The organism is Candidatus Chlorohelix sp., assembly GCF_037138995.1.
Classification (GTDB): Bacteria; Chloroflexota; Chloroflexia; order Chloroheliales; family Chloroheliaceae; genus Chlorohelix.
In genome coordinates, this window is sequence record NZ_JBAXHI010000018.1 from 1 (window position 1) to 57,671 (window position 57,671).

The 57,671-nt window shown below is 45.9% G+C and carries 56 protein-coding genes and 1 tRNA gene (1 of these 57 running past the window's edge); 25 read left to right on the plus strand and 32 right to left on the minus strand.

Annotation, left to right across the window (positions count from 1 at the left end; genetic code table 11):
• Positions 1-444: 444 nt before the first annotated feature.
• Complete coding sequence (locus WCK19_RS09895) at positions 445-1,872, plus strand: GAF domain-containing protein (protein ID WP_342397209.1); 1,428 nt, start codon at positions 445-447, stop codon at positions 1,870-1,872.
• Between the two features lie 66 nt (positions 1,873-1,938).
• Here the strand turns inward: WCK19_RS09895 and purB are convergent, their stop codons facing one another.
• The 4 genes from purB to secF are packed head-to-tail and all read right to left on the minus strand — an operon-like array spanning position 1,939 to position 6,308.
• Positions 1,939-3,234, minus strand: a complete 1,296-nt coding sequence (gene purB, locus WCK19_RS09900) for an adenylosuccinate lyase (RefSeq protein ID WP_342397210.1) — start codon at positions 3,232-3,234, stop codon at positions 1,939-1,941.
• Positions 3,231-4,460 (minus strand): ABC transporter ATP-binding protein, encoded by a 1,230-nt coding sequence (locus WCK19_RS09905; RefSeq protein WP_342397211.1) that lies wholly within the window; start codon positions 4,458-4,460, stop codon positions 3,231-3,233. The genes purB and WCK19_RS09905 overlap by 4 nt, the downstream gene beginning before the upstream one ends.
• 3 nt (positions 4,461-4,463) lie before the next feature.
• A complete protein-coding gene (locus WCK19_RS09910; protein ID WP_342397212.1) occupies positions 4,464-5,228 on the minus strand; it encodes an ABC transporter permease in 765 nt (254 codons plus the stop codon).
• A 57-nt stretch (positions 5,229-5,285) separates the two neighbouring features.
• Positions 5,286-6,308, minus strand: coding sequence for a protein translocase subunit SecF (gene secF, locus WCK19_RS09915; RefSeq protein ID WP_342397213.1), 1,023 nt, complete (start codon positions 6,306-6,308; stop codon positions 5,286-5,288).
• Positions 6,309-6,777: 469 nt separating this feature from the next.
• Here secF and WCK19_RS09920 point away from each other — a divergent pair, with 469 nt between their 5' ends.
• The 3 genes from WCK19_RS09920 (at position 6,778) to WCK19_RS09930 (ending at position 11,003) form a co-directional block, all read left to right on the plus strand.
• Positions 6,778-8,106 (plus strand): glycosyltransferase family 4 protein, encoded by a 1,329-nt coding sequence (locus WCK19_RS09920; protein ID WP_342397214.1) that lies wholly within the window; start codon positions 6,778-6,780, stop codon positions 8,104-8,106.
• A gap of 30 nt (positions 8,107-8,136) precedes the next feature.
• Complete coding sequence (locus WCK19_RS09925; protein WP_342397215.1) at positions 8,137-9,711, plus strand: response regulator; 1,575 nt, start codon at positions 8,137-8,139, stop codon at positions 9,709-9,711.
• Between the two features lie 281 nt (positions 9,712-9,992).
• Positions 9,993-11,003 (plus strand): hypothetical protein, encoded by a 1,011-nt coding sequence (locus tag WCK19_RS09930; RefSeq protein ID WP_342397216.1) that lies wholly within the window; start codon positions 9,993-9,995, stop codon positions 11,001-11,003.
• A 10-nt stretch (positions 11,004-11,013) separates the two neighbouring features.
• Here the strand turns inward: WCK19_RS09930 and WCK19_RS09935 are convergent, their stop codons facing one another.
• The 6 genes from WCK19_RS09935 to argS form a co-directional block, all read right to left on the minus strand.
• Positions 11,014-12,111: a response regulator gene (locus WCK19_RS09935; protein WP_342397217.1), complete on the minus strand. Its 1,098-nt coding sequence runs from the start codon at positions 12,109-12,111 to the stop codon at positions 11,014-11,016.
• Positions 12,112-12,462: 351 nt separating this feature from the next.
• Positions 12,463-12,873, minus strand: a complete 411-nt coding sequence (locus WCK19_RS09940; RefSeq protein WP_342397218.1) for an SCP2 sterol-binding domain-containing protein — start codon at positions 12,871-12,873, stop codon at positions 12,463-12,465.
• Between the two features lie 32 nt (positions 12,874-12,905).
• On the minus strand, positions 12,906-13,505 hold the full coding sequence (locus WCK19_RS09945; RefSeq protein ID WP_342397219.1) for a GNAT family N-acetyltransferase: 600 nt from the start codon (positions 13,503-13,505) through the stop codon (positions 12,906-12,908).
• Between the two features lie 70 nt (positions 13,506-13,575).
• Positions 13,576-14,322 carry a 3-oxoacyl-ACP reductase family protein gene (locus WCK19_RS09950; protein ID WP_342397220.1) on the minus strand — a complete coding sequence of 249 codons (747 nt, stop codon included), beginning with the start codon at positions 14,320-14,322 and terminating at the stop codon, positions 13,576-13,578.
• 53 nt (positions 14,323-14,375) lie between these two features.
• Entirely contained in the window at positions 14,376-14,933 is a 558-nt protein-coding gene (locus WCK19_RS09955; protein ID WP_342397221.1) for a hypothetical protein, read from the minus strand.
• A gap of 106 nt (positions 14,934-15,039) precedes the next feature.
• Positions 15,040-16,692, minus strand: coding sequence for an arginine--tRNA ligase (gene argS, locus WCK19_RS09960; RefSeq protein ID WP_342397222.1), 1,653 nt, complete (start codon positions 16,690-16,692; stop codon positions 15,040-15,042).
• Positions 16,693-17,158: 466 nt separating this feature from the next.
• Between argS and WCK19_RS09965 the strand changes: the two genes are divergently transcribed.
• The 7 genes from WCK19_RS09965 (at position 17,159) to WCK19_RS09995 (ending at position 22,928) form a co-directional block, all read left to right on the plus strand.
• Positions 17,159-17,644 (plus strand): cytochrome c maturation protein CcmE, encoded by a 486-nt coding sequence (locus WCK19_RS09965; protein ID WP_342397223.1) that lies wholly within the window; start codon positions 17,159-17,161, stop codon positions 17,642-17,644.
• Between the two features lie 145 nt (positions 17,645-17,789).
• Positions 17,790-19,799, plus strand: a complete 2,010-nt coding sequence (locus WCK19_RS09970) for a cytochrome c-type biogenesis CcmF C-terminal domain-containing protein (RefSeq protein ID WP_342397224.1) — start codon at positions 17,790-17,792, stop codon at positions 19,797-19,799.
• 138 nt (positions 19,800-19,937) lie between these two features.
• On the plus strand, positions 19,938-20,528 hold the full coding sequence (locus WCK19_RS09975; RefSeq protein WP_342397225.1) for a zinc ribbon domain-containing protein: 591 nt from the start codon (positions 19,938-19,940) through the stop codon (positions 20,526-20,528).
• A gap of 3 nt (positions 20,529-20,531) precedes the next feature.
• Positions 20,532-21,266: a heme ABC exporter ATP-binding protein CcmA gene (ccmA, locus tag WCK19_RS09980; RefSeq protein ID WP_342397226.1), complete on the plus strand. Its 735-nt coding sequence runs from the start codon at positions 20,532-20,534 to the stop codon at positions 21,264-21,266.
• A complete protein-coding gene (locus WCK19_RS09985; RefSeq protein ID WP_342397227.1) occupies positions 21,267-21,950 on the plus strand; it encodes a heme exporter protein CcmB in 684 nt (227 codons plus the stop codon).
• Between the two features lie 19 nt (positions 21,951-21,969).
• Positions 21,970-22,698 carry a cytochrome c biogenesis protein gene (locus tag WCK19_RS09990; protein WP_342397228.1) on the plus strand — a complete coding sequence of 243 codons (729 nt, stop codon included), beginning with the start codon at positions 21,970-21,972 and terminating at the stop codon, positions 22,696-22,698.
• On the plus strand, positions 22,698-22,928 hold the full coding sequence (locus tag WCK19_RS09995) for a CcmD family protein (protein ID WP_342397229.1): 231 nt from the start codon (positions 22,698-22,700) through the stop codon (positions 22,926-22,928). Before WCK19_RS09990 ends, WCK19_RS09995 begins: the two co-directional genes overlap by 1 nt.
• 70 nt (positions 22,929-22,998) lie before the next feature.
• Here the strand turns inward: WCK19_RS09995 and WCK19_RS10000 are convergent, their stop codons facing one another.
• Positions 22,999-23,583 (minus strand): response regulator, encoded by a 585-nt coding sequence (locus tag WCK19_RS10000; RefSeq protein ID WP_342397230.1) that lies wholly within the window; start codon positions 23,581-23,583, stop codon positions 22,999-23,001.
• Between the two features lie 251 nt (positions 23,584-23,834).
• Between WCK19_RS10000 and WCK19_RS10005 the strand changes: the two genes are divergently transcribed.
• From WCK19_RS10005 to WCK19_RS10025, 5 genes are all read left to right on the plus strand, one after another.
• On the plus strand, positions 23,835-25,205 hold the full coding sequence (locus WCK19_RS10005; RefSeq protein ID WP_342397231.1) for a hypothetical protein: 1,371 nt from the start codon (positions 23,835-23,837) through the stop codon (positions 25,203-25,205).
• Positions 25,202-25,990 (plus strand): hypothetical protein, encoded by a 789-nt coding sequence (locus WCK19_RS10010; RefSeq protein WP_342397232.1) that lies wholly within the window; start codon positions 25,202-25,204, stop codon positions 25,988-25,990. Before WCK19_RS10005 ends, WCK19_RS10010 begins: the two co-directional genes overlap by 4 nt.
• 74 nt (positions 25,991-26,064) lie before the next feature.
• Positions 26,065-27,264 carry a prolipoprotein diacylglyceryl transferase gene (lgt, locus tag WCK19_RS10015; protein WP_342397233.1) on the plus strand — a complete coding sequence of 400 codons (1,200 nt, stop codon included), beginning with the start codon at positions 26,065-26,067 and terminating at the stop codon, positions 27,262-27,264.
• Positions 27,265-27,343: 79 nt separating this feature from the next.
• Entirely contained in the window at positions 27,344-28,285 is a 942-nt protein-coding gene (locus WCK19_RS10020) for a branched-chain amino acid transaminase (RefSeq protein WP_342397234.1), read from the plus strand.
• A gap of 27 nt (positions 28,286-28,312) precedes the next feature.
• The gene (locus WCK19_RS10025) at positions 28,313-29,527 is read left to right on the plus strand and encodes a DUF1648 domain-containing protein (RefSeq protein WP_342397235.1); all 1,215 of its coding nucleotides are present in this window, start codon (positions 28,313-28,315) and stop codon (positions 29,525-29,527) included.
• On the opposite strand, the gene WCK19_RS10030 is transcribed toward WCK19_RS10025, so the two are convergent.
• The 5 genes from WCK19_RS10030 to WCK19_RS10050 form a co-directional block, all read right to left on the minus strand.
• Positions 29,528-29,893 carry a Rieske 2Fe-2S domain-containing protein gene (locus tag WCK19_RS10030; protein ID WP_342397236.1) on the minus strand — a complete coding sequence of 122 codons (366 nt, stop codon included), beginning with the start codon at positions 29,891-29,893 and terminating at the stop codon, positions 29,528-29,530.
• A 103-nt stretch (positions 29,894-29,996) separates the two neighbouring features.
• Entirely contained in the window at positions 29,997-31,193 is a 1,197-nt protein-coding gene (locus tag WCK19_RS10035) for a glycosyltransferase family 4 protein (RefSeq protein WP_342397237.1), read from the minus strand.
• A complete protein-coding gene (locus WCK19_RS10040) occupies positions 31,190-32,464 on the minus strand; it encodes a glycosyltransferase family 4 protein (protein ID WP_342397238.1) in 1,275 nt (424 codons plus the stop codon). The genes WCK19_RS10035 and WCK19_RS10040 overlap by 4 nt, the downstream gene beginning before the upstream one ends.
• Positions 32,461-33,504, minus strand: a complete 1,044-nt coding sequence (locus tag WCK19_RS10045; RefSeq protein ID WP_342397239.1) for a UDP-glucose--hexose-1-phosphate uridylyltransferase — start codon at positions 33,502-33,504, stop codon at positions 32,461-32,463. Before WCK19_RS10045 ends, WCK19_RS10040 begins: the two co-directional genes overlap by 4 nt.
• Positions 33,505-33,519: 15 nt before the next feature.
• Positions 33,520-33,675 (minus strand): SDR family NAD(P)-dependent oxidoreductase, encoded by a 156-nt coding sequence (locus WCK19_RS10050; protein ID WP_342397240.1) that lies wholly within the window; start codon positions 33,673-33,675, stop codon positions 33,520-33,522.
• A gap of 327 nt (positions 33,676-34,002) precedes the next feature.
• On the opposite strand from WCK19_RS10050, the gene WCK19_RS10055 reads away from it, so the two are divergent.
• The 5 genes from WCK19_RS10055 (at position 34,003) to WCK19_RS10075 (ending at position 38,785) form a co-directional block, all read left to right on the plus strand.
• Complete coding sequence (locus tag WCK19_RS10055; protein ID WP_342397241.1) at positions 34,003-36,993, plus strand: response regulator; 2,991 nt, start codon at positions 34,003-34,005, stop codon at positions 36,991-36,993.
• 15 nt (positions 36,994-37,008) lie between these two features.
• Positions 37,009-37,353 carry an FKBP-type peptidyl-prolyl cis-trans isomerase gene (locus WCK19_RS10060; protein ID WP_342397242.1) on the plus strand — a complete coding sequence of 115 codons (345 nt, stop codon included), beginning with the start codon at positions 37,009-37,011 and terminating at the stop codon, positions 37,351-37,353.
• Between the two features lie 126 nt (positions 37,354-37,479).
• Positions 37,480-37,953: an FKBP-type peptidyl-prolyl cis-trans isomerase gene (locus WCK19_RS10065; protein ID WP_342397243.1), complete on the plus strand. Its 474-nt coding sequence runs from the start codon at positions 37,480-37,482 to the stop codon at positions 37,951-37,953.
• A gap of 3 nt (positions 37,954-37,956) precedes the next feature.
• Entirely contained in the window at positions 37,957-38,361 is a 405-nt protein-coding gene (locus tag WCK19_RS10070) for an EVE domain-containing protein (protein WP_342397244.1), read from the plus strand.
• Between the two features lies 1 nt (position 38,362).
• Positions 38,363-38,785, plus strand: coding sequence for a hypothetical protein (locus WCK19_RS10075; RefSeq protein ID WP_342397245.1), 423 nt, complete (start codon positions 38,363-38,365; stop codon positions 38,783-38,785).
• On the opposite strand, the gene puhE is transcribed toward WCK19_RS10075, so the two are convergent.
• A complete protein-coding gene (gene puhE, locus WCK19_RS10080) occupies positions 38,782-40,503 on the minus strand; it encodes a putative photosynthetic complex assembly protein PuhE (protein WP_342397246.1) in 1,722 nt (573 codons plus the stop codon). The genes WCK19_RS10075 and puhE overlap by 4 nt on opposite strands.
• A gap of 259 nt (positions 40,504-40,762) precedes the next feature.
• Between puhE and WCK19_RS10085 the strand changes: the two genes are divergently transcribed.
• Positions 40,763-41,500 (plus strand): SDR family oxidoreductase, encoded by a 738-nt coding sequence (locus tag WCK19_RS10085; protein WP_342397247.1) that lies wholly within the window; start codon positions 40,763-40,765, stop codon positions 41,498-41,500.
• Positions 41,501-41,713: 213 nt separating this feature from the next.
• Here WCK19_RS10085 and hemB read toward each other — a convergent pair whose 3' ends face one another.
• From hemB to WCK19_RS10150, 13 genes are all read right to left on the minus strand, one after another.
• On the minus strand, positions 41,714-42,727 hold the full coding sequence (hemB, locus tag WCK19_RS10090) for a porphobilinogen synthase (protein WP_342397248.1): 1,014 nt from the start codon (positions 42,725-42,727) through the stop codon (positions 41,714-41,716).
• Positions 42,728-42,739: 12 nt separating this feature from the next.
• Positions 42,740-44,044, minus strand: a complete 1,305-nt coding sequence (gene hemL, locus WCK19_RS10095) for a glutamate-1-semialdehyde 2,1-aminomutase (protein WP_342397249.1) — start codon at positions 44,042-44,044, stop codon at positions 42,740-42,742.
• A 74-nt stretch (positions 44,045-44,118) separates the two neighbouring features.
• Positions 44,119-45,015, minus strand: a complete 897-nt coding sequence (locus tag WCK19_RS10100) for a chlorite dismutase family protein (RefSeq protein ID WP_342397250.1) — start codon at positions 45,013-45,015, stop codon at positions 44,119-44,121.
• Positions 45,016-45,062: 47 nt separating this feature from the next.
• Positions 45,063-45,884, minus strand: coding sequence for a uroporphyrinogen-III synthase (locus WCK19_RS10105; RefSeq protein ID WP_342397251.1), 822 nt, complete (start codon positions 45,882-45,884; stop codon positions 45,063-45,065).
• Complete coding sequence (gene hemC / locus WCK19_RS10110) at positions 45,884-46,891, minus strand: hydroxymethylbilane synthase (RefSeq protein WP_342397252.1); 1,008 nt, start codon at positions 46,889-46,891, stop codon at positions 45,884-45,886. Before hemC ends, WCK19_RS10105 begins: the two co-directional genes overlap by 1 nt.
• Positions 46,878-48,176, minus strand: a complete 1,299-nt coding sequence (gene hemA, locus WCK19_RS10115; protein ID WP_342397253.1) for a glutamyl-tRNA reductase — start codon at positions 48,174-48,176, stop codon at positions 46,878-46,880. Before hemA ends, hemC begins: the two co-directional genes overlap by 14 nt.
• A gap of 117 nt (positions 48,177-48,293) precedes the next feature.
• Positions 48,294-49,244 carry a DMT family transporter gene (locus WCK19_RS10120; RefSeq protein WP_342397254.1) on the minus strand — a complete coding sequence of 317 codons (951 nt, stop codon included), beginning with the start codon at positions 49,242-49,244 and terminating at the stop codon, positions 48,294-48,296.
• A 173-nt stretch (positions 49,245-49,417) separates the two neighbouring features.
• Positions 49,418-49,798 carry a hypothetical protein gene (locus WCK19_RS10125; protein ID WP_342397255.1) on the minus strand — a complete coding sequence of 127 codons (381 nt, stop codon included), beginning with the start codon at positions 49,796-49,798 and terminating at the stop codon, positions 49,418-49,420.
• Positions 49,799-49,917: 119 nt separating this feature from the next.
• Positions 49,918-50,928, minus strand: a complete 1,011-nt coding sequence (locus WCK19_RS10130; RefSeq protein WP_342397256.1) for a GNAT family N-acetyltransferase — start codon at positions 50,926-50,928, stop codon at positions 49,918-49,920.
• Between the two features lie 214 nt (positions 50,929-51,142).
• The gene (locus WCK19_RS10135) at positions 51,143-51,619 is read right to left on the minus strand and encodes a GtrA family protein (RefSeq protein ID WP_342397257.1); all 477 of its coding nucleotides are present in this window, start codon (positions 51,617-51,619) and stop codon (positions 51,143-51,145) included.
• Between the two features lie 19 nt (positions 51,620-51,638).
• Complete coding sequence (locus tag WCK19_RS10140; protein ID WP_342397258.1) at positions 51,639-52,442, minus strand: dolichyl-phosphate beta-glucosyltransferase; 804 nt, start codon at positions 52,440-52,442, stop codon at positions 51,639-51,641.
• Between the two features lie 131 nt (positions 52,443-52,573).
• Complete coding sequence (locus tag WCK19_RS10145; protein ID WP_342397259.1) at positions 52,574-52,735, minus strand: hypothetical protein; 162 nt, start codon at positions 52,733-52,735, stop codon at positions 52,574-52,576.
• Positions 52,736-52,847: 112 nt separating this feature from the next.
• Positions 52,848-54,407, minus strand: a complete 1,560-nt coding sequence (locus tag WCK19_RS10150; RefSeq protein WP_342397260.1) for a nicotinate phosphoribosyltransferase — start codon at positions 54,405-54,407, stop codon at positions 52,848-52,850.
• Positions 54,408-54,777: 370 nt separating this feature from the next.
• Between WCK19_RS10150 and WCK19_RS10155 the strand changes: the two genes are divergently transcribed.
• A tRNA-Leu gene (locus tag WCK19_RS10155) sits at positions 54,778-54,858 on the plus strand.
• Between the two features lie 235 nt (positions 54,859-55,093).
• Positions 55,094-55,387: a ferredoxin family protein gene (locus tag WCK19_RS10160; RefSeq protein ID WP_342397261.1), complete on the plus strand. Its 294-nt coding sequence runs from the start codon at positions 55,094-55,096 to the stop codon at positions 55,385-55,387.
• Positions 55,388-55,442: 55 nt separating this feature from the next.
• Here the strand turns inward: WCK19_RS10160 and WCK19_RS10165 are convergent, their stop codons facing one another.
• On the minus strand, positions 55,443-56,090 hold the full coding sequence (locus WCK19_RS10165) for a 2'-5' RNA ligase family protein (RefSeq protein ID WP_342397262.1): 648 nt from the start codon (positions 56,088-56,090) through the stop codon (positions 55,443-55,445).
• A 177-nt stretch (positions 56,091-56,267) separates the two neighbouring features.
• Here WCK19_RS10165 and WCK19_RS10170 point away from each other — a divergent pair, with 177 nt between their 5' ends.
• Positions 56,268-57,410 (plus strand): M24 family metallopeptidase, encoded by a 1,143-nt coding sequence (locus tag WCK19_RS10170; RefSeq protein WP_342397263.1) that lies wholly within the window; start codon positions 56,268-56,270, stop codon positions 57,408-57,410.
• Positions 57,411-57,468: 58 nt separating this feature from the next.
• Here WCK19_RS10170 and WCK19_RS10175 read toward each other — a convergent pair whose 3' ends face one another.
• Positions 57,469-57,671, minus strand: the 3' portion of a protein-coding gene (locus tag WCK19_RS10175) for a multidrug efflux SMR transporter (RefSeq protein ID WP_342397264.1). Its footprint extends 124 nt past the window's final position; only the last 203 of its 327 coding nucleotides appear in the window; its start codon lies beyond the right edge, outside the window; it ends in the stop codon at positions 57,469-57,471.

Here is a 57,671-nt window from a genome sequence, read left to right on the forward strand (position 1 = left end):
AGGCAATTTAATTATACCTTTTTTTTCAGAGCCTGTACAGATAGTATTACGGGGTCAGGGCGGTTGCAAGAAACGATTTTTGGACAATAACCTGCTGCACCCGCCGGAGGGGAAAGGAGAGGATGCGTTCAAGGGGACATCCCTTGCGAACCATAGGGTTACACCCCTTTTCGACTAGGCAACCGCCTTGTCAATAATAAAATAATAAAATTTTAATTAGATTAATTGTGCAACATACGCTAAAATATAAATTCAGTATTTATCAGAAATTAATCTAATCTTAAAAAGACAAATTTTAGTAACATCTATTACTTGTAGAAAGCGCTGTGGCATTAATTTCAAATTCGGTAAGAAATATAGGCAACGTGCCTTTGCATTCTTTAAAACGTGGCTGTCCTAATAGCAACAAATGACAACTTACTAAAATTTCCGGGGGTATGTTTGATGACAACCGGCGACAACCCAGAACTAGCTACGCCTTACTCGACAACTGATAGTAACTTTGAGGAGTTATACTATCAGGCACTTGACATAAATCAACAACAAAGTATCCTGCTGGATATGAGCCGGAAATTGAGCGCCAATGTTTCCCTTGAAGTGGTTATAAATCAGCTTCTTAAATACGCCCGCCAATTTTTTAACAGCGATAGTATCCGAATTGGAGTTGCTGCCGAACTAAAGATAGATTATGCGGGTTTGGAACAGAAACAATTTTTGTTTGAGTTGGCTCCAGAATCCCGCTTTTTACATGATGGAATTGGCTTGATAGCGCAGGCTTACCATAGCGGCGAAATTTGTCATACCAAAGATTATATTAATGAACCGGGTATTGAGCATCATATAAAGCTGGATGTCCTCGCAAAAAAATTGAACGTGATAGCTTCTCTGGTCGCCCCTATCAAGCTGAACGATAAAGTCATTTCTGTGATATGGCTCAGTAAAAATTCGGTGTACCAGTGGAAGCCAGAAGAAATTGAGCAGATTGCGCGTTTTACCGAAACTGCCAGCGTTGTACTTGGCAATGCTAAACTATATTACGATTTGAACAATTCCAGATTGCACCTTCAGAGACGGAATCGCGAGCTTGAAGAACGCAATCTGGATTTTGAAACTCTTCAGGTTTTCAACAAGCGTTTGCGCGGACCTCTTGAGTTAAAGCCTACAGCGGAACGCGCGTTAAACCTTGTTTTGGAAATGGTCAAGGCTAATGCTGGTGCCGTCTATTTGGTTCGCGACAACAATCCCCAGAAATTGGAATTGCTTGCAGCTACACATCGGCATGAAGGCAATATTAAGTTAAACACTATTGATTGGGAAAAAGCAATTTTGCCCGCTGATATACTTTTTTCCAAAGTTTCAAGCACTGGAAAAAGTAAATTGGTAAATGACCTGAGCAAAATCTGGAGGAAATATGCTGCTTTTTCTCTGGAGCCTCGCCCAAATTGGCGTTCTGCTATTCTCATACCGTTGTTTGACGGTAAGGTAGCGATTGGAGTTATGGGGCTGATTGGGGCGCTTCCTAATCAATTCAATGAAGACCAACTCAAGTTTTGTGAAATGGCAGGGAATCAGATAGCTGCTGCCATAGTACAGGTCTCTCGCATTGAAAGCCAGAAAGAACAGGAGAAACTTGCGTCAGTGTTGGCGTTGGCTCGTACTGCCGCGCATGAGATAAACCAACCCCTTACGATTTTGCAAGGCGAACTTGAGCTTATTTCTATGACCGGGAAATGTCCCGCCGAAGATACGATGCAGCGAATGTTAAGAGCTATTCGCGAGATAAGTCAACGAATCAGAGCATACCAACAGATAATCGAAATCAATATGGTGGAATCTGTACCCGGTATCAATACGCTGGATACGAGTCGCTAACGGTTTGCCCGAAACTAAAGAGGGTAGCAAGGGGTTTAAAGCCCCTTGCCTGCAGCGAAAATTCTGCTAATTATTTAGGTTGAGCCGCTCAAAGGCTATATCAATGTATTTCAAGTGATAGGCATAATCGAAAACGCCTTGTAGTTCATCATCTGAAAGTCGGGTTGTGATTTCAGGGTCACTTCTTAGATTTTCGATAAAGCTGCCGCGTTCTCTCCACGCTTTCATGGCATGCTTTTGCACCAGCTTATATGCTTCTTGTCTGCCAAGCCCTTTCTCCACCAATTTTAGCAATATTTGTTGGGAAAAGGTTAAACCGCCGCTACTCTCAAGGTTGTAGAGCATTTGCTGAGGGAACACCACCAACTTGCCGATAATCTCGGTCATTTCTGCCAGCGCGTAATCCAGCAAAATGCAGGCATCTGGGAATATAACCCGCTCGGTGGAACTGTGGCTAATGTCGCGTTCGTGCCAGAGCGCCACATTTTCCAAAGCAGTAATGGCGTGACCTCGCAACATACGGGCAAATCCGGCAATGCGCTCAGAGCGGTGCGGGTTGCGTTTGTGGGGCATAGCCGAACTGCCTTGTTGTTTTTCGTGGAATGGTTCTTCCACTTCTCGTACTTCGGTACGTTGGAGGTGGCGGATTTCGGTTGAGAATTTCTCCAACGATGCGCCGATTAGAGCCAAAGTAGTAATAAAATCGGCATGTCTGTCACGTTGCAAGGTTTGGGTGGAAACCGCCGCTGCAGATAGCCCTAGCAATTCGCAAACATCCGCTTCAATGTCGGGTGGAATATTGGCATGGGTGCCAACCGCGCCAGAAAGTTTGCCTACCGCCATTGTATCGCAAGCAGCATCAAGGCGTTCGAGGTGGCGGCGCATCTCATCTACCCATACCGCCAGTTTATAACCAAAGGTGGTAGGTTCGGCATGCATGCCGTGGGTGCGCCCAATCATTATGGTATTGCGATGCTCAAGGGTGCGTTGGGTTATTGCTTCGGTAAGCTCAACTACATCCTGTCGCAATAACGCGCCCGCCTCTTTTACTTGTAGCGATAGTGCTGTATCCACCACATCGGTGCTAGTCAAACCAAGATGTATAAAGCGAGCGGCATCCCCTACTGTTTCGCCGGTAGCGCGTAGGAAAGCTATGACATCATGATCGGTTTCTTTTTCAATTTCCAGCATACGCTCCAAGCTGACGGTTGCCTTGCGTATAGCAGCCATATCTTCTTCTGGAATCACCCCTCGCGCTGCCCACGCTTCACAAACGGCAATTTCAACTTCAAGCCACTTATTAATCCGGTTCTGCTCAGACCAGATACGCCCCATTTCGGCGCGTGTATAACGTTCAATCATCTCTCATCCCCTTTATTAGCTTCCCAGCGGTGCGGAGGTTGGAACACGCCTTTGCCGGGTGTATGTCCGATTACGTGAAATGCGCTAATTCGGCTGGTATAGACATAAGCGCGGTTCCAGTTCTGCTCAAAAATACCCACATCCAAATAATAATAACCTTCTAAGAGCGGTAATTCACTAAAAGTCAGTGTAATACCACCGTTAGTTGCTACATCACCTACAGAAACATTATCAGCTTCTGTAGAAGCTTCATATATCTTGATTCCATCTTCCCGGTAAAGCCCTACCAGAAAGTTAGGTTCTGCAATCAATCCGTTTGGGCTGTATTCAATATGAACATTCAGTGGGTCTCCGGGCGAAATGGCATCTATCGGTTGGCGTTGCTCATTGGAAAGCCATACCCGCGTAAGCTCCATTTCCGCTGCACCCTCCCGGAATTTTGCCACAGGTCCCGAACTTTCTACTGCTACCTTGCTTGGTGCCAAGGTAACGGCGAAAGCCCTTTTCTTATAATTTTGTACTACTTCGGCGGTACTACCATACTCCCGAATACGCCCGTTTTCAAGCCAAAGTACCTGATCGCATATAGTTTCAATCTGATCCATCGAGTGCGATACCAGTATAATTGTTTTTCCGGCTTCTTTCATTTTGAGCATACGGTCAAGGCACTTCTTTTTGAAACGCAAATCGCCCACCGCCAACACCTCATCCACCACAATCAATTCGGGATTGGTACAAATGGCAGCAGAAAAAGCTAATCTTAGCCACATACCACTGGAATAGGTGCGTACAGCCGTATCAATAAAATCCGAAATCTCGCTGAATTCCACTATTTCAGGTAAGCGTTTCATCGCATCGCTACGAGTTAGCCCTGACAGCAACAAGGTAGTCATAACATTTTCGCGCCCGGTAAATTCAGGGCTAAAACCTGCGCCCAGTTCCAACAGGCAGGCAAGGTTTCCGCGCCGCTTTATTGTGCCTTTGGTAGGTTGCCCTAGTCCGCAAAGCATTCTCAAAAGGGTGCTTTTGCCTGCGCCGTTATTACCGATAATACCAAGCGTAGAGCCTTTTTTTACGGTCAGGTCTATTCCCTGCAAAGCCCAGTATTCTTCCGGCTTAGTTCTACCTCTTAGGCTAATGAGTAGGTCTTTCAACCCGCTGGAGCCTTCTTTGCGGGTATAACATTTTTTAAGACCCACTATTTCTATGACATTTTGCGAATCCATATTTTAAATCTCGTCCACAAAGTTATGCTTCAGGCGATTAAAAATCAGGTAGCCTATCAGTAATATTACAAGGGATACTATACTGACAATAGTTAGAGTCATTATATCGGGCATTTCGGTATTTACGAAAATATTGCGGTACATACCAAGAATCAGCGCCATAGGGTTAATATTGAAAACCCATTCATAACCGCGTTTTGAATCTCCAACTCGATAAAACACTGGCGTTATATAAAACCAGATAACTATTACCGCTGAAACGAGGTGCCCAATGTCTCGGTAAAATACGTTAAGCGCGGAGATAATAAGGGAGAGTCCCAGCGTAAACATGAATTGAATCAGCAGGATAAGGGGCAAAAATAGGTAATTCCAGCCCGGATATAGCCCATCTATAATTAACAAGCCTAGCAGTATGGGGAGCGCGAGCAGGTAGTTAACCATATTACTGGCGACATTTACTGCTACCAGTATCGCGGTGTTAAATTCGGGGAGGCGTACTAGTTCACGGTTAAATGTTATGGTATATGCTGACATAGTGATGCTACTGCTAAACCAGTTCCATGCAAGCACGCCACAAAAAACATAAGCGGAGTAATGTTTTATATTAAGTGGTACAACTTGTTGAAAGACAAAGCTAAATACTACCAGCGTAAGAAGCGGGTTAAGCAATGACCATAAAATACCGAGTACGCTGCGGCGATAATGAATCTTTACCTGTCGCAAGGTAAGGTCGATAAGAAGATCCCGGTAGTGAATTATCCTGTACATATAGTTAGAAACAAAAAAACAGGGACGCGCTTATAGCCGTCCCCGCGTAGCTTTTTTCTATCTGGCAACCGCACTGACAGTTCTTATATTCTTGCGACCTAAGAACCGCCCTATGTCGTTTTTCTCCCATGAAACCAAGAACATACTAGCGTTAAAAATCGAAGAGTAGGTGACACTAATCATGCCAATCATCAAAGCTAGTACAAACGTCCGAATGCTGGGACCACCAAACAGGTAAAGGGCAATGAGCGGAAAAATGATGGTCAGGTTTGTGTTAATTGAACGAGCTAGAGTTTGCCACAAGCTGTAATTAACTACGCTATCCATTGATTCGCCGGGATTACGCAATTCGTTTTCCCGAATCCGGTCAAACACCACGATTGTGTCATGGTTTGAGAAACCTACCACTGTGAGTAGGGCGGTGATAAATAGCGCGTCAATTTCTACTTGGAAAAATGCGCCAAGCACGGCAAAGATTCCGATTACCAACAATACGTTGTACACCATTGCGCCCACAGTTGAAGCGGCATAACGCAATGGTTTTTTCACATTTCGGAAGCTCCACGCCAGATAAGCGAGGGTTGCCAGCGAAATCAAGGTAATCGCTAGGAAGGTACGCACACCGATTTCGCTTGCTACCACCGAGCCTACCGTTAGAATACTGGTACGACCGGGGGTGTAATTTTCAGGATAGGCAGTTTTAAGAGCATTATCTAGCAAGTTGCGCTCATCGGTATTACCAGAAATTTCACTGGTACGCAGTATTATCAAGCCGGCATCGCTCGGCGTGGCGATGACTGTAAAAGCTTGCTCGTTTCGTTGCGTCAGCAATTTATTTTCTGCATCGCTGCGCGGTTGCTTGTTGCGAAGTTGGCTTAAATAATCGCTTTCGGCGGTTTTGACAACTTTTTCAACTTCAGCACTGACAGGGGTATTTTTGAAATAGAGGTCCCATGTAGAACCACCCGTGAAGTCTATTCCGAAGCGTAAACCGCCTAGCAGAATGGCTATAAGCCCCGGTAACACCAGCGTGAGGGATAATAGATAAAACCAACCACGCTTATTTACAAGATTAGGCATTTCTTCTTTCCGTGAGAGTTTATTTTGTCAGACTTCTAACCGTTAAACGGGGTAAATTATACCACGCTTCTACATCTGCGCCAAACTTTAAGGGGCTTTTTCGGCAGGGCTGTTGCATAGCCAGTATTTATATTTTCAACGGTTCCCCAAACCACCAAGAAAATCGTTTTTGTAGGGGCGGTTCGTACCCACTACGGGGCACAGGCGAACCGCCCTTCTTTTATTGCCACATCACCCACAAAAAACGCCACCCAACGAGGGCGTATCGCGATGCGCCCCTATCAATCCGAACCTATTTCTTTGTCACACCCCCTATAAAAAACGTTTCTTTTAATGCCCTGAAAGACTATGTTATCCGGTTTGCGCCTGACTTTACCATAGTGTAATATAATGGTGATTGCTTAAAAGCTCACAGGTTATATGGTTACGGTTGATAGCCCACGAGCCAGAAAAGGGGAATAGAATACTCTTGCCTTATAAAGTATTAATGGTTGCGCCTACATCGTTTTTTTACGATAATGGCTGCCATGTACGTATTCTTGAAGAAATACGCGCTTTGCAAGAGGGTGGTCACCAGGTTACTGTGTGTACCTACCATATGGGGAATAATATAGATGGTGTCGATGTTCAGCGCAGTTTTGATGTACCGTGGAAGCGTGGCGTACAAGTAGGTAGCAGTCGCCACAAAATTTACTTTGATGCCGTTCTCGCTTTAAAGACTTTTCAGGTTGCTCTTCGTCAGAAGCCCGATATAATCCATGCCCATCTTCACGAAGGGGCGCTGATTGGCGGTATTCTCAAGCTCTTGAAATTCGGGCGTATGCCTTTGGTTTTTGATTTTCAGGGCAGTATGACCAGTGAAATGGTAGATCATCATTTCCTGAATCCGGAAGGTTTTTTCTACAAACCGGCGGTCAAGCTGGAAAATTTCATCAATCACATCCCCGATTTAATAATTACCAGCACCTATAATTCGGCGAACATTTTAAAAAATAAGTTCGGGATAAACCCAGAGCAGGTTATAACACTGACTGACCGGGTAAATAGCAATATCTTCAAGCCTTACACCTCGCCGGAAGAGCGTGAAATCTCCGAACAAACCCGCCGAGAATTGAATATACCACCGGGCAAGAAAGTGGTAATTTATCTGGGAGTGCTTGCGCCTTATCAGGGTACGGATCATTTGCTTGAAGCCGCTACATTGCTCAAGCATGAAGCGGCTGACCTGCATTTCGTAATCATGGGCTATCCCGGTGTTGATAGTTATCGCGAACTAGCAAATTATTTGGGCTTGGGCGACAGAGTAATTTTTCCGGGCAGGATTCCTTATCAGGAAGCGGCGCGAATGCTTTCAATCGGGGATATAGCGGTAGCTCCCAAGATGTCGGCAACTGAGGGCGCAGGTAAAATTACCAATTATATGGCGATGGGTATCCCCACGGTGGCGTTTGATACCCCGGTTAGCCGCGAATTAATGGGTGAGGACGGTATATACGCCAAATATGGTGATGCGCGTTCACTTGCAAATAATATTAAAATGCTGGCACAAAATGAGGGTTTAAGGCAGTCTCTATCCCAAAAACTTCGTGCCAGAGCAATTACCGAAATGAGTTGGAAGCAAGGATGCGAACAGCTTGAAGGGATTTACGATAGAGCTATAAGTCGCTATCGGAAAAATGTAGGGCAAATCACACTTAGTAGCGAAAATAGTTCTAAACTTAATTTCTCGGCAGATAGCAGTAGTGAGCCAATTAGTGGTAAAATGTTGGAAAGAGGCGAAGCTTCAACTTCACTATAGAGTTAAAGCAGGGAAGTGTTAGGTTAAACTATGGCGGATGAGCTTATTCTGGTCGTTGATGATGAGGAAATAATCAGAAAACAGGCGGAGGCGGTGTTACAAAAAGCCGGTTTTCGCATATTAACTGCCCCTGACGGTAAAACTGCACTCGAATTGATAAAGCAACAACCCTTTGATTTGCTACTCTCCGATATTCGCATGCCCGATATGGATGGTCTCCAACTTTTTACCAGCGCTCGCAAACTTGTACCGGACCTGATAGCGGTCTTGATGACCGCACACGGCACAATTGATATAGTAATCAAGGCGATGCAATTAGGTGTTCAGGGCTTTTTGCAAAAACCGTTTGCTTCCTCCGAATTGGAGCGCGTAATTAACGATGCCTTAGACAAAAGCCATATGGCACAAGAAGCGGTGCGTTTGCGGGTGCTTTCCCCCCTGCTGGAAGCACGCAAAATGTTAATGAGAGATTTTGACCTCAACGCTTTCTTTAGTTCGGTTGTGGAAGTTACCGCACGTGAGTCTGCCACCGATTATTGTGCAATATACCTTGCCGATCCAAGCGCAGGTGATTTGCAGTCTCTAGCGGTTCATATTAATCCTGAAGCAACCCGCTATTTTTCTGCAAACAATTTCCCTGCCGATAAACTTGCCTCACGTTCTATAGAATTAAAACGCACAGTGGTATTACGGCGTAGCAATAATACAGAAGCTTCTTCTTCCGGCGCAGATGAAACTGTACCCGGTGTGGTTATGGGTGTGCCATTGTTATTGGGAGGCAAAGCGGAAGGCGCATTGTTGTTAGGACGTGCCGCTCTGGATAAAACTTTCGTGCAGGGTGAGCGCGAATTATTTGAGATAATCGCAGGGCAATTGGCTACGTTAGTGGATAACCGCCGCCTCTTTGAGACACTAAGCAAACGTGAGGAGCGGTTGCGGGGCTTTCTTGCGAAATTTGTTTCCATTCAGGAAGAAGAGCGCAGAAATATATCAAAGCAAATCCAAGAGGGGATAATTCCCGCGTTAACCAGCAGCAGACAAGCTTTGCAGAATTATCTGGAAAAAGTACACTCGTCCGCGAATCAAGAATTACTTCACACCGAGCAACGCTTGAAAGAAATATTGGGTGAAGCTAAAAATCTTGTGCAAACCTTGCGCCCAACCGAGTTGGACGAATATGGTTTGGGCGCCGCTATTCGCCTTTATGTGCGCGAAATTTCTGCTGACCCCGATATCGAACCAAAGCCGACCTTTCAACTCGAAGGGTCAGAAGTGCCTCGTCTTGGTAGCGCGGTTGAAACCGCCTTATATCGTACCTTTCAAGAAGCCCTTAATAATGCTTACAAATATGCTAAAGGTTACTCTATAAGCGTGCTAGTTAGGGTTGAAAAAAGCCGTAATAATAATCATAAAGTCACAATTGAGATCAGTGATAGGGGTAAAGGCTTTAATGCTGCTGCGCTACTCAGCGGTGAAATGGGCAGGCAAACCGGGATGTTTTTGATGCAGGAACGTATGGCGGTTATTGGCGGCACCTGTGAAATACACTCTACTCCCGGTAGCGGCACGGTTGTTGTTCTTACCTATGATACCGATATTCTTTAAATTATTTATTTGTCCATAATTTAACTCAACATTGCCTGTCGAGGCGGTATTTTATAGTTGCAAATTTTGTTATCGTACCTAGAAATTTTCCCTCTTGAAAGTTTTACCCTGTTTGAGGCTAATCCTTCTGAATACTCACTTTATTTATTACGCTTATGTAACATATCAGGAAAATAGATTGCATCAATAACATTTGCCCTGTAAAATTAAGTAAAAGAGTCAAGTTAATTAGAAGTAAAAACCAATTATTAAATCTTTGTATTGAGAGTGACGGTGGTAGTTTGAGCTTTTCCGCAGTAAGTTTCCGACAGAAACGTATTTTAAGTCTGTTCCTGATTTTAACCCTTTTTTCCATTCTGATAAGTGCATGTAGTAGCGCAGAACCTACGGTTCTTACCACATCCCCAGCCTATAGCTCAACTATAACCACCGCAACCGCATCTCCCTATGTTACTGTTGCTCCGACTCCAATCCAAACTTTGGAAGTGAGTCAGTCTTTAACGCTCGAAATAGGGGGTTTCTCATCTTTTGTATATTTTCCGGTTGGGTTGGATAAAACAGAACCTGCTCAGATATTGCTAGTGTTGCATGGGATGGGCGGTAATGGTCAAGCAATGGGGCGAATATTGACCGATTATGCCGATCGCTATCATATGGTGCTAATTGCACCTAGCCTTCAATATAATCAGAACTGGAAAGATATTTCGGTTATTGCAAAAGAAGACCCTGCTATTTCTGCCCAACTTCAAAATATGATTGACCAGATTCCCGCAACGCTTGGTTTGCAGATTTACCCCAAAGTTATGCTCTTTGGTTTTTCCAGAGGCGCACAATTGGCGCATCGCTTTGCTATGTTCTACCCTGAGAGGGTTTTTGCTGCCGCTATAATCTCAGCCGGTGGGTATTCACTGCCCGTTACCAACGAACCAAATGTAGACCAGAAAAGTCAGCCAGCTTCTAAAATTATGCCGTTTCCGTTTGGAGTAGGGGATATTTCACATTATACCGGGCATGTTTTTAACCGTGAAGCTTTCACAAAGGTGCAATTTGTGGTTGAAGTGGGGGAATTGGATAATAAATCCGCCGATGTACCGCGTGATTACGACCCTTATCTCGGTAATAATCGGCTAGAACGCGCCCGAACTTTCTACAAGTGGTTACAGCAGGTTGGCGTGCATGCTACTTTCAACACTTTCCCAAAAGCTGGTCACGAGATTACTCCTGAGATGGGGCAGATGGCTTTCCAGTTTTTCAGGAATGCCCAACAGGCTACCAACCGAAATGCAGCTTAGCAAATTTCAATTACCGTGCCAGTGGTAACGAAACGATTGCAATTGTACCCGCTTCTGGAGTGCTTATCAGGTTCAAGTTACCACCATAAATCTGGCATAACCGCTTTACTAGAGTTAATCCCAGACCGCCACCTTGTTGCTCGTGCAATTCCCGATTAAATTGAACAAACCCGGCTATAGAGCGGATTTGTTCCGGTTTCATACCATGCCCTTTATCCTGCACTTCCAGAATAAATTCGCCATTATCTAGTCGAGTAGTTACAGTTATTGGTGAACCGGGCGTAGAATAGCGAAAAGCATTGTTAATCAATTCTTCTGCAATTTTTGCTATGCGCGTTTCGTTGATGGCGACCTTGTATTTTTGACCGGAAAATTGCACGGTTAAATCTCCTAACCGTTCAAACCCTTCCGCTTCTTTTTTAGCAACATTGGCTAATATCGTTTCAGGTGAAATGCAAAGTTCACGTCGGAATAATTGGATTTTTTGCTGGTTTTCCTTGACAACTTCGAGTTCTGCGACCAATAAAAAGTTCTGGATAAGCCGATTCAGGCGCTGCGAGTTCTGATAAATGCCATTTGCCATCAACCCTATTTCATCTCTTTCAAGCGAATCTCTATAATCTCTCAGCAAAAGAGAATAGCCAAGAATTATGCTTAAGGGAGTTAGGAACTCATGCGGTAGAATTGTTGTAATATTCTGGCGCAATTCATTTAATTTGGCTTCGATTTGGTGTTTATTATTGAGATGCTTTTCAATCCGCGTGTTAACCGAATTAATCAAGTCTTCGATGGTGCAGGGTTTCACCAGATAATCATCGGCTCCAAGTTCCATGCCGATTCTCATCCGGCTGTGTTCATTAAACCCGGTTAGGAAAATAAATGGAATGGAGGAAAATTTAGGGTTGGATCGAACGGTTTTTAGGACGGTGTAGCCATCCATCTGAGGCATATTTATATCACATAAAATCAAATCGGGTTGGTGTTGTTCGAGTAGAGCAAGTCCTGTTTTACCATCGGCAGCCTTCATAACTTCATAATTTGCGTTGGAAAGCACCACTGCCATGGTGCTGCGAATCATTTCCTCATCATCAATTATCAATATTTTCATTTGCAACCAAGCTTAGACAAAATAAAACGACAATAAAACTTTACCAGTCCTATTTTAACATGATTCCTTTGCCAGATTTATAGCTTTGCTGGGGAAATTCATTTCAATATCATAACAAATTTAGGAATTCTCCAAAGAAACTCGCTAGGTGAAGGTTTCTATTTCTTATTTAGTTAGGAGCTTAATACTGGAAAAGCTGTTAGTTGTTGTTTTATTCCAAGCGCTGTATTTTGTAGGTCGGCGTGAGCAAACGACTTCCTATGGTTAAATTATTTTCACCCTGACACTGAATCTGGAAATTTTGTAACAATTCTGCTAATCTGAATTATTCCATAAAACCTCTAGCAGTGTTTATTGCTTTGGTAATTCGGTAGGAACCAACTTAAGGCTATTGACCAATTCATTGGCGGCTTTTAGGTTTTTCATAACCTTTTGCATATTGCCTTTTAGGCTCAATTTGCCGGTCATAATCGCTTGCATAGGGTCAAGTTCGTTGGTTGCTACTTTAAACCATGAATCAGTCGGTCCTTTGACAGTAAATTCAGGGGTGCGAAGGGAAGCATCTTCTATTTTAATTGCTTCAAGGCATTTACCATATTGTAGATTTAAATACATGATAATTTCATCAGTAGATGTTTCGTCTGGTAAAGCTATAAAATAAAAATCGCCTTCCCACTCTTTTGCGGCATCTTCATAACTCGCGCTTGCATTGAGAGCATTTTTGAATTCATTAAGCCATTCCTGTGTACCGAACAACGCCATGTAATTACTGCCTCCTTGTGTAGTAGAATGATTTAGGGATTAATAATTGTATTACCGGGATAAATCTGGCTATCGGAAAGTCTCTGCCAGTAATCCTTTATTTTGCAACCCATAATCAGCATGTCATGGGTTACGCCTTTTGCATCTTTTATGTAATCGGTGAGAATGCCCTCATGTACATAGCCTAGTTGCTTATAGATTTTGATAGCAACTAACTGATCGGCGCGTAATTCGGCGGATAGTTTTTCCATACCTAGGTTACGAGCAAGGTTGAATAATTCGCTGGCAAGTATGCGACCAAGCCCCAAGCCGCGAGTATTTTCACCCACTAGCATCCAAAATTCGCCAATATGTGCAAACCATTGGGTGCGATAGCCTTTTAGTACCGCAACGCCTACAATGCGTCCGTTAATTTCGGCACCAATTGGAAACACCTCATTCCAGCGAGGACCCCCGAACCAAGATTCTAGACTTTCACGCTCGGTTACATCATAGCGCAGAAAATTACGCTCATCTTCGAGGATGGTTAGGAAAAACATGATGAGACGGTCTTCATCTTCTTGATGCAATACCCGCAGGGTAGCAATCTGACCGTCACGCAAATCTATTTCTTTTGGATAGTCATCCAGCATTTTCTGGTGATTTAACCTGTCTAAAAAATTGATTAAGTAAGGCACGCCAGTTTTGGTGTTCCTTATTATTTTAACCCATGTGCATTCCGCCGTTGATGTTGATTTCCTGTCCGGTAATATAATCGGCATCAGCACAAAGGAATACAACCGATTTGGCAACTTCTTCGGATTTTCCCAGTCTTCCCATTGGAATTTTGGATTTAATCTGATCGAGGCGGTCTGCCGGAATTGCTGCCACCATTTCGGTTTCAATAAAGCCCGGACAAATGGAATTTACAGTAATCCCAGATTTGGCGGTTTCTAAAGCCAGCGATCTGGTAAAGCCCAGAATACCGGCTTTGGTGGCACTGTAGTTTGCCTGCCCAAAACCGCCTGCCTGCCCAATAACAGACGAGATGCTGACGATATGACCGTGTTTTTGGTTCAGCATATGCTGTAACGCGCTATGTGTACAGTTGTATAGGCTATTGAGGTTGGCATTAATAACTTCATTCCACATTTGCTCGTTCATATTCTTGAAAGATTTATCGCGTGTGATACCTGCATTATTAACCAGTATATCAAGTTTTCCGAACTCTGCGACAGTCTTTTCAATTAATGCTTTGGCATCCTCATAATTTCCAACGTCACCGGCAATGGCAATTGCTTTACCACCCTTTGCTCTAATCTGCGCTAAGGTTTCCTCTGCGCCTGCCGTATCACTTTTGTAATTAACAGCCACGCTGGCGCCCTCTAACGCCAGTTCGATTGCAATTGCCTTGCCAATGCCTTTTGAGCTACCAGTAACTATGGCTACCTGCCCATCCAGTTTGCCCATCCTTGTTCTCTCCATCTTTCTTCAATCAACTCTATATATTACTACTGGTAGGACTATTCTGGGGTATCTTCAGTTGATTTTCGTTTAGCCGATTTTTTGATAACCGGACTTGCTTCACCCAACGGGTAATAACCTGCCTCACCTTCAGCGGTTGCTTGCGCCTCCGAGACAGCGTTATCAGCGGTGGAGTCGGCTTGTAGGTGAAGCACCTTCATGATTTGTTCAAGAGTATTTTCTATTTTAGAAAGTCTGACTTCGAGATTACCCAAATGCCCGCTGATTTTCTTGATTTCAGCAGGAGTAGAATTAGACTCGATTTTCTCCTGAAGGTCATCAAGCCGAGCGTCAATATCAATGATTTGAGAAGAAAGTCGGGTGAAATCGTGGAGAGTGGGCAAACCCTGCAAATGCAGATATTTCTCCATATTATCCTGTAGGACCTTCTGCATTGTCATTGCGGATTCCATGTTTTTACCCATAGTTGCCGCGAAATTATCAGTGTTTACAAACTGGTTCATAGCATTGGAAGACATTTCTTCGCTGGCATCCATCATTTTTTTCCAAAAGCTGAATGGATCCATAGGCGAGCCACCTTTAGTTTCGTCGCTCATAGTATTAATATTCTCCTTTATCTCTTAACCTTGGCTTCTGACATTATTATGGAGCAGAAAAACACGATATGAAAAGGATACTATATTTTCGGAAGAGCCGCAATAACTATAGCTCTTCCGGAGCGCTCATACCCATTAAACTTAGCGCTCGTGCCAGCGTAATTTTAACTGCACTTACCAAAAGCAGCCTAGCTTTGCTTAAAGGCACATTTTCAGGGTCAATTACTCGATTATCGTGATAATAGGTGTGAAATGCACTTGCAAGGTCTTGTGCATAGAACGCTAGTCGGTGCGGTTCCAGATTACGCGCCGCTCCTGCCACAATTTCGGGCAGTAAAGTTAATTGCCTTACCAGATTTAAATCCGCATCATTATTCAGAAGGGTTATATCGCCGTCATCCCAAGTTTTAATACCCTTTTCAGGGGCTTGCTTAAAAATGCTGGCGCAGCGGGCATGGGCATACTGGACATAATAGACCGGATTTTCATTAGATTGAGCGAGCGCAAGGTCAAGGTCAAAATCAATTTTGGTGTCTTGACTTCGGCTTATTAAGTTAAAGCGTACTGCATCCGCCCCAACTTCGCTCATAACTCTTTCAAGGGTTATGATATTGCCAGCGGTTTTTTTCATTCTTGCGCCATTAACCATGACCATTTGCATAACGATAATGGTCAGGTCATCGGGATTCAAGCCGAGCGCGTTAAGGCTGGCTTTTAAGCGAGGGATGTGACCCTGATGATCCGCTCCCCAGATATTGATAACTTTCTGGAAACCGCGTGTTATAAACTTGTTATAGTGGTAGGCAATATCTGACACGAAATAGGTGGGTAAGCCGTTTGAGCGAATTAGCACATTGTCTTTTTCCTGCCCTAATGCGCTGGAACCAAACCAAACTGCTCCTTCACGCTCTGCTACGTGTCCTTTTTTACGCAATTGCTCAAGAGTGGCTTGTACCTCACCGCTATCGAACAGGCTTTGTTCCCGGAACCACCGATTAAATTTTACTCCCATGCGCTCAAGCGTAGCCTTAATGTCAGCTAATTGCGTTTCAATTCCAAGCACACCCACTTGTAAGCGTCCTTCAGAATCGGGTAATTTCAGGAATCGCTCGCCATATTCCTCGATAAGTAATCGCGCTGCAAATTCAGCGGCAGGGTAATTTTCTAATGGAGGAGTGGCAACTTCGCCTTGAAGCTTTCGATAATAGTACCAGCAATTGTTGTAAAACACTTCCATACGGCTACCGGCATCGTTTACGTAAAATTCACGTTCTACCTCATAGCCTGCCGCTTCCAGCACATTAGCCAAAGCATCACCTAATGCCGCCCCCCGCGCCGAAGCAATGGTAATCGGACCGGTTGGGTTTGCGCTTACGAACTCTACCTGCACTTTGGTTTGCTTGCCTAGCTCAACATTTCCATAACTCTGCCCGGCTTTGATAATTTCCAAAACCTGCCCCGCCAACCAACCTTGTTTCATGCGGAAGTTGATAAAGCCCGGTTGGGCAATTTCTACTGTCGCTATTGAATCATTTGGTTTAAGGTAATGACGGATAATTTCGGCAATACGCATCGAATTTGAGTTCGGCATGGCTCGCTTCAACTTGAGAGCTACATTGCAAGCGTAATCTCCATGATCGTACCGAGGGGTGCGCTCCACAAAAACTTCTGGCAGCGCTATTTCCGGTAACGCTCCCTTTTGTACTGCGTTATGGATTGCCTCTTTAACAAAAGAGGCTAGTTCTTCGTTTACAGTCATATTTTAGTATAGTAAAAGTATCTTGAAAAACATTAAAGGTCAGTAGAGAAAAATTATACCAGATTTTTGCTAAGTTATCTCTACAAACCCCAAGTCTTAATTTTCTGATAGTTGACATCGCTAAAAAAGGGCATATAATTAACTTATACAAAACATAAACAAAATATAAAATAAATTGGCACAAATATTAGCTCTATTATTTTCTACCTTTCCTAACTATAGATATAACTGCCTAGCTTAACAAGTCCACATCCACACTCATAGCACAGAGACCAACCTGAACTTAGGTTGGTCTCAATATTTTATAAGAAAATTAGGGTTCGATTAAGATACCCTCTTAGGGTCACTTTCTATTATTGACTTTTGTAGCTGCCTATGATACTTTTACATTTATAGTCTAGGTAAAAATTCAGTCAATAATTTTGTGTTAAATACCCAATATCTTGTGTTTGAAGGGAGATTAGTAATGGCTCGCGCTACCTTATCAACTGCCCCTGTGAAATCTATATCCACCGGCTTTGAACAGCATCGAAAATCTCCTTTAAAATCCAAACTCAAATTTTATTTGGTAGGCGTAGTTATCCTTGGCGCTGCTGCTTTCGTGGCTTTTAGCGCAATGCAAGGCGCAACCGTTTATTACTACGATGTCCATGAAGTAAAGGCGAAACTGGTAAGCGGCACTCTTGCTAACGAGTCTTTTCGTATGGCAGGGCAGGTCGTACCCGGCACCATACGCAAGGGTGATACAGCCGATACCTATATTTTTACCGTCTCAGACATGAAGCAAAAAGACTTAACCATAACCGCAACTTATAAAGGGGTTATACCTGATACTTTTAAAGATCAAGCGCAGGTCACTTTAACAGGAAATTTTAACTCTTCCCAATCTATGTTCGTGGCTACCGAATTACTGGCTAAATGCCCATCCAAATATTCAACAGCCGCTGAATAGTCCGGCAGTAGAAGTGAAGTGAGAGCGTTTTTGATATTTCAGCCCTTACATAAGGCAAACTCAATCGGTAAGTGTCATAAACGTGCATACAGAAGCTTAATAAGGTAACTAAAATTCCACCATGAATCAAATTGGCTATGTTTCTATGTTGGTGGCCTTTGCTGTTTCCCTTTACGGCGCGTTAGCGCTCGCAATTGGGTCTTATCGAGGCTATCCTGAAATGATAAAGAGCGGTCGTAGGGCTGCTTGGGTATCTTCCGCGCTAATTACTCTTGCCTCTATCAGCATCATTTGGGCGTTACTGAATGATGATTTCAGCCTTAAATATGTAGTTACCAATAGCGCTCGTGCGATGGAGTGGTTCTACAAAGTTTCGGCGATGTGGGGCGGGCAGGAAGGCTCACTCTTGTTGTGGGCTTGGATGCTGGCAGGCTTTATGGTAATTGTTCTACTCCAGACCCGACATGCAGCTTATCGGCAGATTGCTCCTTGGGTGCTGGTAGCTATGCTAACGGGTGCTGCCTTTTTTGCGGCAATGTCTAGCATCGTTACCAACGTTTTTGAGCAGAGCGTGACAATTCCACAGGATGGGCGCGGCTTAAACCCACTGTTGCAAAATCCCGGTATGGTAATACATCCCCCCATGCTCTATGCCGGATACGTCAGTACGATAGTAGCGGCGGGTTACGCTTTTGGCGCATTGGTAGTTAACCGCTTAGACAACACTTGGATTCGCTTCTCGAGACGCTGGATTCTGTCAAGTTGGATTTTTCTTACGGTAGGAAACTTTCTGGGCGGTCAATGGGCTTATGTCGTGCTGAGTTTTGGCGGTTTCTGGTCGTGGGATCCGGTTGAAAATGCTGCTATTATGCCTTGGTTTATCAATACCGCCCTGATGCACAGCATCATGATTCAGCAACGGCGCGGCATGTTTAAAGTCTGGAATATTTCGCTGGCGTTTCTGGCTTATGGTCTTTCGCTGTTTGGCACTTTCCTAACTCGCAGCGGCATTCTCAGTTCTGTACATGCCTTTGGCGAAAGCACACTTGGCATCTACTTTATGGCGTGGATTGGTATCCTGCTGATAATTGGCTTTGGATATATATTTTTGCGCTTGCCCCAACTACGCAGCGAAAGCAAGTTGGATGGGCTTATCTCTCGCGAAACTAGTTTCCTTTTAAATAACATTCTGTTCTTCTTGTGTGTGGCATTTATTCTCTGGGGAACACTCAGCCCGCTGATTACGCAAATATTCACCGGCAACAAGATGGAAACCACCGCTGACTATTACCCGAAAACAATGTACCCTGTATTATTAGGGACGTTGTTCCTGATGGGTATCGGACCTCTCATAGCGTGGAGACGCGCCTCTCTGGAAAGTATCTCGCGTAGTTTTTGGATTCCGGCGTTGGCGGGTCTTGGCTTTGCCTTGATTGCTTACGGATTGGGAATGCACGAGTTTCTCGCGTATGTGGGTTTGGGCATTTGTGTGTTTACCGCTACCACAATATTTCTGGATTACTACCGGGGCATCCGCACCCGCCGCAATCATGGCGATGCTAATGTGCTGGTTGCAGCCAAAAATATGGCGCGGCGCAATGGACCCCGCTATGGCGGTTTGCTGGTGCATCTTGGCATCCTGATAATCTCAGCGGTAATTATCGTCAGTAGTGTATATGAAGCCAAAATTGAGTTCGTCCAACTTAAAGTAGGTGAAAGTGTTATTATCAAAGGGATACACGAATACAAGCTTACTTTGGTTAGTGCGGCTCGTATAAAGGGCGATATTAAAACCACTTACCCGATAAACCTAGCGCTTACCGTAGATGGTAAACCACAGGATTCCATTACTCCGGCAATGGAATATTATCCTAGCATTGACCAATTTGTAACAACAGTATCAATACGTCCTGATTTGCTAGAAGACCTCTGGATTACTACCGGTCAGCAGGAAATTGATTCATCTAATAAAATTGTAAGCGCACCCTTTCAGATTTTAGTGCGCCCGATGATGCTGTGGGCGTGGGTTGGGCTTGCCGTAACGATTGCCGGATTGCTGGTGGCTATCTGGCCCAATCCTAACGAGCAGGTCGTACAGATTCCAACTAAAAGCAAAACCGGCGAACCCAAGAAATCTGAAACGGTGCAAGTCTAAAATAGTGGCGAGGTATAAACCTCTAAGGTTTGAAATAAAAAATTGATTCTATATACTTTACATAACGTAATATTGCAAACGAGTCTGAACTCCAGTTCAGCCAAAGATTTGTCGTTCATCGGGTGGTTTATCGCATTTATGGTGGCTGTTGCGGTGGTTTTTGTAGTCGGGCAACCGTTGCTACAGCTTGAAACCGGGAAAAAACGAGACAGTGTAAGGCAGTTGAGCGATGCTCAAATTGAACTCGAAACCTTGCGTGAACGGGCAGGCGCAGAAAGGCTTTCGATAGAAGAACTAGAATTTGATCGCGAACTGGGCATAATCGAAACGCAGGATTATGAAATACTTAAGGAACGCAGCCGTAGTCGCTTGAAGACGCTCGAAGGGGCGGTTTCGGAGCGCGAGGAGGAATTGGTTGAAGGTGAGCGCGAGTTGAAGCGCAAGGCTCGCTCTGCTCAAACCACTGATTTATCCACAAAAAGACAAATTGCCGAGAAAACTGTCACCGATACGCGCTCGAAACCTCCGGTAAAAGAGAGTTTGAACTGTACCGAGTGCAACACACCATTTAAACCCGGCGATAAATTTTGCGCCAAGTGTAAAGCGCCGTTGCCTATAATTTGCTTGAATTGTGGCGGTGAAATCAAGGACGAAGAAGCCAGATTTTGCGCTCGCTGTGGTGTCACATTTGAGAAAAGAACCAAAAATGCGGAGGAAGCTAATTCCTAAGCGATGACCAACGCGGCGCATTCCGTCATGATACGGGCAAAAGGGTTGCACAAGAATTTTGGGAATCGTGCCGTTCTGCGCGGGGTTGATTTAGATTTAAGGCAGGGCGAGTTTGTAACCCTATTAGGACCAAATGGCGCAGGTAAAACCACCCTGCTGCGTATCCTCGCTACACTGGCGCGTCCTACCAGCGGCACAATTGAAATCGCGGGTATTGCACTCAAGGATGCACGCCCAACCATAAGAGGTCTGCTTGGAGTTATCAGCCATCAGACCTTTTTGTATGAAGATTTGAATGCCTTTGAAAATCTGCGCTTCTACGGTAGGCTATATGATGTGCCTGAACTCGAAAAGCGTATTCATGAAGTTCTGGAAAAAGTAGGATTGGAGCGTCGTGCCATTGACCGGGTGCGTACTTACTCGCGGGGGATGCAGCAACGCTTGAGCATTGCTCGCGCGATTTTACACAATCCCCCCATCCTGTTGCTGGATGAACCTGATACCGGGCTTGACCGACAAGCCTCCAACATGTTGAGCGGGCTTATCCACGAACTGGCGATTGATGGGCAGGAACGTAGCGTTTTAATGACTACCCACAACCTTGAGCGTGGGCTGGCGATGTGCGACCGAGTGGTGGTACTGGCAGGCGGTAAAATGGTAGCGGATCGCGCCGCAACCGGGTTAACGGCGGATGAATTGCAGCAGTTCTATTTCGACTCGGTGAGCAGGGGGCGTTGATTGGGTAACTACCTGCGAAAAGTTTGGGCGGTATTTGCCAAAGATGTACGCGCCGAACTCCGCACCAAAGATATATTCAGTGCAATGTTTGTCTTCAGCTTGCTGGCGACTCTAGTTTTCGCTTTTGCGCTACCCGGCAAATTGATGGAACCGAAAGAGGTAGCAGGAGTTGCTCCCGGTCTGTTGTGGGTGGCATACACCTTTAGCGGGGTGCTAGGCTTAAACCGCTCTTTTATCGTGGAGAAAGATCGCGGTTCGCTGGAAGGGTTGTTGCTTGCACCCGCCGACCGCAGCGCGATTTATCTGGGCAAAATGCTGAGTAATCTCACCTTTATGGTGTTGGTAGAAATATTGATTACCCCAATTTTTGGGGTGGTTTTTAATTATTCAATGTGGAACCCGCTGTTAATTCCTGTGGTGTTGCTTGGCACGCTTGGTTTTGCCGAAATCGGCACGCTTTTTGCGGCGATGGCGGTTAACACTAGGGCGCGTGAGGTGCTGTTGCCGGTGCTGTTTTTCTCGATAATGCTGCCGGTAATTATCGCTGCTGCCAACGCCACCACTGCTTTGCTCTCGAATCGACCTATAGAAGACATCGCAGGACAGTTACAATTTATAGCGATTTTCGATATTATATTCCTAGCATTGCCTGTTCTTTTGTTTGAATTAGTAGTTGAGGAGTAACCTCTGGAAAGTATTAGATATGGCAACCGCAATAAAATACACAAGACCAACTAAAGGGCTGGGATTGTCCAACGTGCTGTTTTGGGCAACGGTTTTTAGTTGGCCCATCTCGTTAATCTTCGTGCTTATGGCAGGAGATGATGTAAACCTTAAATACTCACAGCGCATCTTTTATTACCACCTTCCCGCCAATATTATGTGCTTTCTATCGTTCATGATTTATTTCATCGGCGGTATCGCTTATTGGCGAACTAGGAATCGCAAATGGGATATTGTGATGGTAGCCGGGCTGGAATTGGGTGTTTTCTGGGCAGTAATTGGAATAATTACCGGGGCAATTTGGGCGCGTTATGCTTGGGGCGCTTTCTGGACGTGGGACCCTCGCCTTACCACCGTTAGTATCATGATGGTAGTTTACATCTCTGGGGTAATGTTGAGGTCATCGGTAGAAGACCCGACTCGAAAAGCAGCCCTAACTGCCGCGTTTGGAATAATCGGCTTTGTAAATGTGCCGTTAGTCTATTTCTCTACCCGCTGGTTTCCGAAAGGGGAGCATCCGATTATCTTTGGAGGAGATAGCGGAACTCCGGTTGGTCTAGAAGGCTTTATGTTTCTTACATTGGGTGTATGCTTTGTGGCAGTCGGGTTGCTATTTGGCTGGATGTTACTAGCACGTATCCGATTAGGACAAATGCATGAAGAGTTGCAGTCACGCCGCATGGCGCTTGAAGGAATGGAAAACGAATAATGGCAAATTTAGCGGCAATCCTAGCACAGACTGTTACACCGCCACCTTCTCAGGAGCAGGTCAGTAGCGGTCTGATTTATGTTATCGCGGCTTATGCGGTTATATGGCTGTTTATAGCCGGATACCTCTATACTATCCAGCGTCGCCAAGCACAACTAAAGCGAGATATTGACCTTTTGCGAGAAGAAGAAGAGAGACAGAAACAAGCCTTCTATCGAAGTGGTCAATAGTTGAGTTTAGCAAGCGAGAAGAAAAAAGGAGGTTGGCATAACCCCCTTCCAGTTGCTAACGTTTGATTGATTAGTTTTTGTCTAGCTCTCGCGCCAGCAATATCGCTTCGGCGATTTCCTTCATTGATTTTCGAGTATCCATACTTAGTTTCTGGATACGACGGAAAGCGTCTGACTCTTTCAGTCCATATTGATCCATCAAAACGCCTTTAGCCCGCTCTATAACCTTGCGAGCTTCAAGGGTTTCGCGCAGGTCGCCGATTTCCTTTTCTAGGTCGCAGAACTCGCGGAAACGACTGAGCGCAACTTCAATAGCAGGTTGAAGTTCATCCTGCCGAAATGGTTTTACAATATATCCGATAACTCCGGCTTCACGCGCACCCGCTACTAGCTCTTGTTGGCTGTAAGCGGTAAGCAATAGCACTGGAGCAATTCGTTCTTCGGTCAATATTTTAGCGGCAGTTATACCGTCCATTTCCGGCATTTTAATGTCCATTATTACTAGGTCGGGTTTAAGTTCGCGGGCAAGGCTGACTGCTTGCTTGCCGTCACCTGCTTCCCCAACAACTTGATAACCTAAAACACTGAGCATTTCTTTCAGATCCATACGGATGATCGATTCATCATCGGCGATCACCACTCTTGTCTGATTCAATTTACGCACCTCTTTCTGCAGCATTGCATTTTGGGGTATCACAGGCATATTTATTTCTCCATTTAATGCTTTTATATATTACAACAAAATCGAACTTACGCAAATAAAATCGAAGGAATTATAGTAAGAAATGGGGATTTTTGCAAATCGCCCAAACTAAAAAAGCCTTTGTGCATTTGCACAAATTGACCAGCAGGTAAGGTTGAAATTATAATGTTCTTATGGACATACTACTAATAGGTCAGGGCTCATTGCCTGTTGAGACATCCGAAAAGCATAGCGCACCGGGTTTCAGAGCGTGGTATTTTGGACGGGCGTTGGCTGAAGCGGGACATAAGGTTAGGTTAGTGTCGCTCGGCTCTAACTCTATTCAAGTGCCTCGCCTTATAGCCGATAATCTCTTGCTTTACGCGATACCAGAAGCTATGATAACCGACCAAAATTATTTGGAGGAAATGCTTGCCGAGAGAATGCCGGATGCGGTAGTCGGTTCAGGTGTACGGGCATCTTATCTTGCTACCCTGTACTTGCCGCGTACCTTACCGCTTTGGTCTGACCTTTTCGGCAGTCCGCTGGCAGAGGCGCAGGCAAAAGCCGCAGTGTATCGCGATGATAGCGTAATCGAGCCATTTTTGCGTTTTGAAAGGGCAGTGTTGGAACGCGCCGATGCTTTCAGCGCAGTTTCAGTTGCTCAGCAGCACGCCATTGAGGGCGAGTTAGGACATTGCGGAAGGCTTAATGCTGCAACTTACGGTTATCGCTTCGTATGGTCTATTCCTGCCAGCGCCGATTTCACCGTTTTGCCCCATAATCGGAATATCCTACGCGGTAAAATTGTGCCTGATAATGCTTTTGTGGCTCTGTGGAGCGGTGGTTACAACACTTGGACAGATGTTGATACGCTCTTTGCCGGGCTTGACCACGCAATGGCGCAAAATCCAGATTTGCATTTTGTTTCCACCGGAGGGGCGTTACCACCTCACGATGCGGCTACCTATCCCCGATTCTGCCAATTGGTTGAAACTTCCGAATATTTCCAGCGTTATCACCTGTTGGATTGGCAACCGCTCGAAACGCTACACAATTTTTACCTTGAAGCAAATCTGGGTATAATATTGGATAAGTGGAGTTATGAAGCGGTGTTGGGCAGTCGCACCCGTCTGGTTGATTGGCTAAAATATGGTCTGCCCGCCATAGCTACGCGGGGCGCGGAACTTGTAACCGAACTGGAGAACGCCGGAGCAATTTATACCTTTCCGCATGGAGACAGTGACCGACTGGGAGCTTTGCTAGGTGACTTGGCAAAAAGCCCCCAATCTCTTAAAGCAGCGAGCGAGCAAGGGCAACGCTTTGTGCGGGAACACTACAATTACAAAGTGACTGCTGTCCCCTTGCTGGAATGGGCAGCAAGCCCACGCAATGCTCCCGCTTCTGGAAATAGCTCAGATAGTAGGCTAGATTTGGAGAAAAAGCTGGCGACTCTGGAAAACCAACTGGAAGCTAAAAACGCCCATATTAGTACGGTTGAGCATTGGGCGCACGAGATGGAAACACGTCTTAAACAGCTAGAAGCGTCACCCCTAAACCGTTGGTGGTGTAAGGTCAGGTCTAAATTTTCATGAGTTGGGAAATCTGGGTTAACGCCCTTTGCTGGCTTTATTTGATGTTTGCCGCTTATTGGTTACTTCAGTCGTGGCTCTCTCGTCACATACAAGGGCTAGGGCTACTGATATTCGGCAAGCCCGGACCTGCCTCAAGTTTCTATTTCTGGTTGCTGGCTCCCGGCGTAATTCTGCACGAACTAAGCCATTGGCTACTGGCGAAGGCGCTGTTTGTACCCACCGGAAATATGGCTTTGTTCAGCCCATCCAAAAATCGGGCGCAAAACAACAAAGTAATTCTAGGCTATGTTGAAATATATCGAACCGACCCCCTTCGCCAAAGCTTAATTGGAATCGCGCCGTTGCTAACCGGAATCGCGGCGTTGGCATTTATCGCGAATTTGCTACAGTTTCGCTACGGGTTTTCGGATGGGACGCAAATACTGCATATCTTTCAAAATCTACCTGCCGATTTGCTGAAAACAGTTTCGCAGCCGATAAACTTGCTCTGGTTGTATCTTGTTTTCACCATTAGCAACGGTATGTTGCCAAGCGCGGCTGACCGTCGTCCTTGGTTGCTCGGTTTCGTCCTGCCTGCCGCTATATTGGCGGCGCTGGGCTTTATGGGATTCCTGCCGCCTATTTCATTGGAGTATCAGCAAAAGGTTCTCGGATTTCTAGGCAACCTAACATGGGTTTTTGCCTTTGCCGCTGTTATCAACCTGCTGTTGGCGCTGGTGGTGCTTTTGCTGGAATATTTACTAAGCCGTTTGCGAAGGCGTAAGGTTGTTTATGGGAGAAAATAAAAATCGGTTTCGCTCGCTGATGGTATAATGCCTCAGTGAAAAACAATCCAAAATTATAAGCGGAGAACCCAAAAATGGCGTTGAACCAAACCAAAAGAGATTTTGACATATTTAAATTTCTATTAACTTTGCCTGGTATCCTGCTGGTTTATTCGGCAGTATTTACTACCTTCTTTTTGTTGCGGTTGGCAGGCGGAAATAACCCGATTGCACTCCAGTTGGGTAGCCTAACTTTTCGCTGGTATGGCATTGTAATTACAGTGGGCGTTGTTTTCGCCCTTTTTATTGCCCAATATCTGTCGGAACGGCGCGGTGAAGACCCGAACCATGCTTGGGGGATGTTGCCGTTTTTACTGATATTTGGCATCCTGTTCGCTCGGTTATGGTACGTAATCAACACTTGGGAGAAATATAAGGATTACCTTTATTCCTTTGGCGACCCACAGCATCCCGGTTTCTTTGAGGTGTGGCGTGGCGGTATCGCAATACAGGGCGCAGTAATCGGCGGTATCATTGCCGCGCTGATTTACCGGCAGTTTACCGGCATAAAATTTCTACGCTGGGCTGATTTTATTGTACCGGGTCTGATTGTAGCGCAAGCGCTGGGTCGTTGGGGTAATTTTTTCAATAACGAAGCCTACGGTAGCCAAACCGATTTGCCATGGGGCTTAAAAATCCCTTGCGATTATCGCACCAGCGGCTCTACTCCCGGTACAATCAACACCACATGCCTTGTACCTCAAGATGTTGATACTATGCTGTTTCACCCCACCTTTTTCTACGAATCAATCTGGGATTATGCGGTGTTTATCACCCTGCTGTTTATGATTATGTATCCGAAGCGGGTACAACGCGCCTTGAAACTTCGGTTGCGCGATGGTGATATTTTCCTTGCGTATCTAGTGTTTTATAGCATTGGGCGATTTATCGTTGAAGCAATGCGAACCGACTCGCTTTATATCATTGGTGACCCGGTGAATGGCGGTATCCGTAGCGCACAAATGTTGTCGATTGTTTCAATCTTTATCGGCTCAGTTTGGTTTATCTGGAGGCATCGCGCCCGTCCGACTCGCGATGATGAAGCCCTTTCGGTACGGGTTGCGCCACGCCCTCTGATGATAGATGCAGCGGAAAGCGAAATTCCAGAGGCTGAAGATTCCTTTGAAGAAAATGCGGAGGATAATACTTCGGAAGCCAAATCAGAAGGAGAGCCACAGGCTAAAGTTAAGGCAAGCGTTGGAGAGGGAGAAGCGCCAGAAGGGGAGACGAAGTAAGGGTAAATGCTCGATACATTTGTGATATAATGCCATTTAGTGTTCTTTCAGCCTAGATTTGAGGAGATGGATTTTCAAGATGTCAAACGTAATGTGCTATTTTGAGGGCAAATACGTTCCCCTTGCCGAAGCAAAAATCAGCATCATGACGCATGCCTTCAACTATGGAACGGCATGTTTCGAGGGTATTCGAGGCTACTGGAATGAGGAAAAGCAAGAGCTATATCTCTTTCGGCTGCGTGAACACTACGAACGCCTCTCAAATAGTGTGCGTATTCTAGGTTTCAAGTTGCCCGGCACTGTAGATGAATTGTGCGAAATTACTACTGAACTTGTTAGACGCGCCGGGTTCAAGGAAAATATCTATATCCGCCCAACCGCTTATATCGCATCCGAAGTAATCGGGGTACGGCTGCACGACCTAAAATATGAATTCTGCATTACCAGCCAGCCTTTCGGCGCATATGTCAGCACTGATGGCTTGAAGGTGGGGGTTAGTAGTTGGAAGCGTATTGATGATAATATGATTCCGGCGCGTAGCAAAATCGCGGGTGCTTATGTCAATAGCGCTTTTGCCAAAACTGAAGCCTTGCTAAACGGCTTTGACGAGGCAATTATGCTTACCTCTGATGGTCATGTATCAGAAGGTAGTGCCGAAAATTTCTTTATGTACTTAGGCGGCAAACTGATAACTCCACCCGTGAGTGAGAACATTCTAGTGGGTATTACCCGCAATACTATCATTACTTTGGCTGGCGAAGAAATGGGTATAGAAACTATTAACCGGGTGATTGACCGCACCGAGTTATATATCGCTGATGAAATTGTACTTTGTGGAACGGGCGCACAGGTTGCCCCGGTGATTTCGGTGGATCGTCGCCCCGTAGGTGATGGTGCTATCGGGGCATTCGCGCAGAGGCTACAACAGCTTTATGACGAAGTAGTACGCGGCAAAAATCCTAAATATTTGTCTTGGTGTACTCCGGTTTATCAGACTTCAGGAGCGGTTGCTCAAGTCTAAGGCGGAGTTTGCATCGGCTATTTTAAAATGAAAAACTGGAAACCTATTTCTTCGTTGGGTGGCGTTATTGGAATTATCCTAACGCTCCTCACGGTAGGGTTGCTCGGTGGGATGCTCTGGCAAACTATTGTATCAGCCCAAGCTCCTGACAGTACGGGAGCAAATTTCGGCACATTCGGCATGGGCTTGCTATGCTTTCTTTTGCTGGCAGTTCTGGCAGGGCTTGCCTTTCGCACCTTCAACTTCTACCGTCTTAGCTATAGCCTAGACCGAAACGCGATTGTCATTTTATTGGGTGATCGCAAACAGGTTATACCTCTCGCCAATATTGAACACTTGCTTCCTGCCAATATAGTTTTAAACGAAATTGCTCGTCAGAAAATAAATACTTCACAGGTTATACACGACCCAAACGAGATGGAAAGCGTTTTTGCCACTGCTGAGCCTGTTGCCAAAAAAGCTGATGTTGCTGCTGAGCCTAAAACAACTTCAGAAGACGAGATAGCCGAAGCGGTGGTGGTGCATGTAGAGGATGAAAAACCAACCGAAAACAACGAAACGCAAACGGCTTACAAAGCGGAAATGCCTCCGCCTAGAAAAACGCCACCGTTTGACGCTAAGGGCTTGCTCTTGCCTCGTATCAAGCCACGAATGCTGTTATTTTCTTACTGGACTGGTTATTATGTGAATCAAGGCTGGCTTGAGCCGCTTGGCGAAATCCAGTTCTATTCCACCGTACCGCTTGAGCAAACGCTGATAATACGTACCGCCTCTTCGGTTTACGCGCTCAGTCCACAAGACCCGCAACAATTTATAATCGAATACAAGCTACGCAAGAATTTAGGAGCGACAGAAAATGTCAAAGAGGAAATACAGGGCGGGCTGACATTAAACCACCCGCTCTGGCATGATTGGCTTGGTCGCAGTTTGATTGCGGCAGGTGTTGTCCTTAACCTGCTAATGTTTGTCTTTTTACTCTGGCGGTTGCCGGACTTGCCCGATTTAGTGCGCTTGCATTTCAATAAACTGGGCGAAGTTGACCGTATTTCTCCAAAAGGTGAAGTAATGTGGCTTCCCTTTATCGGTCTTGGCACAGTATTGCTCAACTCCATTTTCGGCTCAGTGATACACAAACGTGAGAGAATACTTGGTTTGATTTTCTTTGCTGCTACCCTGATTGTTCAGTTCCTACTATGGATTGCAATATTCACCGTAATTGCCGAGCGTGGGCTTGGCAATTAATTACCAGATTTGCACCTTGACCCAAATGTTGCCTTGCTCTATCCGCACTGGATAGGTTTCTAACGCTTTGCGGATTGGAGGGCAGGCTGCTTTACCTTCATTTTCAAGGTCAAATTTCCAAGTATGCGCGATACAAACCACTCTACAGCCTTCCACCCTACCGATACTGAGCGGGAGGGCTTTATGTGGGCATGAGTCACGGAATGCGTAAATCTTGCCGTTGGTATTGACAATCGCTACTTCCCAATCTTTTTCAGCGAGTATTACTTTCTTGATTGTACCGGGCGCAACTTCTGAAACACTTGCCAACAAACGATAACCATCATCATCTATGTTATAACTGCTAATATTATTTTGTTCAAGCATATTAAACCAACTTTTTGTTAAAAATAGTCTATTGTGTATTGTAAAGGGACTTTAACCTTATTTACCAATTATATACAAAGCTTGGACAAATCACAAACAATTATCATTTAATTAGGAATAATTCTTTGTAGAGATTTACTGTAGCTTTGCCTGCTGCTTCCCAGCTAAAACGCTGCTGTACCAGCTTGCGCCCGTTCTGTCCAAGCTCATGCCTTCTTACGGTTTCCATTTCGAGCAATGTTGCGAGACCTGCAAGCAGTGTAATTGCATCGCCCGGTAACGCTAACCTGCCGTTTTCAAATTCGCCCGTTTCAAAAACTTTATCGGGGATACCACCCGTTGCACTTGCGACTACCGGGATACCACATGCCAACGCCTCTAGTGTGACAAGTGAGCTACCTTCATACAGGGTGGGGTGTAGGAATACATCGGCGCTGCGGTAGTAGCCGTACAATTCTTCGTCCGTAACCTTTCCGGCAAAATAAACCCGCTCTTTCAAGCCAAGCCGGGCAACTTGCGCCTCTAACGCCTCTTGTTGGCTGCCCTCTCCAATCAAAACCCAACGCCACGCTTGTGTTGCGCTAATTCGGCTTAAAGCTTGTAAGCCTGTATCAAAGCCCTTATTCTGTTCGAGCCTACCCACACTGAGAATAAGCACAGTTCCATCTGGTTGTGAGGTTGGAGAAGCGTTGACAAGTTTTGCGTCAATTTCTTCAAGGTCAACCGCGTTTGGGATTAGGCGCGTTTTGCTGTCGGGTGTCTTTAGATAGCGCGAAACTTCGGGTATTAGCGCCCTATCGGTGGCGATAACGGCGGCGCTGCGCTGCGCTGCGGTACGTAACATGGCGCGAAAAGGGGCATAGGCGTTTTGCTTGAGCCGCGAGACGTTTTTAAATTCTTCCATGCCGTGTGGGTTTAGCGCCAACGGCACACCCGGTAACGGTTGCAGTGCCACACCGAAAGATGCCAGACCATGTGCATGGATTATGTCAGGGGCGGGCGCAAGGCGGCGCACTTCGCGGGCTAATCGCATGCTAAAAAGGGGGTAATTAATCAGCCTGTCGGGAATTGAGTTGCGGCGCAAAAGTTTTACAGTCTGATATGGCAAATAGTGATGCTGCACATCCCCGCGCCAGCGCACCGCTTCTTGTTGAAAATAAAAAGGGTCGGGGGGTTGCGTAAAAAGATGCACTGTATGACCAAGCCTCGCCAGTTCTTGGGTCAGCCGATAAACATGCTGCTCAAGACCGCCAAAGGGATGAAAGGGGTAGCAGACCCGCGCCAGATGCGCGATAATCACTGTTTTGCCCCCTTTTTCTGAGTCAGCAATTCATAATAGAGTTGCTCAGTACGGGCAATCACTACGGGCTGACTGAATATTTCACGGGCGACCTGTAGAGCGGCAGACCGCATCTGTATGCGCTTTCCGGCGTTCTCCGGCTTGAGCAATTCCTTAAGCTTTTCGCCCATTTCAGTAGGTGTGGCAGCCAATGCGCCGCTTACTCCATCCTCGATTGCATCGGGCGTGCCGCCTGTATTGATACCAACCACCAACGCGCCTAGCCCGATAGCCTCTAGTAGTACACGACTGAGCGGTTCGTGCCACAGCGAGGTAAAAAGCAAGGCTTCGGCTTTTGCCAACAACTTTAAAGCCTCATCGTGTTCTACCCAGCCCAGAAACTTTATATTCAACCCTTCGCGGGTGGCGGTTTCCTCAAGGTTAGCTCTCATGCTGCCCTCGCCTGCTACCAGCGTGGGAATAGCAGGGCGGGCGATGCGCAAAACATCCAGCAACATCCCTGCCCCCTTGTTTTCCTCCAACTTGCCCATATACAGCAAATAAGGTTCGCTAATTTTAAGGCTAGATTCCTGCCCGGCGATTTCCTGCAATTGGTCGAGGTCAACGAAAGTTGGTAGTACCCGCAAGCGTTCGGGTGGTACAAAGGGCGCGAGCTTGCTTGCCACGTAATGGCTGACTCCTAGCGTTGCATCGGCTTGGGCAAGCCACTTTTGTTTAAGGCGCAAATTGGAAGCCATATAAAGCGAAACGGGCGCGGCAGCAATTCCAAATGCGCCCTGATTTCGGTAGAGGCATTTCAGGCGGTTGGTGGGGCTGCAACCGGGGCAAACCTTATTCCCGCTCAGGTGAGTCGTCCAATAGCACACTGCCCAATAATCGCGGATGGTGGCTAGGCTGACTGCACCGCTCTTTTGCGCGGCAATTACCGCAGGAGGGATGGTCAAGTAGTGCTGCCCGTGTGCTACCTGAATTTTGTGCTGAATGAAAAAACCTTCTAGCCAGTTCGCGAAACGTGGATAAAGCCGCTCGTTGCGGGTGTAGTTGCGAGCAAAGGGTATTTTTACCGATGGATAAATAAACTCGGTGACGGGCAAGCCTTCGTATTCGCGGCTGTTTGTGCTGAAGGTTTTGCCCTCTTTCGGCACAACCACCTGCACATTATGACCGCGTTGTTGCAAGGCACGCGCCAGATAAAAGCTACTCCAACCGCTACCGCCGCACTTGGGCGGGAATACGTCACTGAGTATTGCAATGTTCAGGGCATTATTCATCTTTGGCTGTAATGCTCCTCGGATAGATTACGCAACTGCACGGCAGCGAGTTCAGCCGTGATGTCACGCTGGGGACCTCCCAGCATTTCGTAGCCTACCATAAATTTGCGGACGGTGGCAGAGCGCAGCAAGGGCGGGTAAAAATGGGCGTGTAGGTGCTGATGCGGGTAATTTTCGCCATCGGTAGGCGCTTGATGAAAACCCATCGAATAGGGGAAGGAAGTCTCAAACAGGTTGTCGTAGCGGGTTAGGAAACGTTTCAGCACATCGGCAAGCCCTGCGCGTTCTTCCGCTTTCAAATCGGTCAATGAAGCAGCGTGTCGTTTGCTCAGTAGCATTATTTCATAGGGCCAACTTGCCCAGAAAGGCACTACCGCCATCCAAGTATCATTTTCGCACACAATCCGCTCTTGTTCGCGTAACTCAATTGCCCCATAATCGCACAGCATACAACTGCCCTGCCGCTTGAAATACTCAAATTGGTTAGCCAGTTCCCGGCGCGGCTCGTTGGGTAAACTTTCTTGCGCCCATATTTGACCGTGTGGATGGGGATTGCTTGCGCCCATCATTGCGCCTCGATTCTCAAAGATGCTAACATACTTTACATAATCAATAGAGCCGAGTTCTTGATATTGCTGCTCCCATGCCTCTACTACCTTTTCAATTTGAGCTTGCTTCATAAGAGGGAGCGTCAGGTCATGGCGGGGTGTGAAGCAAAGTACACGGGCAATACCGCGTTCGGTTGCTGCCACAATAATACCCTTCTCATCATGTTTAGACTCGATAGTATCAGGCAATAAACCGGGATAGTCGTTATCAAAAACATAAACCGAGTCATAAGCATGAGTATGATTTCCTCCGGCGCGTTCGTTGCCGGGACATAGGTAACATGCCGGGTCGTAGCTAGGTTTCTGTTCAATGACAGCTTTCTCAATTTGCCCTTGCCACGGACGTTGCAACCGTTGTGGCGAAACGATAACCCATTCTCCGGTCAGGGGGTTAAAGCGGCGATGCGGCTTGGTAAATAGCTCTTTATTCATCTCGTAATCTCTTGGTTAGTTATTTAGGTTTTCCAGTTTCCGGCGTGCTACCACAATTTTTGCGCCTAGTTTAGATAAATTAAGCGGAATGGATTTACCTATACCTGTGTCGCCTCCGGTTATTATCGCCACATGATTTTGCAAAGCGCTATCGGGCAACATTATACTCATTGATTTCCTCCTAATTTGGAAAGTCTCTGGGTTATTATGTGTATCTAGTTTATTCCAGAACGAGGGAGATTGGCAAATCGTTTGATTATGCCAAAATGGTGAAAAACCCCTATTGCAGCTAACGTTATGTAGCGTTGGATAGCCGTTTGGATGGTATCAAAGAAGCTCAAAAACCTAGCTCTGTATCACCACGGAGAAGGTAGAGGTAGCAGCCTTGCCCGACTATTTGTTCATTTTATTCTATGTTAACGCTATCTACTTTTAAAGTGTCCCTTATGATTTTACATTTAGCCTTAAATAGCTATAATTTGACTTATGGTAAATGATTTGTCAAAGAAGAATTTTGAGAACTATGATGAACTGCCGGGAGGAAGCATCGGTAAACTAGTTCGCGCCGATTATCTTTCACTTGGTCGTTATTTAAATCCCGATCAGATTGCTCGGCGCGTTTACGAAATCCTCTCTCAATTGCTCGGCTCGGACACTGCTTTTGTGCTGGTGCGTTGGGATGGGAAGCGTATCACCCCGCTGGTGATTAAAGCTCACCCCCTGACTGACAGTGTTTCATTGCTTGATATTGTAAAGACGCTACAAAATCAGAAAACCCCTTTGTTGCTTACTGACTCGCATGAGGTTGCAGAGTTTTCAAGTTTGCCTTTAGGCTATCATCTGGCTTATTACCCTCTTACCGATGCGATTGATTTGCGCTCGGCTCTATGTATTGTCAGTCCCCATACTATTTTCTCTCCTGCTCTGCTGGAAGATTTAGAAGCGCTGGTAGTGGCGTTGAAAAATGCGTTGGAAAACGCAGCAGAACATGGCAAAGTGCTGCGGGAATATTCTCTCTTGCAAATGGCAAAAAAAACGTGGGAACAGGTGTGGGGCGAAATCGAAGAACAGCAAAAGGCAATTGAGCGGTTGCTTGCACGTAATCAAGCGTTGCTAGATATTGGTCTCGCCATCAATAGTTCGCTCGACCTGAAAGATGTGCTAACCACGATTGTCACCGAAGCGGTCAAGTTATTACAGGTCAGTCGGGGCGCAATTGCGCTATGGGACGAGGGTAGGCACGACATCAAGGTGATGGCAGAGTATTTGCATGATGGTATATCTATGAATACGCCATCATTTCTTGAATTTAACCTTAATCAGGCTGAAACAATGGCGCTTCCTGCCGAAAATCGTTTGGTAGAACTAAACTTTCCCAATAGCTTGACTGAGCAGGATACCGAGAAATTGCGTCGCTTTTTGGCAGAATCATGGGATTTGCGTACTGGAAAGGTAGGCAGCATTCTAATAAGCCCTTTGCGCTGGCAATCGCAAACCATTGGCGTTATTATTCTAAACGACCAAACCTCCGGGCGTGATTTCAATAAAGAAGATCAGGATGTGTTGGCTCTGATTGCCAACCAAGCGGCAGTAGCTATCGAAAATGCTCGCCTATTTGATACGATTCGGGATGAGCGCAACCGCACCCAACTTATTTTGAACTCTATTGCCGATGCAGTGTTTACAACTGACCTGAAGCAAAGGATAGTTACTTTAAACCCCGGCGCAGAGCAAATCTCCGGGTTGACCACAGAGGATTTGATAGAACGCTATTATTGGGAAGCGCTTGGTATGCAGGATAGCAAAGGACATACCCTACCGCTAGAAGCCTCCCCTTGCCTACAAGCGATTCAAAACGCCACTTCCACCGAGCCGCGTATTTTCTCAATCAATCATCCAGACGGTAAACGCCGTATGATTTCGCTGGTTGCTGCGCCGCTTATTGAAAGTGGTAGAGTCACAGGTGTAGTAGGGGTTTTCCGGGATGTTACCCGTGAGCAGGAGGTCAGTCGTCTCAAGGATGAATTTGTAAGCCTTGTTTCGCATGAATTGCGTACCCCGATGGCAAGCGTGTTGGGCTTCTCCGAACTGATGTTGACCCGTCAGGTGAGCCAAGAAAAATCGCGTCTTTATGTAGAAACCATTCACAAGGAAGCACAGCGCCTCAGCAACTTAATCAGCGATTTCCTAGACATTCAGCGTATGGAAGCAGGGCGGCAGGTTTATAATTTCAGCGAGGTGAGTTTGAGTTTTCTGGTACGCCCTGTTCTCGATTTGTTCAATAACGAGCGCGAACGCATCAAAGTTGAGTTTCCCGATGACCTTACCATGATACGTGCTGACCCTGATAGGATTGTGCAAACCCTAACGAATCTAATCGGTAATGCAATAAAATATTCTCCTAACGGCGGAGACATTATTTTGAGAGCGCACCTGAATGAAAACCAAATGGTGGAAGCTTCGGTGCAAGATAATGGACTTGGTATTCCCAAAGAAGCTCAAAGCCAGCTATTCAACAAATTTTTCCGGGTAGATAACAGCGACCGCCGAGAAATCGGCGGAACCGGGCTAGGACTTGCCATTAGTCGTGAGATAATAGAGGCGCACGGTGGTAAAATCTGGGTGGATAGTGCGCTTGGTAAAGGCAGCATTTTCCATTTTACCCTGCCGGCAGTTTTGGTTAATCCGCCTGAGCCAAATCAAACAATTACCACCTCTTACTCAGTAGAGGCGATTGAAAACACTATTCTTATAGTTGAAGATAACAATAGCCTAGCTCAGCTAATTAGCACTTATCTAGAAGAAGATGGTTATTCTTGCCGGATAGTTAATAGCGCCGAGCAGGCATTACGTTTGGTAGATTTGCTTATCCCGGTTGCAATGGTACTGGATATTACACTAGCAGGTCGTATGGATGGGTGGGATTTGCTAATCAAATTGAAGGAGAATCCGCATTTAACCGATGTGCCTGTTATTATCTGTACAGTGCTAGATACCAAATTTATGGGCGCACATATAGGCGCAGCGGAATTTTTGCCAAAGCCGGTTGAATTACGCAGGTTGGAAGAGTTGATTAACCGTCTAACTGCCCTAGCTCCTCAGCGCAATATTCTAGTAATTGATGATGATGCCAGTTTGCGTCGTATGCTAAAGGAAAGCCTAAGCGAACTGGATTTCGTAGTGGCGACCGCAGCAAGCGGTGATCAAGGCTTGAAACTGGCTACTCAAAACCCGCCTGACCTGATTGTTCTGGACTTGATGATGCCAAAAATGGATGGGTTTCAGGTACTATCGCGCCTGAGAGCCGATCACATTACCATTAATATTCCGGTTATCGTGGTTAGTGCTAAAGAACTGTCAAATGATGAACACGTCTTTATTCACAAAGGATTGGCGCGTTTTCTTACCAAAGGTGAGCAAACTCCTCAGCGTATTCGCGAAGCGGTACGCGAGAGTCTCGAAGCCAAAAAATTGACAACAACCAGATAGGAGATTAGAAATTATATGAGCGAAGTAACAACCCCTAGCGGTTTGAAATATGTGGATAATGTGGTGGGAAGTGGCGCACAGCCGCAGTCCGGTCAGACAGTGGTAGTACACTATACCGGCTATCTTACCAACGGTACTAAGTTTGATAGCTCGGTTGATCGTGGGCAACCTTTCACATTCGTGTTAGGAGCAGGACAGGTAATTAAGGGTTGGGACGAAGGTTTGGCTTCCATGAAGGTTGGCGGTAAACGTCGCTTGATTATCCCTTCGACCCTTGGCTATGGTTCACGGGGTGCAGGTGGAATTATTCCGCCGAACGCCGAATTGCTCTTTGATGTGGAATTGCTTGGAATAAAATAAGGATATTTTGGGGCTATGTTGTAGGGATAAACACCTTGCACATAGCCTTTCTGCTGTTTTAAAAATACCACGTGCTGTATTAAGTAAAAATTACCAATAGCGCTTTTTCTTAGTTTTTAAGGATTGATGATGAACAATAAACCGAGACTTATTTCCGTCTTTATTCTGGTATTGCTGATGTCCGCGCTTCTGGTTGCTTGTGGCGATAATACTGCCGCTCCTTCTGCTGCCACTGCGCCTGCCGGTACCGCTACTCCAGAATTGACTAAAAGCGCCACCGGCTTGAAATATTATGATACAGTTGTAGGAAGCGGCGCTCAGCCAAAAGTCGGGCAAAGCGTTTCTGTACATTACTCCGGCTACCTTACCAACGGAACCAAATTTGATAGCTCGGTTGATCGTGGGCAACCTTTCAAATTCGTGTTAGGTGTTGGGCAAGTAATCAAGGGTTGGGATGAGGGCGTGGCAACCATGAAAGTGGGCGGTAAACGCCGCTTGCTTATTCCGCCGAGTTTAGGTTATGGCGCACAAGGGGCGGGTACGAGTATTCCACCCAATGCTGAACTCATTTTCGATGTGGAACTTTTGGCGGTGCAATGATTTATGGCTTATTTCCTTGCTAAAACCGATCCTGAAACCTACTCGATTGATAGCCTTGAGCTTGAGAAGAAAACCGTGTGGGATGGGATTCGCAACGCGCAAGCCCTTCAAGCCATTCGGCAAATGAAACCGGGCGACACTGTAATGATTTACCACAGTGGAGGTCAATCAGCAGTGGTTGGGGTAGCAAAGGTCATTTCCGAAGCACGTCCAGACCCAAATGACTCTAAAAGTTGGGTTATTGACATCGAATTTGCTCATAAATTTGAATCTCCGGTGACGCTTGCTGAAATAAAAACCAGTGGGCTATTTAATGACTGGAGTTTGGTGCGGCAGAGTCGTCTTTCAACTATGAGCGTACCTGAAAGCTTTATAGATTGGCTCAGCCAAAGAGGGGCTTTGAAGTAGTATGTTTGAACAGCCACTGCTACCTCTGGATGGAGTAATATCTAAAGAGGGAACTGCCTATAAATTGCGTAGCGGTGGTTATCGTCCCAAACCAGAAGTGGAATTGGTGATAATTCGGCTGGTTTTTGGCGCAGAAGAAAGCCAGCTAAAAACATTCTGGTGGTTGGCGCGTCATGAACATACTACCGAAGAGGTAGCGGGCGGCAGACTCATGGTAACCAATATGCGGGATGCAGTAGCGGCAGCACGTCACCTAATCCGCCAAAATTTCAGAATTTCCCGTACCAGAGAAGAAACCTACGCCGAACCTGAAATTAGCCTCGAAGAATGGGGCTTGCGCTATATGGATTTGCTGGCGCGTTATGCTATTCCAACCGGAGAACCCCCACAGTCAGAAGAATATCGCCAAAGTGCTTTGTTCTAAAGGCTAACTGCCGGAATAATACAGCCCTGTAAGCGTTCATGTAACTGCTCGCTGGTTAGGTCTTCTGCAATTGCCATAAAACGCCCACCGGGTAATTCTCCCGGAAGTGGGGGCGTTAGTATTCGTTCAATGATATTACCGCTGGCTAAATCCCACGCTAACCTACCACCACCCCGCGCATGAAAAATTCCCTTGGCGCGTATTACAGGTCCATAATGACCATCCCGTAGGTCGGCAAAAAGGTCGCGCAAGGCTTGCGGGTCAAATTCTCCGGTGTATTCCTTACCGAAAGAGATTAAGCCGCCCTCTTCTTCGTCGTGGAGGTGCTGCTCGTGTTCTTCTGAGAGAAGTTCCGGCTTTGCCTCGAACAATTCATTCAATGCAACCTGCCCGTTTATAGCCGTTATAACCCGCGCTTTGTGATTCAATGCGCTTACTACTTTTCCCACTCGTCCAACCTCGCCCGGTTGCACCAAATCGGTTTTGCTGATTACGATTGCCCCGGCTGCCTTTATCTGCGTCACTACAAACTCAGGTAAGCCGCCTGATGCCAACAAACGGGGCGCTTCGATAACCGCTACTACTTCTACATTCGCGACTCTTTTTACCAGACGTGGGCTGGCAAGCGCCTTGATGATTTCTTCGATTCCCGCAACGCCGCTCGGCTCTATAATCACTCGTTCAGGTTTGAAAGTTTCCAGCAAATTGATTATTTGCCCACTTAAATTTTTCTGGAGCGTGCAGCACACACAACCGCCCGGCAACTCGACTACCATTCCGGCAGCGTTATCGCCCCTAATAAGCTCGGCATCAATTCCTACTGCGCCAAAGTCGTTCACCAACACCGCTACACGCTCATCGAATTGCGGTAACAGGTGGCGAATAAGAGTGGTTTTACCGCTGCCTAGATAGCCGCAAACCACTTGAATAGTGGGTAACTGTTGCTGTTCATCAGCTTTGCGGCTTTTCAACGCCCAATCCCAAGCCTTAGATGGCACAGGTGTAACCAACCACCAATGTTCAATGACGGCGGCAACCATCAACACGAACAACAAAGCCTGTCCGACTTGTTCCCCGGCGGTATTAGTCTGTGCTGCCGATATAAATAGCGCGGTGGCGATGATAGTAGAGATAGTAGCGGAAAATGGAAAGAAAGAGTTAAGCGGCTTTTGGGTAAAATACTGCGCCATATATTTAAGGTTATCGGGAAGGTAATCAGTTGTAAGGTTGTTGATACCCAGAAAAATATTAATTTTTGCCGACTGGTGAGTCCAGTGCAAAATCATAAAAGTCCACAAACCTGTTTCGTTGCTGCCGCCCCAACCTACAATAATAACCGCAATACTCAAGCCGATTATCATCAGTTCATGATACAAGTTTGCGGCAACGGCTCGGCGGAATCTCAAACTGGTGGGAGTGCCGGGTTCAATTTCCGGTATATTTTTGCGACCAACGATAAGACCGCTGTAGTAACTGGTTTCTATCCAACTCCAGATGATAATTGCCCAAAAGAATTGTGCGAATACCCCGCCCACATCATGGCTATCGCGCGTAGCCACCATTTGCCAGAACGCGAAGGGTTGCGCCAGCGTAACCACGCCGAATACCCATGGTCTCCAAGCGCGTCGTCCACACAAATATATAATAATTCCGGTTGCGCCCCACCAAATAAAGATTGCGGCAACTACCGATGGTAAAACATCTATCCAGAAATTCACAATAGAATAACTCCTCCAGAAAGATAAAACTTTGTTGTATGGCTAAATTATAGAGTTACCCTGCTAAAGGGTAAGTGGCTTGGACTACAGAAATAATACCATTGCATAGTCCTAGTTTACTATTCTTTAACCTAGTGTATCCTCGTTATCTCTTGTATTAAAGCCTCTCAAGTAATACTCTATATCAGATATATTTATCTCAAAGCAGTTTATATAGATATTTAGCATTCAAATGCATGATACATAAAAGGAAAAAGTTATGGCAAACTATGATGGTCTAGTTCTCGTTGCAGGCGCAACTGGAGGAGTCGGTAGGCGGGTGGTAAAAGCGCTTGTAAATGAAGGTATAAAAACCCGCGTGTTGGTGCGTGATAACAAAAAAGGCGAAATTCTGGCAAAGCTAGGGGTTGAGGTTTTTATAATTGATGTAGCAAATCCCCAAACAACCGCTGAAACCTTTGCCAAAGCGTTAGAAGGCGTTACGGCGATTATTAGTGCGCTTGGTACACGCCAAATGTTCAGCAATACGAACGGGTTAAAGCAAGTAGATTATTTTGGCAATAAACGCTTGATTGATGCTGCTAAGGTCAAAGGGGTTAAGCGATATATACTCAATTCCACTATGGGTGTATATCAGGAGCGTAGCCTTTTGCATCCTTTCAGTATCCCGTTCTATCCTAAATGGCAAGCTGAGGAATATTTGGTTAAAAGTGGGCTGTCCTATACTATCATCCGCCCCGGTGGTTTAGTAGATACAGACGAGGCTTTGAAATTGCCTTCTGGCGCAAAACGTCGCCCGGTGCTGGCGGAGAGCCAGTTAAGCGGTGATGGAGGCTTTAATATTCTCGGTCGGGTACACCGTGAGGATGTAGCGCTGGCGATGGTGCGCTGCCTTTGGACTCCCCAGATGCAAAGCCGCATTTACGATTTGCTTGACTACTCTTCGGTAAAGCCTAACAAGCGCGAGAAGATTGTTAAAGAACTGTCGGTTTCCTAATTGTTTCGCTCGTTTCAGCAAAAGATTTAGGCAAGGGGTTTTAATACCCCTTGTTTTTACTTTACATAAAATAAAGGTGGGCATAAATCGTTTTTTGTGTTATTGGCCTATGCCAGCGCAGTACAGAATATTCAAGCAAAAATAGCAAAAAAATATGGCTACAGAAATTTCTCCGTAGCCATTGTTATTTATGTAAGGGAAAGATTTATGTAATTATCGAGAGAACCAAGGAGCAGCTTCTTTGGCGTGGTAGGTGATAATCATATCAGCACCTGCCCGTTTAATAGAAACCAACGTTTCGCGAATCACACGTTCCTCGTCAATCCAACCTAAACGTGCCGCCGCTTTTATCATCGAATACTCGCCACTGACATTGTAAGCTGCCAGCGGTAGGTCAAAACGATCACGTGTACGGCTGATAATGTCTAGATAAGCCAGCGCAGGCTTGACCATAATCATATCTGCGCCTTCTGCGACATCTAGTTCGGTTTCGCGCAAAGCTTCGCGAATGTTGGGGGGATCCATTTGATAGCTGCGTCGGTCGCCGAATTGAGGGGTACTATCGGCAGCTTCGCGGAATGGTCCGTAATATCCGCTGGCGAACTTGGCGCTGTAGGACATAATCGGAATATTATCGAAGCCGTTAGAGTCAAGCCCCTCGCGAATTGCGCCTACACGTCCGTCCATCATATCGGAAGGGGCTATAATGTCCGCACCCGCTTCAGCATGTGAAACAGCCATTCTAGTGAGCAAATCAAGGGTGGGGTCGTTCAGCACGTAACCCTCGTTGTTTACCACTCCGCAATGCCCATGATTGGTAAATTCACAGAGGCAAACATCGGTGATAACTACCAGTTCAGGCACAGCCTTTTTGATTATGCGAACCGCTTCCTGAACTACGCCATTATCGTTGTAGGCTTCGCTACCCTTCTCATCTTTAAAGTCGGGGATACCAAAAAGTAGCACGGCAGGAATGCCCAATTTTGCAATATTCTCGGCTTCACCTGCAAGGTCTTTTAGCGACCAGCGATATTGCCCCGGCATAGAGCCGATTTCCACCTGAGAGTTAATACCTTCGGCAATAAAGAGCGGATAGATAAAATTATCAACCGACAGATGAGTCTCGCGCACCATCCGCCGCAAATTTTCGGTGCGGCGGGTGCGGCGTGGGCGATTTTTCAGATTGGCGCGTTTTTGCGCTATTCCCAAATCTTTCTCAGTCAGCATAGCTCCCCCTGTTTAAGCAGTAACTGCCAGATTTGCTAGACTGTCTTTAACAGCAGCACAAGTTTCAGCGATTAATTCCGGAGTATGGGCAATGCTCATGAAACCGGCTTCAAACTGGCTAGGTGCGAAGTAAACGCCTCGTTCAACCAAGCCCCAGAAGAAAGTAGCATAAGCGCGAGTATCGGCGGTTTTTGCGCTGGCATAATCCACCACTTCCTGCGCGGTAAAGAATATCCCGAACATGCTATCAATGCGTTTGAATTGCACCGGAACGGGACTTTGTGCAAGAGCTTGACTCATGCCGTCATCCAGCAATTTTCCATGCGCTTCCAGTTGTGGGTAGAAACTAGGCTTTAATAGCTCCTTGAGATTAGCAATACCAGCAGCCATCGCCAATGGGTTACCGCTTAATGTTCCAGCCTGATACATCGAACCCAACGGGGCTACATGTTTCATAATTTCAAGCTTACCGCCATATGCTCCAACCGGCAAACCGCCACCCATAACCTTACCCAGTGTGGTCAGGTCAGGTGTAACGCCATACTTGCCCTGCGCACAGCTTGAGCCGCCTATTCGGAAACCGGTCATCACTTCGTCAAAGATTAATACTGTGCCTTCCCGCTCGGTAATGCTCCGCAAGCCTTCTAGGAAACCGGGCTGAGGCTCTACCATTCCCATATTTCCGGCGACAGGTTCTACAATAAGGGCGGCTATCTGTCCTTTGTTCGCCGCAAAAAGCTCCTCAACGGCAGTAAGATTGTTGTAAGGAACGGTAAGAGTATCGGCGGTGGCAGCCGCAGTTACGCCGGGGCTATCGGGTAAGCCCAATGTGGCAACGCCGCTACCTGCTTGAACCAGTAGGAAATCGGCATGTCCGTGATAGCAGCCGATGAATTTGATAATCTTGTTGCGTCCGGTGTAAGCTCGCGCCAATCTTAGGGCGCTCATAGTAGCTTCAGTACCGCTGTTAACCAAACGAACCATTTCGATGGATGGAATAGCCGATATAATCAGTTCGGCAAGTTCAGTTTCGAGTGCGGTAGGCGCTCCATAACTTGAACCTCGCGACGCTTGCCGAGTGATAGCTTCTACAACTATTGGGTTGGCATGCCCCAGAATTAAAGGACCCCAGCTTAATACATAGTCAATATATCGGTTGCCATCCACATCATACATGAACGCGCCTTCGCCACGATCAATGAAAATGGGGTTGCCACCCACGCCTCGAAATGCTCTTACCGGGCTGTTGACTCCACCGGGAAGAACTTTAGATGCTGCCTCAAATAAATCTGCTGAACCCTTCCGCTTCTCGCTCATTTCTTTTTTCCCCGATTAAAAATGATGGGGTCAGTGGCATTGTACCCCGACCCCTGTGACGTAAGCAATGATGCCTAAAGACCTAAGTTTTTGATAATTTGTTCCACTGTAGTTGAAACACAGGTGAAAATGGGAACATCTCGCACTGTGAACAAGCTAGATTCGGTTTCACGCAATTCCATTATCAGATCAAGAAAGTCTGACGGGTAATCGGTTTCGAATGCTACTACAAAATCCTGATCATCCAGACCAAAAGAGTAGGAAGTGTTCAATTTAACGGTTGGATATTGGTGTCCAACTATAATATGCTCATCCATAACACGCTGCCGCTCTTCTTTTGAGAGTAAATACCACTGGCGTGTTTTTACGAATGGATAGACGAAAAGGTATTTTGCGCCCCACGGCTCTACACGCAATCGCTCGTTTTCTGAAGTAGTGTGGAAATGCTGCTCGGTATAAATAGAACGCTTGGTTAAAGCAGTATAGTTAACAGGTACGGTTAAATAAGAGCCTAACCCTGTTCCTAAAACTGTTGCGTTTGCTTCCTGAAAACGTTCCAACCCGCTGGAAGATTCGCCATCTTTGTTGACCGGAACGACATGCCACAACATGAAATCTACGTCACCGCGCACACCTGTAAGGCTATAAGGGCGCAATAACTCACCTCTTGGGTAGAGACCATCCATAGCTTGTAGAAACTCGTCAACTCCCTTTTGGCGTTCTGCTATCGGTAAGCGCCTGAAAGCCGGATCCAATTTGTAAAAGCTGAATTTAACGAATTGTTGTTTGGTGGCGTTATGCTTGTACTCAACTTTCAGTTCAGGAGTTTCGGGCATAACGCGCCCTCCCCTAAGCCCGAGTTTCTGCTTCATTTCCTGTTCTTCAGGAGTAACTAAAGCAGAAGGGTTATCGTAGCTTTCGGCTATAGGAATTGCGACTGAACCCCCTTTGGTTGGGTTATTGTCGTCCATATTTATATTGTACCTCCAACATTTATATCCACAGTTTTGTATTTTGATTATACGGTAGCGCTCGACTGGTTAAAGTAGTCCGAAATACAAACTACCAGATTATCTATGGTATATTTTTCAGGTTGAAGGTCTATTTTCAGACCCATCTCAAGGGCGGCGCCAGCCGTAATCGGACCGATACAGGCAACCGCACTATTTTTTAACAATTCGGGCAATGGTTTGCTGCTAACGCTGGAAAGCCGCGCCGCGAAGTTTCGCACTGTTGAGGCTGAGGTAAAAGTTACCACATCCACTTGCCCTTGCTGCAGTAATTGCAACAAATCTGAGGGGTTTATCCCACTTTCTCCACCTACTACAGTGTGATAAGCTGTTATTTGAGTAACTATTGCGCCTCTTTCTTCTAAACCTGTAACCAGAGATTGCCGGGCAATGTCAGCGCGAGGCAGCATAAAACGCTGTCCTTGCAAATTTTCGCCTAGCGCTTCCAGAATGGATTCAGCTACAAAGCGCACGGGTATTAAATTTGGTTCAACCCCTTTACTGCGAAGTGAATCGGCAGTGGCAGAACCAACTGTGGCGGTTTTAACGCCTGAAAAAGCTTGGCTATCTTTCCCTAACTCAGTCATTCGTTGCCAGAAATATTCAACGCCGTTTACACTGGTAAAAATCACCCAGTTGAAGTGGGAAAGTTCGGCAATTACTCCATCTATTTCGTCCCAAGTTTTGGGCGGAATGGTTTTGATGACGGGAAATTCAAGAGCATCTGCGCCAATTTCACGCAGATGTTCCAATAAGCCGCCGGATTGTTCTTTAGCACGGGTTACTACAATACGCCTTCCCGCAAGGGGGTGTGCTTTTTGAGCATCCATTATTTTCTCTCGGTGATATAGCCTTGTTTGCGGGCATCATCCAGAATTTCGCGGGCGCCTTTGTTAAGGGCTTCTTCTGCTAAACGAAGTGCAACTTCTTTAGCCTGCGCTAAAGAACCATCGTTGGGTTCTTGAATTTCCACCAAAATTTTCCGAGAACCATCGGGGCTACCAATGAAAGCACGCAAGACCAGTTGCTGCATCACTATTTCAGCATACGCGCCTACCGGAGTCTGGCACCCGCCACCCAACGCTGCCATAAATTCCCGCTCGCATTTTACAGCAATCAAGCTGTTGCGGTCGTTAATCAGGTTTAGAATATCGAGTAAGGCTGTGTCATCTACCCGACATTCCGGCGCAAGCGCACCCTGACCGGGGGCGGGAAGCATTAAATTTAATGGGATACATTCTGCCGCTTCGTCAAGGCGACCAATTCTTTTTACCCCTGCTGCCGCTAATATTACTGCGTCATAATCTTGTTCATGCAATTTACGCATGCGGGTATCAATATTCCCGCGCAATTCTTTAATCTGGAAATCAGGGCGATAGTTTCGTAATTGTGCGACTCGGCGTGCGCTGCTAGTACCAATGACCGCTCCTTGCGGCAAATCTGCCAGCTTAATGTTTTGCCTACTGAAAATCGCATCACGGGCATCCACTCGTTCAGGGGTAACTGCTACATGCAAGCCTTCCGGCTGTTTGGTTGGCAGGTCTTTGAGGCTATGTATTGCCAAATCAATTTCGCCCGCTAGCAGCGCAGTTTCAAGCTCTCGCACAAAAAAGCCATCGTCACCGACGCTTTGTAATGGCACATCCTGAATTTGGTCGCCGCGGGTGGTAAATACGCGGGTTTCGATTTGCAAACCGGGACGGGCTTTTTTAAGCTCTTCAATTAGCCAATTAGTTTGCCATAGCGCCAGTTTGCTACCGCGAGTTCCTACAATAAATGTTTTATTTGGCAATTCCGTATGCGGTTTTTCCGCCTCCTTTAACTCAATTTGTTTCATGACCTGCTCCTTGCAGCGCGAAGAGATGTTTGACTACCTCAGCATACCGACCACCATCAGTGCTGGTGGCAACTTCCTTTAATCTAGTAGTGGGTTCGTGTAACAGTTTGTTAACGATGCGGCTGGTTAGCTCTTCAATCATGTTAACTTGCTTATCGGACAAGTCACCGAAAGTGTGACGAATTCTTTCCAATTCAGCACGGCGGATGGTATCCGCATGTTTTCTTAGCGTGGTGATGGTGGGGACTACAGCCAATGAGCCAAGCCAGCTCATAAATTCTTCAATCTCTTCATTAACAATTGCTTTTACTCGTTGTACTTCAGAGCGACGTTTTTCGAGATTCTCGTCTGCTAATTTCTTCACATCGTCTAAGTCCCAAAGTTGAACACCTAGTATTTCGGAAACATCTGGAGCGACATCGCGAGGTACAGCAATATCAACAATATTAAGGGGTCTCTCAACTCTGCCGGGCATAACTTTTTCAAGATGTTCCGGTTCAATAACTGCGAAAGGCGAACCAGTAGAACATATTACCACATCGGCTTGTTCTAATGCTTTTGACAAATCTTTTAGTTCGTAGGTGTTATCAATATTAATGCCAAGATGTTCGGCAAGTTTGTGGGCTTTGCTCAAGGTGCGATTAACAATTAGTATTTTGCTAACGCCCGCTGCCATCAGCACATGGGCAGTTAATTTAGCAGTTTGCCCGCTGCCTAATACCATTCCAACTTTACCTGCCAATGAACCAGTATGCTTCTTGACTAGTTCTACAGCAGTATAGCTTACCGATACTCCATATTCAGCAATGGTGGTTTCGGTTCGAGCGCGTTTTCCGGCGCTAATTGCAGCGCGGAACTTTGAATCTAGCACCCGCCCGGCGGTTCCTTGCTTCCGAGCGATTTCAATCGCATCACGTACCTGCCCTTGAATCTGGCATTCGCCAATTACCATAGATTGGATGCCGCTGGCAACTTCAAAAAGATGTGCGACAGCATCTCGCCCATGATGATAATAGAGGTATTCAGCAAAGTGATTTTCGGGTACACTTTGGTAGTCCGACAGAAACCGCCGCATTTCAGCCTGCAAATCGTTACGACGTGCGTGGGAGGCAACCAGATAAAGTTCGACCCGATTACAAGTTGAAAGAATAGCGGCTTCAAGTATGTGAGGATGCGAGACCAGCGCTGCAAGCGCCCCGTTCAAACGCTCACCACCAAACGACAATTTTTCACGGACTTCGAGAGGGGCTTTCTTGCAATCTAGCCCCACTGCCATAAGTTCCATATTAATATGCCTCAGTTGCCAAATTCAAGTTATGAATTGAACACATTGTGCAAATTTTACCAGCACGGCATATTTTTTTATATAGGGTCTACACCTTAGATTCTGCCTTAGTAGTACCTATTCTGGAGAATTTTTTTTTCGGGGTGCGGTTGCCACTCTTACGCCCCATAACAAAACTAGCGTGCCTAACACCAATTCCAGCCCAAACGGTTCGTCAAGGAATAGGATTGCCAGTGCCTCCGTGAATATCGGGGAGAATAACTGGATGGTTGCCACTTGTTCCAGCTTTAAATATCGGAGGAGTGTATAGAAGAGGGCAAAGCCTAGCGCGGATGGTACTATTCCGGCGTATGCTATATAGAGTAATCCTTCAAAACTAAGAGAAGCTAGACCGTTTGGTTCAAACAATATTAGAAGTATCCAAACCGGGATTACACCGATTAACTGGTTTAAGCTGGTCGAAAGCAGGCTTGTACCGGGTAAGGAACTGGTATATCGTTTTCCCCACAAGCCATATAGCCCCCATCCAAAGGTTGCAAAAACCATCAGCGCCAGTCCGGGCAGGAGATTTCCGCTGTTTAGGTTCTGGAGCAATTTATCTAGATTGCCTCCGCTTATAACGATTGCAATTCCGCTCAGTGATATTAGCACGCCTACCACTTGCCGCCAGCCCGATTTTACCCCTAGCCAGAAATAGCCTCCTATCAGCACTACCATCGGATTTAAGCCAAAAAATACTATTCCTCCCAGCGTGGCGCTAATGTAAATCAGGGCTGTATTGAGACCAATCATATAAATTGACAGAAATAAACCGCCCATCAGGTAGTTCTTTATTCCTCCTACCAGTGGTAAAGCTGTTTTGTTATTACGGGTAGTAAGCCAGTAAATCAGAAAGGCGAAAATTCCGGCAATGGTAAAACGGACTGCTACCATTGTAAAGGGGGTTGCTAGGTGCTTGAGATAAATATGCTTGGTTACGACAGTGGCGCTTGCCCAACTGGCAACAACTAGAACCAACAAGATAACCGGGCCCCATGCGGTTGCGCCGTCAAATGTTTTGGTTTTCACTCATGCTCCTAGCTTGTGGATTATTAGAGCGACATTATAAGCTAGTAAGATGAATTTTGCTTGAATAAGAGAGCCTTTCATAATAGGTTAGCGCCTTAACAAAAAGCTCCTTTGTATTAGGATGATTAAATATGAGCGGGTGTTTTTAAATGAATTTGAAAGTCGAAAAGAGGTTAATATCTGTAATAACTTCCCTCTTCCTCTTCTGGACTTTGGGGAAACTCGTCTTGGGTTTTGAATCTGTCTGCCAGCATAGCAAAAATAAGGAAGATAATCCCTGCACATACTGGTGGCAGTATCAATACAAAAAACAGTTGTATCTCTCTCAGAGTATCAGGGTCAGCGTTTTGGTCTATAAAAATAGGTGGCAAAACTATATACAACAGCAGTGCGGCGGCTAACCCGATAAACCAGCCCTTAAACCCGGTAACCAACCGATAACGTCGTTCAGGGTCTTCATCACGTTTAATCATTTTTATAATTAGTAATGTAGGACCACCAATTATGGCTACTAACCATGCTACAATCAATAGAAATACGCCAAAATCATCCATAGTCTTTAACCCCCAGATTGTATTACACCATTGTCACCCAACCATATTTTTAGTCGCAGGATGCAAGCGACAGGTCATTACACTTTTGACGAACTAAGCGTCGCTATAAACCTCAATGTTCATAAATTCTTATATCCAATTTTGTAACTTCGCCATGACTGATAGCCTAGCTTTGCATAAAAAGCGGTTAAATCTGTCCAATCAATAGTTGCAAATGTAACCCCCGTTTTTCTAAGATGTTCTGTTCCTGCTGCCACTAGGGCAAGCCCTATTCCGCCACCTCTTATTGTGCTATTTATACCCAAAGGACCAATGCTGCCATGCTTTTCTTTAGGTTTTTCATGCATTGCCCAGAATATTATCGGGCGTGAAAGACCTTTTTCTATTACTTCTTTTGCTTGCCAAGTTTGTAAAAAGCCTTCAATTTTACCACTGCGACTTTTTATAAGCGTTATATTTTCCGGGCTATAACCTATTTTGAACAATCGCTCAAGGTCATAATGCCAGCGCGGAGAAAAACCGTTAGAGGCTAATCCTATAAAATCCAGAATAGATTCTTCTTCTCCAGCCTTGCCCTGAGTAAAAAAATAATCCCCACCCGCAATTGAAGTGGGTTGTTCGGGTAAGCGCCAATTATCCAAAGATAAGCAAAGGTCATTTATTAATTCTTTATTAAAATTGCAGCCTTTATTTGAAAAAAACTCTAACGCTTCACCTTCTGGCACACCCGGAAAAAAGTGGCTAAAATCCCCACCCAATCTAATCAGTTCAACATCTGATAGAGCATCATGCGCTTTTTCCAGCAGCGTTGTACCAATGCCCTGTTTTCGACTGCCTTCTTCAACTAGTAATAGGCTTATCCAGCCTGTTTTTCCATAGCGTTCTACCATAACAGGTGGTGCAGTTATATCTCGGAAGCGTCGAGTTAAAACAAATCCGAGCAATATACCTTGCTCATTCCATGCACCCCAAAAATCCGCTGGTTTGAAAGCAGCGTTGTTTTCGACATTTATTTTCCACAAATGACCGTCAGCAGAAAATAGGTTATTTAGTACACTATTCTTCCATAGCTTTAAGACGGCATCTCGATGAGAAGGTTCGTAAGCTTTGAGAATCAACCTCATTTGCATAAATTCTAAGCCACCTTTCCAAATTATATAACCTAAGAATTTTTATCTTATTAAGGGGAGCGCCTAAAACGATTAAAATATTATAATCTATTAGCCATTTTCTCTGTGATATTACAAATACCGGAGGTTATTTGGGGCAAGCAAAAAAAGTAGCCAAACTCTTAACAAGTTTGGGCTACCTTAAAATTTACCTATAAAATTAGGGTTGGTGGCTTTAATCTCTGCGGAGCAATGAGTTAGAAACTTTGTTGAAAGTCCAAAAGCGATTGGCGAAAAAGTTCCATAACAGCACTATTCCGGTTGCAATTATTTTTGCCGGTATATAGCCGTAATTTGGGTTAGATAGTAACCATCCGGCAGGAGCTTCCAAAGCGAATACCAGTAGATTATTGAGTAACAACCCAACCAGACTGATTAAAATAAACCGGAGTCCCTGTTGTAAGCTCTTATCCTTTCTCGACTCTGGATAGACCCAATAGCGAGAAAGTAGATAGTTGTTAAGGATGCCACAGGAGTAAGAAACCAGATTAGCGGGTAAAGTAAGCCAACCGAACCAAGTTTTTAGGACGCTTAGGATGGCGAAATCCAGCAAAGTGCCGCTTAAGCCAACTGCCAGGAATCGCAAGAAACGCCCCACCTCGTTTTGCCATCTATTAAAGACTATCAAGTTTCTATGTCGCGTCCCCAACATGATTTTCACATCCCTAACTTTAAGCCGCCCGGTTTACCGAACTGGTTATTTTTGGATTGGTTTCCTTTGCGTAACTTGTGGCGGCAAGTTGCCCTTTACCGCTCCAGAATGTTTTACGCATGCGCCACAATCCCTTTAAATCTTCCTTGACGGTTTTAGTTATATGTACTCGGCTATCAAGGTCTTCCACCCAAGTAACGGCTACTTCATGTATTTTCATGCCATTATGTTCTGCCAGTAACAGCATTTCGGTATCAAAAAACCATTCGTTATTTTCAATCATAGGCAAAAGCTGCCGGGCTGTTTTAGTAGTAATAGCTTTGAACCCGCATTGGGCATCGCTGAAATGGTTTAGGAACACCGCTTTTATCATAATATTGTAGCAGCGTGATATAAGCTCCCTTTTCCATTGGCGCGTTACCTGCGCTTCTCGCGCCAGTCGCGAGCCGATTGCGATTGAGTTTTGCCCTTCTACCAGTGGAATAACCAGCGGCAAAAGCGCATCCAGACCGGTAGAGAGATCCACATCCATATAGGCAACTACTTCAGCCTCACTATTGCCCCACGCTTGCCGCAAAGCTCGACCTCGCCCTTTTTGGTCAAGGTGCAATACCTTAACTTCAGGCAAAGCTAAGTTCAGTTGACGCGCAATTTCCCAAGTGCGATCTTTGCTGGCGTTATCTGCTATTGTTATTTGCCAGCGATAAGGAAAATTTTGTTTCAAGAATTGATACAATTGTTTCACGCTTTTTTCTAGCGCTGCTTCTTCGTTATAAACCGGTATTACAATTTCTACGAGTGGTTTGCTATCTAATGAGTTCATTATTTTCCATGCCTTTTCTAAAATCTTTATTTTTAGCATCCGGATTATCTTCCGGTAATACCAGAATACAAAATGAAAATTAGGGTTAAATTGAAAATTTATGTGAGATTTCTCATGGTTTGGCGCAAATCTTATGGGAATGTGGCAATAAAAGAAGGGCGATTCCAGCGCATCTGTTCCAAGTAATTCAAAACTGAAACGGGAATAAAGCTATAGATGTTAAGATTTGGTTTTGGAATCAGGCAGCGAGTGACTGATGCACCTAATCTTTCCGAATTTCCAATTTCCTGCACTAGATTGTTCCCGATTTATTTTTGAATTACTTGGAACAAATGGGGTAAGGGTTTGCCCGGCAATTTGTGCAAACCCCTTGTTTTATTCTGGTTTGGTTGGCGCTGCGTTTGTTTATTCGTGATAACGCTCTTGCAGGGTCTCTGCTATCAGACGCTGCTTGAGTTGCCACAGGTTCTCGCTAAGCGAAACATGGTAAACGTGAGGCTTGATAATGCGGCGCACCCCTTCATCCAAACGTGATAAATCGGCATCGCGCACCGCTCGCATCTCTTCTAGCGAAGGGCTATCGTAAACGAATTTGCCCTCGCGCACCATTTCCACCAACAACGGCTCGACCTTCTCAATTTCGCTGGAATGCAAAATCCGATACTTTGCCGGGTCGGAAGGATGGTACAACCGCAGATTCTCATGTTGTCGTAGGTCTTCTCCTTCAAGGCTCAACACATCGGCGGTAGCTTTGCCACGTTTATCATATAGCCGCCAAGCTTGCTTGTTGCCGGGATTAGGAATCTTGGCGGTTGTTTCGGACAGCTTCAGAGCGGGCAACCACTCGCCCTTTTGCTCCACTGCTACCAGCTTGAAAACCCCGCCCAACGCCGGATGTCCGTGTGAAGTGATAAGATGTGTCCCCACCCCGTAAACCAAACGAGCCAGCAATTTGTCCGGCTCAACCCCATATCGAGGGGCTTCCATCATTATTTGGCTTTGGATTTGCCAGATTACTAGCTCGTCCAGTTCGTTGGAAAGCACGATGGAAGTATCGGGAAAACCAGCAGCATCCAACATTCGCGCCCCTTGAATGCTGAGGTAGGCAAGGTCACCTGAATCAAGGCGGATACCGGCGGGCTTGTGACCCTTGCGTCGCAATTCCTCGAAAACCTTAATGGCATTCGGTATCCCGCTTTCGAGGGTATTAACCGTATCTACTAGCAGGATACAATCGTCAGGGTAAACTTCGGCAAAGGCGCGAAAGGATTCCAATTCGCCCTCGCCCAGCGCATTGAACAATTGCACCATGCTATGGGCGTGCGTGCCACGTGGCGTGTAGCCCAACACATGCGAAATCCCTACGTTCGAGGTAAAATCTGCGCCACCGATGAGAGCCGCTCGCGCTCCGGCATTTGCGCCTGTCCCCTGCCCGCGCCGCATCCCAAATTCCAGAACTGTTCTGCCTCCGGCAGCTTGCCGCAACCGTGCCGCTTTGGTAGCAATCAAAACTTGATAATTCAGTTGGTTGAGCAGAGCCGACTCGATTATTTGCGCCATCGCTATAGGACCGGTGACAACCGTCAGTGGTAAATCTGGATGTACCACACGCCCTTCGGGGATGGCTTGCAGAGTTAGCCCCTCAAAATTGCCGTTAGCGCGTAGCCATTCCAGAAAGTCATCAGCAAACAGGCGTGTCCCGTTATGGTTGGTTTGGCTACGCAGGCAAGCTATATCTTCATCGCGGAAATAGCTTTCTTTCATCCAGTCGAGCAGCCATTCCAGCCCGGCGTTAATGCAAAAACCCGCCGAATGCCCGCCGTAATCAGGGTAATTGCGAAAATAATGGTCAAATTGAGCCTTTTTTTCGTGCAAACCCTGTCGGAAATAAAGCTGTGCCATTGTAAGCTGATACTGGTCGGTGAAAAGAATTCCCTCAGCGGTGCGTTGCTGCGCCCTGTTCATTGCCGAATCTCCTTGATAATAAAAATTTGTAACTATTTACTACCCCCTAAATCCCTCGAAAAGAGAGGGAGAAATTATAGGGACACCCCTATTATCCCGGCATGGAGTTTCCCCTGCACCCCTTTTTATCCGGGCTGTGTAGCTACAAAAATTTTGTATATGATACCATATAGGAGCAGGGAAAATGCGTTTAGCTCAAACTTCTCGTATCGAGATACAGCAAGTGTATAAATTTAAAATAATTTCAGGTTCACTGTAAGGTCATTAGAGGGGGCAGCTATTTTCAAACGCATTTTCCCTGAATCCATTCATAAACGACATGACATGTAGCAATCTTTCTGATATACTTTAGACCGTAGAAATTCTACGGGGGCTAGTGGCGGAATGGCAGACGCGAGCGACTTAAAATCGCTTGAGGAAACTCGTGTGGGTTCGACTCCCACCTGGCCCATCTTTTTCTTATGTAAGGCTTGTGTAAAACTGCACTTGTCAACCTTACTAGAAAATGGTATGATTTCACAAATTTTTCGGTTATATACGCTTCCGCAATGTATTGTCTTTAACGACATCAAAAGTAGAAGCGTACCCCTGCTACTGTCACCAATCACTAGCTAGGCTCTAAGGTTGGTACCCCTATATGGTTGCCCGATTGGGCGTATTAGAAATTAGAAAAGAGGAGACAAGAGATGGCTTACGTTATAACCGAGCCTTGCGTGGATGTAATGGATAAATCCTGCGTCAACGTTTGCCCGGTTGATTGCATCTATTCTGATGAAAATGACCGCTCGCTTTTTATTAACCCGGATGAATGCATTGATTGTGGCGCGTGTGAACCAGAGTGCCCTGTTTCTGCTATATTCGCGGAAGAAGAAGTTCCGGACAAGTCGAAAGCGTTCCCCGGCATTAACAAGCTCTACTTCACCGACAAAGCCGCAGCACGCGCCCAACTTGATAAGCTAATTCCCAAAAAAGCTAAGTAATAATAAGCTTTAGCATTACAGTATGAACGCTAGAGGCGGCACCTATAGCCGCCTTTTATTTTGCAGCGGGAATTGTTCCAAATTTGATATGAGAAATGGTGCGCCACTCAAGGCGACCATCTGTATTAGGCAATTGCGCCAGCAAGCCCATCTCCTCAGCAGTAAAACGGAAATCAAGTTTATAGCTGCCAGTATCCAACTCATGTTGAAGCACCGTCAATTCTATATCGCTTAATTTGTTGCCGATGGTAAGGTGCGGGTGGTATTTTTCACCTTCAAGACTGTCCGCCGCTCCACCTATATAGAAGTGTGAAAGCGCGTCGAGCAATTTTTGATGCAAAGACCACAAAGGTGATGAGTCGGCAATTTTGAGGAAAACCACATTACAATCGGGTTTCCTGAAAACATCGTAGCCCGATAGCTCAACCGTAAATGGCTGAATAGCAGGGGTTATTTCTTCAATTGAGCGGCATACAGCGTGAAAATGAGCGGGTAAATTAGGCGGATTGCCGATGGAAGCCGGTCGCTTTAAGGTAATATGTGGGGGTATTTTCATTTTAAAGCTCGGGTCATAACGGAATCTGACATAATCCAGCGCGGTAGAAACCTCTGTAGGGGCATAAAGAATAACAGCGAATTGTGCTTCCTGCTCATTATTAGCTCGTAAAGAGCCTAGAGTACCGGTGAAACTGCTGGTTAACAAATCCTATCACCTACCAGATAAAAAGCTCTGGCTGCTCATAATAATTGTTTGCCTGAGCAGTATAATAAAGTAAATCACTTCTAAGATGGATATTTCTGGGAATTATAGCATGGCTAAAATAATCAAACAATTGAGAAAAAAATATATGATACGGTCACAGGAAAGGAGATAAAAAAGATGGCTGTTGGTGAGACGCAAAAGTTAGAGACACAAGAAAAAAATGCCCGTATCCGCGCTTTTATGGAGCGCAACGGGTTGCATGCATTGGTTCTGGGGCGACAAAACAACTTTGCATGGGCTACCGGCGGTGGGGTAAATTGGGTGAATACGGCTGCCGAGTTGGGGGCTGCCACACTGGTATATACCGCTTCTGGCAAGACTTACGCCCTGACTCAAAATATCGAAATCCCTCGCTTTGAACAGGAAGAAGGCTTGAAAGAACTGGGCTTTGAGGTTGTGTCTCATAATTGGTGGGAAGGTAACTCTGCCAAACACGCAATTTTACAGGATTTGCTAGGTGGGGAAGGCGTTAAAGTTGGCACCGATTTCCCGCTCGAAGGTTCAGAAAACCTTGCCCCATTATTGGCGCGTGAACGGTGGAGCTTGACTTCGCATGAGGTGCAGCGTTTTCGCGAACTTGGTAGGCAAGCAAGCGAGGCTTTGGAAATCGCCACCGCAGAGGTTAAGCCCGGTATGAGCGAATGGGAGATTGCGGGAAGATTGGCGCAAGAGTGTTTTAGCCGTTCTCTACTGGCTCCGGTTACGCTGGTAGCAACGGACGAGCGTATTTGGCAATATCGCCATCCCGTTCCAACCTCGAAGAAGTTGGAGAAATACGTGATGCTGGTAGTATGCGCCCGTAGCGGTGGGTTGGTCGCCAGTTGCACCCGCTTGGCGCATTTTGGTACGCTTACGGCGGAACTGGCAAAAAGGCATGCGGCGGTACAGCGCATTGATGCAGTTTTTAATCTGGCGACCCGCCCCGGCGTTGCTATTGGTGAGGTTTTCAAGCAGGGCTTGGCGCAATATGCCCGCGAAGGCTTTTCGGACGAATGGCAATTGCATCATCAGGGTGGCGCTACAGGCTATGAAGCTCGCGATTACGTTGGCACATTTAATAGCTCTGAAACGGCGTTGGACTGGCAGGCATTTGCTTGGAATCCTTCCATAACCGGCACTAAAAGTGAGGATACTATTTTGGTGAGCAGTGAGAAGGGCATGGAGATTTTAACCCAATCTTCCGCCTCGAAATGGCCCAGTACCAACGTTGAAATCGAAGGGTTGGGTACGATGCGCCGCCCCGATATTCTCGTCCTGTAGTAGCCTATATAAGGCGTGGTGGGAGCGTATTACAACCGCGTTTTGTCTTTTCTCTATGCTAACCGTGACTCGTGCCGCTCAGGTTCAAACCCACTACTCCCGCAATAATCAGCGTGAGTGAAATTAGCTTGAGCGCATTTAGCGGTTCGTTGAACCACAGAATACCGATAGTGGCAATCAGAGCCGTACCCATCGCGCTCCAAATAGCATAAGCTACGCTCACGTCTATCTCTTTTAGGGCGAAGGACATTACCGTGAAAG

Excerpts from the sequence above, each read along its gene's own strand:
- WCK19_RS09895 (WP_342397209.1), top strand. The coding sequence starts at position 445 with ATGACAACCGGCGACAACCCAGAACTAGCTACGCCTTACTCGACAACT.
- purB (WP_342397210.1), bottom strand. The coding sequence starts at position 3,234 with ATGATTGAACGTTATACACGCGCCGAAATGGGGCGTATCTGGTCTGAG.
- WCK19_RS09905 (WP_342397211.1), bottom strand. The coding sequence starts at position 4,460 with ATGGATTCGCAAAATGTCATAGAAATAGTGGGTCTTAAAAAATGTTAT.
- WCK19_RS09910 (WP_342397212.1), bottom strand. The coding sequence starts at position 5,228 with ATGTACAGGATAATTCACTACCGGGATCTTCTTATCGACCTTACCTTG.
- secF (WP_342397213.1), bottom strand. The coding sequence starts at position 6,308 with ATGCCTAATCTTGTAAATAAGCGTGGTTGGTTTTATCTATTATCCCTC.
- WCK19_RS09925 (WP_342397215.1), top strand. The coding sequence starts at position 8,137 with ATGGCGGATGAGCTTATTCTGGTCGTTGATGATGAGGAAATAATCAGA.
- WCK19_RS09935 (WP_342397217.1), bottom strand. The coding sequence starts at position 12,111 with ATGAAAATATTGATAATTGATGATGAGGAAATGATTCGCAGCACCATG.
- WCK19_RS09940 (WP_342397218.1), bottom strand. The coding sequence starts at position 12,873 with ATGGCGTTGTTCGGTACACAGGAATGGCTTAATGAATTCAAAAATGCT.
- WCK19_RS09945 (WP_342397219.1), bottom strand. The coding sequence starts at position 13,505 with ATGCTGGATGACTATCCAAAAGAAATAGATTTGCGTGACGGTCAGATT.
- WCK19_RS09950 (WP_342397220.1), bottom strand. The coding sequence starts at position 14,322 with ATGGGCAAACTGGATGGGCAGGTAGCCATAGTTACTGGTAGCTCAAAA.
- WCK19_RS09955 (WP_342397221.1), bottom strand. The coding sequence starts at position 14,933 with ATGAGCGACGAAACTAAAGGTGGCTCGCCTATGGATCCATTCAGCTTT.
- argS (WP_342397222.1), bottom strand. The coding sequence starts at position 16,692 with ATGACTGTAAACGAAGAACTAGCCTCTTTTGTTAAAGAGGCAATCCAT.
- WCK19_RS09965 (WP_342397223.1), top strand. The coding sequence starts at position 17,159 with ATGGCTCGCGCTACCTTATCAACTGCCCCTGTGAAATCTATATCCACC.
- WCK19_RS09970 (WP_342397224.1), top strand. The coding sequence starts at position 17,790 with ATGTTGGTGGCCTTTGCTGTTTCCCTTTACGGCGCGTTAGCGCTCGCA.
- WCK19_RS09975 (WP_342397225.1), top strand. The coding sequence starts at position 19,938 with ATGGTGGCTGTTGCGGTGGTTTTTGTAGTCGGGCAACCGTTGCTACAG.
- ccmA (WP_342397226.1), top strand. The coding sequence starts at position 20,532 with ATGACCAACGCGGCGCATTCCGTCATGATACGGGCAAAAGGGTTGCAC.
- WCK19_RS09990 (WP_342397228.1), top strand. The coding sequence starts at position 21,970 with ATGGCAACCGCAATAAAATACACAAGACCAACTAAAGGGCTGGGATTG.
- WCK19_RS09995 (WP_342397229.1), top strand. The coding sequence starts at position 22,698 with ATGGCAAATTTAGCGGCAATCCTAGCACAGACTGTTACACCGCCACCT.
- WCK19_RS10010 (WP_342397232.1), top strand. The coding sequence starts at position 25,202 with ATGAGTTGGGAAATCTGGGTTAACGCCCTTTGCTGGCTTTATTTGATG.
- lgt (WP_342397233.1), top strand. The coding sequence starts at position 26,065 with ATGGCGTTGAACCAAACCAAAAGAGATTTTGACATATTTAAATTTCTA.
- WCK19_RS10020 (WP_342397234.1), top strand. The coding sequence starts at position 27,344 with ATGTCAAACGTAATGTGCTATTTTGAGGGCAAATACGTTCCCCTTGCC.
- WCK19_RS10025 (WP_342397235.1), top strand. The coding sequence starts at position 28,313 with ATGAAAAACTGGAAACCTATTTCTTCGTTGGGTGGCGTTATTGGAATT.
- WCK19_RS10030 (WP_342397236.1), bottom strand. The coding sequence starts at position 29,893 with ATGCTTGAACAAAATAATATTAGCAGTTATAACATAGATGATGATGGT.
- WCK19_RS10040 (WP_342397238.1), bottom strand. The coding sequence starts at position 32,464 with ATGAATAATGCCCTGAACATTGCAATACTCAGTGACGTATTCCCGCCC.
- WCK19_RS10045 (WP_342397239.1), bottom strand. The coding sequence starts at position 33,504 with ATGAATAAAGAGCTATTTACCAAGCCGCATCGCCGCTTTAACCCCCTG.
- WCK19_RS10050 (WP_342397240.1), bottom strand. The coding sequence starts at position 33,675 with ATGAGTATAATGTTGCCCGATAGCGCTTTGCAAAATCATGTGGCGATA.
- WCK19_RS10060 (WP_342397242.1), top strand. The coding sequence starts at position 37,009 with ATGAGCGAAGTAACAACCCCTAGCGGTTTGAAATATGTGGATAATGTG.
- WCK19_RS10065 (WP_342397243.1), top strand. The coding sequence starts at position 37,480 with ATGATGAACAATAAACCGAGACTTATTTCCGTCTTTATTCTGGTATTG.
- WCK19_RS10070 (WP_342397244.1), top strand. The coding sequence starts at position 37,957 with ATGGCTTATTTCCTTGCTAAAACCGATCCTGAAACCTACTCGATTGAT.
- WCK19_RS10075 (WP_342397245.1), top strand. The coding sequence starts at position 38,363 with ATGTTTGAACAGCCACTGCTACCTCTGGATGGAGTAATATCTAAAGAG.
- WCK19_RS10085 (WP_342397247.1), top strand. The coding sequence starts at position 40,763 with ATGGCAAACTATGATGGTCTAGTTCTCGTTGCAGGCGCAACTGGAGGA.
- hemB (WP_342397248.1), bottom strand. The coding sequence starts at position 42,727 with ATGCTGACTGAGAAAGATTTGGGAATAGCGCAAAAACGCGCCAATCTG.
- hemL (WP_342397249.1), bottom strand. The coding sequence starts at position 44,044 with ATGAGCGAGAAGCGGAAGGGTTCAGCAGATTTATTTGAGGCAGCATCT.
- WCK19_RS10100 (WP_342397250.1), bottom strand. The coding sequence starts at position 45,015 with ATGGACGACAATAACCCAACCAAAGGGGGTTCAGTCGCAATTCCTATA.
- WCK19_RS10105 (WP_342397251.1), bottom strand. The coding sequence starts at position 45,884 with ATGGATGCTCAAAAAGCACACCCCCTTGCGGGAAGGCGTATTGTAGTA.
- hemC (WP_342397252.1), bottom strand. The coding sequence starts at position 46,891 with ATGAAACAAATTGAGTTAAAGGAGGCGGAAAAACCGCATACGGAATTG.
- hemA (WP_342397253.1), bottom strand. The coding sequence starts at position 48,176 with ATGGAACTTATGGCAGTGGGGCTAGATTGCAAGAAAGCCCCTCTCGAA.
- WCK19_RS10125 (WP_342397255.1), bottom strand. The coding sequence starts at position 49,798 with ATGGATGATTTTGGCGTATTTCTATTGATTGTAGCATGGTTAGTAGCC.
- WCK19_RS10130 (WP_342397256.1), bottom strand. The coding sequence starts at position 50,928 with ATGCAAATGAGGTTGATTCTCAAAGCTTACGAACCTTCTCATCGAGAT.
- WCK19_RS10135 (WP_342397257.1), bottom strand. The coding sequence starts at position 51,619 with ATGTTGGGGACGCGACATAGAAACTTGATAGTCTTTAATAGATGGCAA.
- WCK19_RS10140 (WP_342397258.1), bottom strand. The coding sequence starts at position 52,442 with ATGAACTCATTAGATAGCAAACCACTCGTAGAAATTGTAATACCGGTT.
- WCK19_RS10150 (WP_342397260.1), bottom strand. The coding sequence starts at position 54,407 with ATGAACAGGGCGCAGCAACGCACCGCTGAGGGAATTCTTTTCACCGAC.
- WCK19_RS10160 (WP_342397261.1), top strand. The coding sequence starts at position 55,094 with ATGGCTTACGTTATAACCGAGCCTTGCGTGGATGTAATGGATAAATCC.
- WCK19_RS10170 (WP_342397263.1), top strand. The coding sequence starts at position 56,268 with ATGGCTGTTGGTGAGACGCAAAAGTTAGAGACACAAGAAAAAAATGCC.